At 65.2% G+C, this 57,671-nt stretch carries 51 protein-coding genes, 2 tRNA genes and 1 pseudogene (2 of these 54 cut by a window edge); 21 read left to right on the forward strand and 33 right to left on the reverse strand.

Annotated elements, in window-relative coordinates; genetic code table 11:
- The 3 genes from FB548_RS10220 to FB548_RS10230 form a co-directional block, all read left to right on the forward strand.
- On the forward strand, nt 1–2,754 hold the 3' portion of the coding sequence (locus FB548_RS10220; RefSeq protein WP_142124687.1) for an EAL domain-containing protein. It extends 204 nt beyond the left edge of the window; only the last 2,754 of its 2,958 coding nucleotides appear in the window; its start codon lies beyond the left edge, outside the window; the stop codon is at nt 2,752–2,754.
- 871 nt (nt 2,755–3,625) lie between these two features.
- Complete coding sequence (locus FB548_RS10225) at nt 3,626–5,782, forward strand: TonB-dependent siderophore receptor (RefSeq protein ID WP_142124688.1); 2,157 nt, start codon at nt 3,626–3,628, stop codon at nt 5,780–5,782.
- 40 nt (nt 5,783–5,822) lie between these two features.
- On the forward strand, nt 5,823–6,944 hold the full coding sequence (locus FB548_RS10230; protein ID WP_255470494.1) for a PepSY-associated TM helix domain-containing protein: 1,122 nt from the start codon (nt 5,823–5,825) through the stop codon (nt 6,942–6,944).
- Nucleotides 6,945–7,126: 182 nt separating this feature from the next.
- On the opposite strand, the gene FB548_RS10235 is transcribed toward FB548_RS10230, so the two are convergent.
- The 3 genes from FB548_RS10235 to FB548_RS10245 all read right to left on the reverse strand — a co-directional run bounded on the left by FB548_RS10235 (nt 7,127) and on the right by FB548_RS10245 (nt 10,658).
- The gene (locus tag FB548_RS10235; RefSeq protein WP_142124690.1) at nt 7,127–8,509 is read right to left on the reverse strand and encodes an aldehyde dehydrogenase family protein; all 1,383 of its coding nucleotides are present in this window, start codon (nt 8,507–8,509) and stop codon (nt 7,127–7,129) included.
- A 106-nt stretch (nt 8,510–8,615) separates the two neighbouring features.
- On the reverse strand, nt 8,616–10,271 hold the full coding sequence (locus FB548_RS10240; protein ID WP_142124691.1) for an acetolactate synthase large subunit: 1,656 nt from the start codon (nt 10,269–10,271) through the stop codon (nt 8,616–8,618).
- A 150-nt stretch (nt 10,272–10,421) separates the two neighbouring features.
- Nucleotides 10,422–10,658: a hypothetical protein gene (locus tag FB548_RS10245; protein ID WP_142124692.1), complete on the reverse strand. Its 237-nt coding sequence runs from the start codon at nt 10,656–10,658 to the stop codon at nt 10,422–10,424.
- A gap of 379 nt (nt 10,659–11,037) precedes the next feature.
- On the opposite strand from FB548_RS10245, the gene FB548_RS10250 reads away from it, so the two are divergent.
- The 4 genes from FB548_RS10250 to FB548_RS10265 are packed head-to-tail and all read left to right on the forward strand — an operon-like array spanning nt 11,038 to nt 14,966.
- Entirely contained in the window at nt 11,038–11,865 is an 828-nt protein-coding gene (locus FB548_RS10250) for a TIM barrel protein (protein WP_255470522.1), read from the forward strand.
- A gap of 25 nt (nt 11,866–11,890) precedes the next feature.
- The gene (locus FB548_RS10255; protein WP_142124693.1) at nt 11,891–13,576 is read left to right on the forward strand and encodes a GMC family oxidoreductase; all 1,686 of its coding nucleotides are present in this window, start codon (nt 11,891–11,893) and stop codon (nt 13,574–13,576) included.
- The gene (locus tag FB548_RS10260) at nt 13,576–14,151 is read left to right on the forward strand and encodes a gluconate 2-dehydrogenase subunit 3 family protein (protein WP_142124694.1); all 576 of its coding nucleotides are present in this window, start codon (nt 13,576–13,578) and stop codon (nt 14,149–14,151) included. The genes FB548_RS10255 and FB548_RS10260 overlap by 1 nt, the downstream gene beginning before the upstream one ends.
- 56 nt (nt 14,152–14,207) lie before the next feature.
- The gene (locus tag FB548_RS10265; protein ID WP_142124695.1) at nt 14,208–14,966 is read left to right on the forward strand and encodes a DUF1080 domain-containing protein; all 759 of its coding nucleotides are present in this window, start codon (nt 14,208–14,210) and stop codon (nt 14,964–14,966) included.
- Between the two features lie 30 nt (nt 14,967–14,996).
- On the opposite strand, the gene FB548_RS10270 is transcribed toward FB548_RS10265, so the two are convergent.
- From FB548_RS10270 to FB548_RS10290, 5 genes are read right to left on the reverse strand one after another with little or no spacing between them, the layout of a single operon-like run.
- Nucleotides 14,997–15,305, reverse strand: coding sequence for a cytochrome c (locus FB548_RS10270; protein WP_142124696.1), 309 nt, complete (start codon nt 15,303–15,305; stop codon nt 14,997–14,999).
- A 17-nt stretch (nt 15,306–15,322) separates the two neighbouring features.
- A complete protein-coding gene (locus FB548_RS10275) occupies nt 15,323–16,177 on the reverse strand; it encodes a sugar phosphate isomerase/epimerase (protein WP_142124697.1) in 855 nt (284 codons plus the stop codon).
- Nucleotides 16,178–16,235: 58 nt separating this feature from the next.
- Nucleotides 16,236–17,360, reverse strand: a complete 1,125-nt coding sequence (locus FB548_RS10280) for a Gfo/Idh/MocA family oxidoreductase (RefSeq protein WP_142124698.1) — start codon at nt 17,358–17,360, stop codon at nt 16,236–16,238.
- Nucleotides 17,361–17,371: 11 nt separating this feature from the next.
- Nucleotides 17,372–18,598 carry a nucleoside permease gene (locus FB548_RS10285; RefSeq protein ID WP_142124699.1) on the reverse strand — a complete coding sequence of 409 codons (1,227 nt, stop codon included), beginning with the start codon at nt 18,596–18,598 and terminating at the stop codon, nt 17,372–17,374.
- Between the two features lie 27 nt (nt 18,599–18,625).
- Nucleotides 18,626–19,678 (reverse strand): sugar phosphate isomerase/epimerase family protein, encoded by a 1,053-nt coding sequence (locus FB548_RS10290; RefSeq protein WP_142124700.1) that lies wholly within the window; start codon nt 19,676–19,678, stop codon nt 18,626–18,628.
- A 92-nt stretch (nt 19,679–19,770) separates the two neighbouring features.
- On the opposite strand from FB548_RS10290, the gene FB548_RS10295 reads away from it, so the two are divergent.
- From FB548_RS10295 to FB548_RS10305, 3 genes and pseudogenes are all read left to right on the forward strand, one after another.
- Nucleotides 19,771–20,778, forward strand: coding sequence for a LacI family DNA-binding transcriptional regulator (locus FB548_RS10295; protein ID WP_142124701.1), 1,008 nt, complete (start codon nt 19,771–19,773; stop codon nt 20,776–20,778).
- 231 nt (nt 20,779–21,009) lie between these two features.
- Nucleotides 21,010–22,341, forward strand: a pseudogene (locus FB548_RS10300) (IS1182 family transposase); the annotation flags it as partial.
- A gap of 801 nt (nt 22,342–23,142) precedes the next feature.
- Nucleotides 23,143–24,441, forward strand: a complete 1,299-nt coding sequence (locus tag FB548_RS10305) for a hypothetical protein (RefSeq protein ID WP_142124702.1) — start codon at nt 23,143–23,145, stop codon at nt 24,439–24,441.
- Between the two features lie 1,316 nt (nt 24,442–25,757).
- Here FB548_RS10305 and FB548_RS10310 read toward each other — a convergent pair.
- Nucleotides 25,758–26,756, reverse strand: coding sequence for a glucokinase (locus FB548_RS10310; RefSeq protein WP_142125042.1), 999 nt, complete (start codon nt 26,754–26,756; stop codon nt 25,758–25,760).
- A 160-nt stretch (nt 26,757–26,916) separates the two neighbouring features.
- On the opposite strand from FB548_RS10310, the gene FB548_RS10315 reads away from it, so the two are divergent.
- The 6 genes from FB548_RS10315 to FB548_RS10340 all read left to right on the forward strand — a co-directional run bounded on the left by FB548_RS10315 (nt 26,917) and on the right by FB548_RS10340 (nt 33,563).
- The gene (locus FB548_RS10315) at nt 26,917–27,318 is read left to right on the forward strand and encodes a CopL family metal-binding regulatory protein (protein WP_255470495.1); all 402 of its coding nucleotides are present in this window, start codon (nt 26,917–26,919) and stop codon (nt 27,316–27,318) included.
- Nucleotides 27,319–27,438: 120 nt separating this feature from the next.
- Nucleotides 27,439–29,241 (forward strand): copper resistance system multicopper oxidase, encoded by a 1,803-nt coding sequence (locus tag FB548_RS10320; RefSeq protein ID WP_142124704.1) that lies wholly within the window; start codon nt 27,439–27,441, stop codon nt 29,239–29,241.
- Nucleotides 29,238–30,155: a copper resistance protein B gene (locus tag FB548_RS10325; protein WP_142124705.1), complete on the forward strand. Its 918-nt coding sequence runs from the start codon at nt 29,238–29,240 to the stop codon at nt 30,153–30,155. The genes FB548_RS10320 and FB548_RS10325 overlap by 4 nt, the downstream gene beginning before the upstream one ends.
- Nucleotides 30,156–30,166: 11 nt before the next feature.
- The gene (locus FB548_RS10330) at nt 30,167–30,700 is read left to right on the forward strand and encodes a DUF411 domain-containing protein (protein ID WP_185742081.1); all 534 of its coding nucleotides are present in this window, start codon (nt 30,167–30,169) and stop codon (nt 30,698–30,700) included.
- Nucleotides 30,701–30,789: 89 nt separating this feature from the next.
- Nucleotides 30,790–31,185 carry a heavy metal-responsive transcriptional regulator gene (locus tag FB548_RS10335; protein ID WP_142124706.1) on the forward strand — a complete coding sequence of 132 codons (396 nt, stop codon included), beginning with the start codon at nt 30,790–30,792 and terminating at the stop codon, nt 31,183–31,185.
- The gene (locus FB548_RS10340) at nt 31,182–33,563 is read left to right on the forward strand and encodes a heavy metal translocating P-type ATPase (protein ID WP_142124707.1); all 2,382 of its coding nucleotides are present in this window, start codon (nt 31,182–31,184) and stop codon (nt 33,561–33,563) included. The genes FB548_RS10335 and FB548_RS10340 overlap by 4 nt, the downstream gene beginning before the upstream one ends.
- 47 nt (nt 33,564–33,610) lie before the next feature.
- On the opposite strand, the gene FB548_RS10345 is transcribed toward FB548_RS10340, so the two are convergent.
- The 21 genes from FB548_RS10345 to FB548_RS10445 all read right to left on the reverse strand — a co-directional run bounded on the left by FB548_RS10345 (nt 33,611) and on the right by FB548_RS10445 (nt 51,526).
- On the reverse strand, nt 33,611–34,051 hold the full coding sequence (locus FB548_RS10345) for an excinuclease ATPase subunit (RefSeq protein WP_142124708.1): 441 nt from the start codon (nt 34,049–34,051) through the stop codon (nt 33,611–33,613).
- 113 nt (nt 34,052–34,164) lie between these two features.
- Nucleotides 34,165–34,692, reverse strand: coding sequence for a hypothetical protein (locus FB548_RS10350; protein ID WP_142124709.1), 528 nt, complete (start codon nt 34,690–34,692; stop codon nt 34,165–34,167).
- Nucleotides 34,693–34,700: 8 nt separating this feature from the next.
- Nucleotides 34,701–35,156: a hypothetical protein gene (locus FB548_RS10355; RefSeq protein WP_142124710.1), complete on the reverse strand. Its 456-nt coding sequence runs from the start codon at nt 35,154–35,156 to the stop codon at nt 34,701–34,703.
- 24 nt (nt 35,157–35,180) lie between these two features.
- Nucleotides 35,181–36,422 carry a beta-ketoacyl-ACP synthase gene (locus FB548_RS10360; protein WP_142124711.1) on the reverse strand — a complete coding sequence of 414 codons (1,242 nt, stop codon included), beginning with the start codon at nt 36,420–36,422 and terminating at the stop codon, nt 35,181–35,183.
- Complete coding sequence (gene fabG / locus FB548_RS10365; RefSeq protein WP_142124712.1) at nt 36,419–37,153, reverse strand: 3-oxoacyl-ACP reductase FabG; 735 nt, start codon at nt 37,151–37,153, stop codon at nt 36,419–36,421. Before fabG ends, FB548_RS10360 begins: the two co-directional genes overlap by 4 nt.
- Nucleotides 37,150–37,605, reverse strand: coding sequence for a hotdog family protein (locus tag FB548_RS10370; RefSeq protein WP_142124713.1), 456 nt, complete (start codon nt 37,603–37,605; stop codon nt 37,150–37,152). The genes fabG and FB548_RS10370 overlap by 4 nt, the downstream gene beginning before the upstream one ends.
- Nucleotides 37,606–38,796, reverse strand: coding sequence for a beta-ketoacyl-ACP synthase (locus FB548_RS10375; RefSeq protein WP_255470496.1), 1,191 nt, complete (start codon nt 38,794–38,796; stop codon nt 37,606–37,608).
- A complete protein-coding gene (locus tag FB548_RS10380; RefSeq protein WP_142124715.1) occupies nt 38,793–39,341 on the reverse strand; it encodes a DUF3261 domain-containing protein in 549 nt (182 codons plus the stop codon). Before FB548_RS10380 ends, FB548_RS10375 begins: the two co-directional genes overlap by 4 nt.
- The gene (locus tag FB548_RS10385) at nt 39,329–40,561 is read right to left on the reverse strand and encodes an NAD(P)/FAD-dependent oxidoreductase (protein WP_142124716.1); all 1,233 of its coding nucleotides are present in this window, start codon (nt 40,559–40,561) and stop codon (nt 39,329–39,331) included. Before FB548_RS10385 ends, FB548_RS10380 begins: the two co-directional genes overlap by 13 nt.
- The gene (locus FB548_RS10390; protein ID WP_142124717.1) at nt 40,558–42,933 is read right to left on the reverse strand and encodes an MMPL family transporter; all 2,376 of its coding nucleotides are present in this window, start codon (nt 42,931–42,933) and stop codon (nt 40,558–40,560) included. The genes FB548_RS10385 and FB548_RS10390 overlap by 4 nt, the downstream gene beginning before the upstream one ends.
- Nucleotides 42,926–43,558: an outer membrane lipoprotein carrier protein LolA gene (locus tag FB548_RS10395; RefSeq protein ID WP_142124718.1), complete on the reverse strand. Its 633-nt coding sequence runs from the start codon at nt 43,556–43,558 to the stop codon at nt 42,926–42,928. Before FB548_RS10395 ends, FB548_RS10390 begins: the two co-directional genes overlap by 8 nt.
- Nucleotides 43,555–43,986, reverse strand: coding sequence for an acyl-CoA thioesterase (locus FB548_RS10400; RefSeq protein WP_142124719.1), 432 nt, complete (start codon nt 43,984–43,986; stop codon nt 43,555–43,557). The genes FB548_RS10395 and FB548_RS10400 overlap by 4 nt, the downstream gene beginning before the upstream one ends.
- Nucleotides 43,976–45,517: an aromatic amino acid ammonia-lyase gene (locus FB548_RS10405; protein WP_221625944.1), complete on the reverse strand. Its 1,542-nt coding sequence runs from the start codon at nt 45,515–45,517 to the stop codon at nt 43,976–43,978. Before FB548_RS10405 ends, FB548_RS10400 begins: the two co-directional genes overlap by 11 nt.
- On the reverse strand, nt 45,510–46,454 hold the full coding sequence (locus FB548_RS10410; RefSeq protein ID WP_142124721.1) for an acyltransferase: 945 nt from the start codon (nt 46,452–46,454) through the stop codon (nt 45,510–45,512). Before FB548_RS10410 ends, FB548_RS10405 begins: the two co-directional genes overlap by 8 nt.
- Nucleotides 46,451–47,230 (reverse strand): glycosyltransferase family 2 protein, encoded by a 780-nt coding sequence (locus tag FB548_RS10415; RefSeq protein WP_142124722.1) that lies wholly within the window; start codon nt 47,228–47,230, stop codon nt 46,451–46,453. The genes FB548_RS10410 and FB548_RS10415 overlap by 4 nt, the downstream gene beginning before the upstream one ends.
- Nucleotides 47,220–48,905, reverse strand: coding sequence for an AMP-binding protein (locus tag FB548_RS10420; RefSeq protein WP_142124723.1), 1,686 nt, complete (start codon nt 48,903–48,905; stop codon nt 47,220–47,222). Before FB548_RS10420 ends, FB548_RS10415 begins: the two co-directional genes overlap by 11 nt.
- Nucleotides 48,898–49,449: a hypothetical protein gene (locus FB548_RS10425; RefSeq protein WP_185742082.1), complete on the reverse strand. Its 552-nt coding sequence runs from the start codon at nt 49,447–49,449 to the stop codon at nt 48,898–48,900. The genes FB548_RS10420 and FB548_RS10425 overlap by 8 nt, the downstream gene beginning before the upstream one ends.
- A gap of 17 nt (nt 49,450–49,466) precedes the next feature.
- Complete coding sequence (locus tag FB548_RS10430) at nt 49,467–49,721, reverse strand: acyl carrier protein (protein WP_142124725.1); 255 nt, start codon at nt 49,719–49,721, stop codon at nt 49,467–49,469.
- 24 nt (nt 49,722–49,745) lie between these two features.
- Nucleotides 49,746–50,006 carry a phosphopantetheine-binding protein gene (locus FB548_RS10435; RefSeq protein WP_142124726.1) on the reverse strand — a complete coding sequence of 87 codons (261 nt, stop codon included), beginning with the start codon at nt 50,004–50,006 and terminating at the stop codon, nt 49,746–49,748.
- Nucleotides 49,993–50,790, reverse strand: coding sequence for a lysophospholipid acyltransferase family protein (locus FB548_RS10440; protein ID WP_142124727.1), 798 nt, complete (start codon nt 50,788–50,790; stop codon nt 49,993–49,995). Before FB548_RS10440 ends, FB548_RS10435 begins: the two co-directional genes overlap by 14 nt.
- Nucleotides 50,783–51,526 (reverse strand): beta-ketoacyl synthase chain length factor, encoded by a 744-nt coding sequence (locus FB548_RS10445; protein ID WP_142124728.1) that lies wholly within the window; start codon nt 51,524–51,526, stop codon nt 50,783–50,785. The genes FB548_RS10440 and FB548_RS10445 overlap by 8 nt, the downstream gene beginning before the upstream one ends.
- A 140-nt stretch (nt 51,527–51,666) precedes the next feature.
- Here FB548_RS10445 and FB548_RS10450 point away from each other — a divergent pair.
- The 3 genes from FB548_RS10450 to FB548_RS10460 all read left to right on the forward strand — a co-directional run bounded on the left by FB548_RS10450 (nt 51,667) and on the right by FB548_RS10460 (nt 52,310).
- A tRNA-Ala gene (locus tag FB548_RS10450) sits at nt 51,667–51,742 on the forward strand.
- A gap of 54 nt (nt 51,743–51,796) precedes the next feature.
- Nucleotides 51,797–51,872: transfer RNA gene (locus tag FB548_RS10455), tRNA-Glu, on the forward strand.
- Nucleotides 51,873–52,082: 210 nt separating this feature from the next.
- The gene (locus tag FB548_RS10460) at nt 52,083–52,310 is read left to right on the forward strand and encodes a hypothetical protein (RefSeq protein ID WP_142124729.1); all 228 of its coding nucleotides are present in this window, start codon (nt 52,083–52,085) and stop codon (nt 52,308–52,310) included.
- A 24-nt stretch (nt 52,311–52,334) separates the two neighbouring features.
- Here FB548_RS10460 and FB548_RS10465 read toward each other — a convergent pair whose 3' ends face one another.
- Together FB548_RS10465 and FB548_RS10470 are read right to left on the reverse strand one after the other, a co-directional pair.
- Complete coding sequence (locus tag FB548_RS10465; protein WP_142124730.1) at nt 52,335–52,817, reverse strand: DUF1249 domain-containing protein; 483 nt, start codon at nt 52,815–52,817, stop codon at nt 52,335–52,337.
- Between the two features lie 114 nt (nt 52,818–52,931).
- Nucleotides 52,932–53,753 (reverse strand): pyruvate, water dikinase regulatory protein, encoded by an 822-nt coding sequence (locus tag FB548_RS10470; protein ID WP_142124731.1) that lies wholly within the window; start codon nt 53,751–53,753, stop codon nt 52,932–52,934.
- Between the two features lie 153 nt (nt 53,754–53,906).
- On the opposite strand from FB548_RS10470, the gene ppsA reads away from it, so the two are divergent.
- Nucleotides 53,907–56,297, forward strand: a complete 2,391-nt coding sequence (gene ppsA, locus FB548_RS10475) for a phosphoenolpyruvate synthase (protein WP_142124732.1) — start codon at nt 53,907–53,909, stop codon at nt 56,295–56,297.
- A gap of 93 nt (nt 56,298–56,390) precedes the next feature.
- Complete coding sequence (locus FB548_RS10480; protein ID WP_255470497.1) at nt 56,391–57,341, forward strand: mechanosensitive ion channel domain-containing protein; 951 nt, start codon at nt 56,391–56,393, stop codon at nt 57,339–57,341.
- A 57-nt stretch (nt 57,342–57,398) separates the two neighbouring features.
- Here FB548_RS10480 and orn read toward each other — a convergent pair whose 3' ends face one another.
- Nucleotides 57,399–57,671: the 3' end of an oligoribonuclease gene (gene orn, locus FB548_RS10485; protein WP_142124734.1), read on the reverse strand. Its footprint extends 291 nt past the window's final position; the window shows 273 of its 564 coding nt (coding positions 292–564); its start codon lies off the right edge, out of view; it ends in the stop codon at nt 57,399–57,401.

Here is a 57,671-nt window from a genome sequence, read left to right on the forward strand (position 1 = left end):
GAGCGTGCGTTGCGAGGCATGGCGGTCGAAGCGGATGGCTACGTGGAAGACTATCCCGAGCGCAGCCGATGGGATCTACCGGCTGCGATCCGCGGGGTAGTCTCGCGACATGTCGAACTTCAGGATATCGATCTGTACGACGCCGAGGGGCGCGCGATCCATCATGGCGTCGGGGCGCACGAACGTCCGACTCACCCTACATACACTCCCGGGCATGGCGGGGGGCTGGGCGTGGGGCGTCTACAGCAGGAGGGCCATGGCGAGCCGATCATCCCCTTGGCGCTGCGCACACCCGAAGGCAACTGGCTTGTGGCGCGGCTGCGCACGTCGGAGCTGCAGCGCATGCTGGAGGGTCTGGATATAGGTAGGCGGGGCAGCGCGGGAATCCTGGACTGGAATGGCGTGGTGCTGGCGCGCCAAGGCATCAGTGGCGCCTACGTGGGCAGGGAGGTGCCGTTGCCTGCAAACCTCATGCCGGGCGCTACGGTGCAACTGGATATGGTGAGCCGACTGGATGGCATCGAGCGCTTCGCCAGTTTCACCTCGACCAGTGACTATCCTTTCGTTGTGGCAGTCGGTCTTTCGAAACAGGAAGCGATGGCGCCTTGGTGGCGCTATGCGGTCATCGCAGGGTGCCTGTTGGTGCTCTATTGGCTGGGGATGTCTTACCTGATGCGGAGGATGTCGGTGTCCGAGGCTGCGCGCCGTAGAGTCCACGATGAACTAAGGCGACATGCCGACTGGCTCACGAAGGCCCAAGAAGCTTCGCACGCAGGTGTATGGGCAATGCAACTTGGCGATGACCACGTCCGCGCTTCCGCGCATGCCGCCAGCTTGTTCGGTTTTGCCCCTGTCGCGGGCACGCTGCCACTGGCGGAGTTCTTCCAGCGCATGCACGTACTGGACAGGCAGAGGGTCGAACGCGAATTCGAACAGGCGCAGGCAAGCGGGCAGCCGTTCCGCTCCGAGTACCGCATTGTCATGCCGGACGGACAGTGCCGTTGGATCAGTGCGCAGGGCGCGGTGATCGAGGGTGAAGACCACAAGCCACGCATGACGGGCACGATCGTCGACATCACCGAGCGCATGGCGCGGCAGGAAGAGCTGAAGCGCGCGGAGATCCAGTTCCGCGAGTTGTTCGACCTGAATCCACTGCCGTTCTGGGTATTCGATATCGAGTCGCTCCGGTTCCTGGCAGTCAATGCCGCCGCCATTTCCCGTTACGGATACTCGCGCGAAGAGTTCCTGGGGATGACTATCCTGCAGATTCGCCCGGCTGGAGAGGTCGAGGCGGTACTCGCGTCGGTCAATGACGGTGCCGAGCCACGCGAAGCCTCGCCTGTATGGATTCATGTCCGCCGCGACGGAACGCCCATGCATGTCCGCGTGCACAGCAGCAGCATCGTGTTCAATGGGCGTGCAGCGCGGTTGGTGCTCGCTGAGGACGTGAGCGATCGGGTGGCCCACGAGAAGGATCTCGCGTGGCGGGCTGCGCATGACGAGGGCACGGGCCTGCTCAATCTGCGTACGTTCGTCGAACAGCTGGATGACCCGCCGGAACCGGTCGGAAACAACGGGATCTATGCTGTCGCTTACGTGCAGTTGCGCGATCTCGCGTTCGTTTCGCCCACTTTCGGGCACCGTACGCGCGACGAGATGATCTCCGGCATCGCGCGGCGTCTCGCTGCCGTCGCGGGTCGGCACGGTCCGCTAGCCTACGTGCCTGCCGATGCCTTCGTCGCCGTGACGCGCCATGCGGCCGACTGGAACGAACTGGTGGACGAGCTGCTCACTGCATTCTCCGAGCCCGTCGAGTCGGGAAGTGGAAGCCAGCGCATGGAAGCATGGATCGGAATCGCCTTCCGGCAAGCCCCCGACCAGGGGGCGGAAGAGGTCGTGGCACATGCATCGCTTGCCGCGCTGCAGGCCCGCGCCGAAAACAGCAGGACGATGCACTACACCGACAGCATGGCGGACGACGCCAGTCAACGACTCGCTATGATCGATCGCCTGCGACGGGCGCTGCCGGGCGATGAGTTCGAGCTCTTCTTCCAGCCCATCCAACGCATGAAGGATAGTGCGGTCTTTGCAGTCGAAGCGCTGTTGCGATGGCGTACCCCAAGTGGCTACGTTGCACCGGATAAGTTCATCCCCCTGAGCGAGGAATCGGGCCTCATCGTGCCCATCGGCGATTGGGTGATCGACAAGGCGGCACAGGCATATCAGGCGGTGGCGGCGGCGGGATTCCCCGGAATGGCCATCGCGGTGAATGTTTCCGCTGTGCAATTCATGTCGGGGAGCGTTCCCCGTCTACTCCGGAGTGTCCACGAGCGCTATGGCCTCCCGCCCGGCAGCTTGCATGTCGAGTTGACAGAGAGTGTCATGCTTCGCCGCCCCGATATGGCGCGGGCGGCGATGGAGGAATTGCAACGCGATGGCGTGTTCATTTCCATCGATGACTTCGGCACCGGCTTTTCAAGCATGACGTACCTGCGCGACTTACCGGTGGATTGCCTGAAGATCGACCGCAGCTTCGTCCGCCAAGTGCACCGCGACGCGAGGAATGCATCGATATGCCAGGCATTGATAGCACTTGGGCGCGGACTCGGCCTCGACATCGTGGCCGAGGGCGTAGAAGCCGAGGAGGAGCTGGCCTGGCTGAAGCGGCATGGCGTCGACAGTGTCCAGGGTTTCCTGATCGCACGGCCCGCTCCGCTGGAAGAATTGCTCGCCTGGCTCGCGGCGCCTAAATGAGCGCTGGCATCACCGATTCACATATTTTCGGTACGCATTCGTTGTTGTCCGAAAGCTGGAATCTCAGTCTGATGTTGGAGTAGTGGCAGTATCGACATATTTCCTAGTGTTCTATCGCCATCTTGCTGTGGCCTAAGATCCGAGCGCCTTCAACACCGCCTGCGCTAAAAGGCGCGCTGCTCCTAAGCGTGGTAGCCGGCCAGCACGGTATTGGCTACGTGTTTGTCCATGAGCACCGCGCCGTTGGTACGCACGCGATCTTCGATGGAATTGCGTCTTGCCGTGCCATGCGATACAGATGTGGGGTCGCTCGGATCCCTATAGTGCGAGCCTAATGGGGCCATAGGTTACAGCCGCGAACTAGACGCGCGCATGGCTGAGATCTAGCCAGTCTTAACCATTTAACTCGTGCTCCATCCGTTCCTGCGGGCTAGTGCAATAGCAGCGCTTTCGGCCCTATCGCGGCTAACGTGGCGCTCAGTGGTGACCACGTCGACGCGTGCACGCCCCTCTGCAATGCGGAACATTGCGCGGCCCTGCCAATAGACCATTTCCAGCGGATCAATCTTCTCGATCGTCTGTACAGTCAGTTGGTGTCCGTTGTCCGTGATCGTCCTTACGGTCATAGCTTGCCCCTCGCTACGTGGAAATCTACTTCAAGGACCTACGGCACGGCAAAGGATGCACCGGACCGCGAATCTTTGCGGCCTTCAGTGCGCTCCCTTTGGATCTTGCCCTGCACCGTGAAGTGGGCTCGTGGGAGGATGAGTTTGAGGCGAGGGAGCTGAGAGATCTGCTGTCGGCTAGCTGCGACCGGCAAGAACAGGTGATAGACTGATGCTCTTGATAATCATTCGCATTGAAAGCCCTCATGTCCCCCCAACGGTTTACGCGTGGCCTCCTGGCCACCGCCCTGTCCTTGGCCATTTTTCAGGCTCATGCCCAGGCTTCCACTGACGCCGCACCTGCCAACCCTGATGTAACCGAACTGGATTCGGTCCAAGTCTTGGGCCGGGCCCAAACTCTGTACAAGGCCGACGATGCCGCGGTCGGTACCCGCACCGATACGCCCTTGGCTATGGTGCCGCAGTCGGTACAAGTCATGCCCCGCGAACTGATCGATGACCAGGCCGCACGCCAGGTCACCGACCTTTACCGGAGTATCAGTGGCATCAGCTTCTTCAGCTATGCCGGCGTGACCCTGCGGGGATTCCGCCAGGAGAACGTGCTGTACGACGGGCTGCGTGGGGATCCCTATGCAGGCTTCTCCGTCCCGCAATTGTTCAACATCGAACGGGTCGAAGTACTCAAAGGTCCGGCCGGTGCGCTGTATGGCGGCGGCGATGCCGGCGGTGTCATCAATTACGTTACGCGCAAGCCGCAAGCCAAGGTGCAGCGCCGGGCCGAAATCCAATTCGGCAACGAGGATTTTGTTGCCGGTTCGGTCGAGGCGACCGGTCCGCTCACCCCGTCCGGAAGGGTGCGTTATCGCCTGGGAGCCTACGGCGATGGCGAGGAGGGCGTTCGCTGGAATGCGGACAGCCAGAGCGTGATCGGTGATGCCTCGATCGCCATGGACATCGGCAAGACCGGCGAACTGACGGTGCAGTACACCGACATCACCCAGAACCTGGGGGGCAACCGGCTCCGCGGGGTGCCAGTGAACGACAACGGCGAATTCCTCACGAACCGTCGCTGGAATCACAACGAAGCCACCGACTTCCTCGACATGAATGCCAAGGTGCTGCTCGCGCAGTATCGTTTCTCGCCGGCGCAAGCATGGGACGTCGACTTTGCTGCGCGATGGTTCGAGAACAGCGAGCATCAGATCTACCACGAGCCGATGGGCTTGATCGACCGGGACGGCGATGGCACTGCGGAATGGATGACGCGCCAGCTGCGCAACCAGTACCGGGACAACGACGCCATTGCCGTCAACGGCAATGCCGTCTGGCGCTTCAGCACCGGGGCGGTGGAACACAAGTTGCTGTTCGGCGCCGACTACTACCACGTGGATTCGGATTTCACGGCACAGACAGCCAATAGCGCGGACCTGGTTCGCAACGCAGGACCCGTGCCCGGCATCGACCTGTTCAATCCCGTATACGGGGTCACCTCCTACCGCGACTACAACCTCGCCGCCCTTCCGTGGCGCGACACCAGCACCCGCGGCATTCGCTACGGCGGTTACATCCAAGACGAGCTGACCCTGACACCGCGCTGGTATCTGCTGGCCGGCTTGCGCTGGGACGGCTTTGAGGATGAGGACGTGATCGGCGGAACCCGCGTGGACGGTCACGACCTCAGTTGGCGCCTGGGCAGTACCTTCGTGCTGCGTGATGGACTGAATGCGTATGCCAGCGTGGCCAGCGGCTTCGTGCCGCAAGCGACCGGCAACCAGAACCCCGCGGCAGGGGGCCCTTTCGATGCCGAGCAAAGCAAGCAGTGGGAAGTGGGTCTGAAGACTCTGCTGGCCGATGGCCGCCTCACGCTCAATACGGCGCTCTACCGGATCGATCGCAGCAACATCGTGCAAGCCACGGGCGAAGTCGTGGACGGCACCAACCAGCTGGCGGCACTTGGCCTGGTACGCAGCGAAGGCCTGGAAGTCGATCTGCTCGCAGACGTGACCGACCGTTGGGTCGTCAACATCGCATACGCCTACAACGACGCCCGCGTGATCGATGCCGGCAGCAACGGCATCACCAATGCGTCAGGCGATCGCTTCGCCAACGCACCGCGCAACAAGTTGGGCCTGTGGACCCGCTACGACATTCCCTCCATCGCATCCGCCATCGGTTTCGGAGCGGACTACACGGACGAGCGCATCAGCCTGGAGGGGCAGCGGGTCAAGCCGTACACGATCTTCGACCTGAGCTGGCAGACGCAATGGCGGGACTGGAAGTTCCAGGCCAACATCAAGAACCTGTTCGACAAGGTCTATGCGGCCAGCGGCTTCATCGAGCGCAATGGCCATTTCCCCGGTGAACCGCGACGGCTCTACCTGCAGGCGGCCTATACGTTCTGACGTCATGCGCCAGCCACCGCCAGCGACTCCATCATCTTCCTTGCCGACCCAGCCCCACAAGGCGGGCGGAAGGCGCCGTTGGTTCGATCTGCACAGTTGGATCGGACTCAAGCTGTGCCTGTTCATGGGCTTTATCTGCCTGACAGGCACCTTGGCGGTGTTTGCGCAGGAAATCGACTGGCTGGTGCACGCGGAAATGCGCGTGACTCCCGGCGAGCAGCGCGCCAGCTGGGGTCAGATGGTCGATGCGGTGCAGCGGGCCCATCCTGACTGGTCGCTTCAAGGCCTGGCTGCACCGCATGCATCGCGCTTCGCCGCCAAGGCCCAGGTGCGTACGAATGATGGAAGGCTGCGGTTTGTCTGGGTCGACCCGTACACCGGCAAGGTGACGGGGGATACCCATTGGTTCAATGCCCACCGTTTCCTGCGCAACACGCATCGCCACCTCATGCTGCCCGTCAAGTACGGCGTACCGCTGGTGGCAGCGCTGTCGATCCCCTTGCTGCTGTCCCTTGTCAGCAGCCTCTTCATCTACAAGCGCTGGTGGCGCGGATTCTTCAGTTGGCCGCGCGGCGACCGGCCACGCCGTCTTTGGGGCGACATCCATCGGTTGCTCGGTGTCTGGAGCCTGTGGTTCGTGGCGCTGATTGCGGTGACCGGCGGGTGGTATCTGGTCGAATCACTGGGCGGCAAGGCCACGCCTCCATCGAAGATCTCGCTGCCCGGGGACGGCAAGGGCGAGAAGGCGGCACCTGCCGATCCTGTGGCCATCGACCGCGCCGTCGCGGAGTTGGCGAAGCGCTGGCCTGAGCTGAGTGTGGCAGGAGTGCAACCCAGTGCGGCTGGCCAGGGCATCCTCATCGACGGACAAGCGCAGGCATGGCTCGTGCGTGATCGAGCCAATGTCGCTGGCTTCGATCTGCGCGATGGTCGTCTGCTCGAGCTCCAGGATGGCCGCGAGATGAGCGTCCATCAGCGCATCGCCGAGATGGCCGATCCGCTGCACTTTGGCTCATTCGGTGGATGGCAGGTGCGGCTGCTGTGGTTCCTGTTCGGCGCTGCGCTCACGGCGCTCAGCTTCACGGGCGTGTACCTGTATGGCCTGCGGGTAGCCGACATACTGCGCTCGGCCCGCAAGCGGGGGCGTCATGAGTCGACCTGACCCCGGTCCTTGGAGACTGGCCTGGCGCAGCATGGGACGATGGCGATGGCTATGGCTGATGCTGCTGATTCTCTGGCTGGCACTGATTCCATTGGAAGCCATGAAGTAGAGCTTGTCGCTGGCGAAGCAAAGGCTGCTTCCGACCTCGGACCAACCGCTAGCTCCCTGGCCTCTGGAAAATCTCAGCTCCTGCGCATCAGGATCATCTTTTCCTGAGTCATGTCGCGCATGGTGTAGGGAATGCCGCCGGTGCCATACCCGGATTCCTTGCGGCCAGCGAAAGGCATCCAGTCGGTGCGAAAGGCGGTAGGGTCGTTGATCATCACCGCCGAGGCATCCAGACGGTTGGCCGCGCGCAGGGCGATATCAATGTCTTGGGCGAAGATGCTGGCCTGGAAGGCGGTGGGCAGGGCGTTGGCGCGCGCAATCGCCTCGTCGAGATCGCTATAGCGGTAGACCGCGACCACCGGGCCGAAGATCTCTTGCAGGGATACCCGTGCGTCGACAGGGGGATCGAGCAGCACCGCAGGTTGCAGCGTCGTCTCAGAGAGGCGTGTTCCGCCGGTAGCGAGCTGGGCGCCGCCCTTGATCGCCTCCTCGATCCATTCCGCGACCCGGTCTGCCTCTCGTGGCAGAATCAGTGGGCCAACCTCGGTCTCCTTCAACGTGGGATTACCGGTACGCAATCTTTCGATGCGAGCGATGAGCCTGTGCGTGAAGTCGTCGGCGATGTCATGGTGGACGTAGATGCGCTGCGTCGATACGCAAACCTGGCCAGCATGGTAAAACCCGCCCTTCACGATCGGCTCGATGATCTTGTCGAGGTCGGCGCTGCGATCGACGATGGCCGGCGCAAGACCACCATGCTCGAGCGCCGAGCGCGCCCCATGGGCGAGCTTGGCATGCAGCGACCAACCGACTTTGGCCGAACCGATGAAACTCAGGAAGGCGACCCGCTTGTCGGTTGCCAGCTTTTCGGCCAATTCATTGCCTTCCGGTACGAAGCTCTGGCACCAGGGCTCGGGTAGGCCGGCTTCATGTGCCATCGCAACGAACTCGATGCAGGAGAGGGGGGTCGTGCCCGCGGGTTTGACGATGACGGGGCAGCCGACCGCGATGGCCGGCGCGACCTGGTGGACGATCAGGTTCAGCGGATGATTGAACGCCGAGATCGCCGCCACGATGCCGATGGGCTCTTTGGTGGTAAACGCCCAGCGATTCTCCGCAGCGGCCGACAGGCCCATCGGGATCTCTCGGCCAGCGAAGTTCCGCAGTTCGTCGGCGGCGTTGTGGACGCCGTCAATGGCGCGCGTTGTCTCGACGATAGCGTCAGGTAGCGGCTTGCCACCCTCGCGCGCGATCTGCATGGCGAGCTGGTCGCGCTTACCTTCCATCAGAAGGGCCAGCCTGCGCAGGATGGCAATGCGCTGATGCGGCTTGAGCCAGCCGTCACGATCCTTGAACACGCGCTCGGCGGCTTGCAGTTTGCGCTCCAGTGCCATGGCATCGTCGGTTCCCACTTCCGCGATCGGTGCCCGGTCGAAGGCCTGCACGACGTTCAGCATGGTGGATTTCCTCACACGTCAGATGCTCGAGGGAGAAGCGGGGCGCCGTTCTCTACGCGGCTCTGCAAGCCGTCATTGACGACCGATGGCGTCGCGACAGATCCGCTCACGCGCACTCCAGGCCGGGTTTCCTATTGCGCAATTCGTCGACCAGAACGCGCGTGTTCTCTGAATAATCGATCGGCACGTCAACCAGATGGACCCCGCCACCGGCGAAGGCGGCTTCGAGCGTCGGCACGAGATCCTGGACTGCGGTCACCCGCGAACCCTTCGCGCCATAAGCTTGGGCATAGCGCACGAAGTCGGGATTGCCGAAGCGCATGCCGAAATCCGCGAAGCCATCGACTGCCTGCTTCCAGCGGATCATGCCGTACGCACTGTCGTTCAGGATGACCACGACCAGGTTAAGCCCGAGCCTCACGGAAGTTTCCATCTCCTGCGAGTTCATCATGAAGCCACCATCGCCGCAGACCGCCATGACGCGACGATGTGGATAGAGCATCGCCGCCATCATCGCGGAAGGCAGGCCGGCACCCATCGTGGCGAGCGCGTTGTCGAGCAGCAGCGTATTGGCGACATGTGTGCGGTAGTTGCGGGCGAACCAGATCTTGTACATGCCATTGTCGAGACAGACGATGCCGTCGTCCGGCATGACCTCGCGCACATCGTGGACGAGGCGCTGGGGCGTGACCGGGAAGCGATCCTCTTCGGCGCGGTCGTTAAGTCGGGCAAGGATCTTCTGGCGCAGCGCGATCATCCCTTCGTCGGGAGACAGGCGGCCTTCGAGCCGCTCGGCGAGCGCTTCGACGGAGACTCCAATATCGCCGATCACCTCGAGATCCGGATGGTAGACCTGCTCGACCGTGGCGGATTGGTAGCCGACATGGATGACCTGCGGTCCGCCGCTGTTCTTCATGAGGAAGGGGGGTTTCTCGACCGTGTCATGGCCGATGGCGACGATCAGGTCGGCACGCGCGACGGCTTCGTGGACATAGTCGCCCTCCGAGAGCGCGGCGGTGCCCATGTAGAGGTTGGAGCCGCCAGTGACCGCACCCTTGCCCATTTGCGTGTTGAAGAAGGGGAGCTGGGTACGCATAACGAAGGTCGATAAGGCCTCGGTCAGCCACGGCCGGCTACCGGCCGCACCGATCATCACCAACGGGCGCTTGGCGGCGAGGATGGCTTCCACCGCCCGGTCGAGCGCGGCAGGAGGGGCGAGGGGACGCTCGATCGGGTGCACTGGAATGACGGGTGCGCTTTCGACCTCTTCGGCGGCGACGTCCTCCGGCAGTTCGAGATGCACCGGCCCCGGCCTCTCCTCCGTGGCAACGCGGAACGCATCACGCACGGTAGCGGGAATGGACGCCGCGCTGACGATCTGGCGCGTCATCTTGGTAAGTGGCTTCATCGACGCGACGATATCCACGATCTGGAAACGAGCCTGCTTGGCGCTCATCAAGGCTTTCTGGCCGGTAAGAAGGATCATCGGCATGGCCCCGAGATGGGCATAGGCCGCACCGGTCGAGAAATTCAGAGCGCCCGGACCCAACGTGGCGAGGCAGACGCCTGGCTTACCCGTGAGCCGCCCATGCGTCGCCGCCATGAAGGCGGCTGCTTGTTCATGACGCGTCAGGACGAGTTCGATGCGTGAGGTCCGGAGCGACTCCAGGAAGTCGAGATTCTCCTCCCCCGGTACGCCGAAAATACGGTCCACGCCTTCGTTCTCCAGCGCATCGACCAGCAAGGCAGAGCCCTTGCGCATAGTTCGGATCCTTATGGCAGTGAATCGGACAGAACTGGGCGGACGTAGTGCATGGGCGAGTCTAGCAAGCGATACGTTAACTGCGTGGAGCCTGGCGGGACCCGGAGTACGGTGAACCGGCGAGGAAAACAACATGAAGAAGATGATGATTCACGACGCCCCGGCGACACCGTGCGTCTGGCCGCCGCACGGGCGAAGGGAATCGGGCCGGCACTCGTCCTTGCCGGACGTGACGAAGATCCACTGCAGGCTCGCATGCTCGCGCTCGATGACCTGGTCGATGTCAGGCGCGGGCTGCAGGACATCAACGTGCCGCTCAACTGCGCCGGTCCGTTCGTGCACACGGTGGGGCCGCTGATGACCGCCAGCCAGCACGCTGCTTGTCATGAGTCATGCGTATGTCGGAGAGGGGCATGGCGCTGCAAACGCGCTTGCTGGCAATCGTGCTGTCGAGCTCACGCAAAGTTCGAATTGTTGTGCTCCGCAGCATGGGAATTCGTGCGTGGCGTCTTGCATCGGAGTGTTCGGCTGCTTTATGGTGCAATCGATTGCATTGAGGCGAATCTTTGAAGCTTCGCGCCGGTTGGGAGGCCGGGATATCGATGTATGTCTATTCGATCAGAACGGCATGCTGCATCTCGTCCGGTGCATGCCTCGCGATGGCAGCGATGTCTCGAACGATAGTTTCGAGCGTCCGCCGGCCGTGGCTGGATCCATGAGCGCGCAAGGCGAGGGATTCACGCGCCGGGATGCGCTGCGCGCCGCCATGTTGGGCAGCGTTGGGCTGGTCAGTGCCGGCCTGATGTCCGGCACCGGTGCAGCGGCGCCGCTCAAAGGCACGCTGAAACATTCCGTCGCCCGCTGGACATTCCCGAAGTTGTCGATTGCCCAGTTGTGCGAGACGGTGAAGGGCATCGGTTTTGCCGCCATCGACTTGGTCGGCCCGCAGGATTGGCTGACGCTGAGAGCGCATGGCGTGTTCAGCTCGATGTGCAACGGCGCAGAGCTTGGTCTGGATAAAGGCTTCGCCGCCACCCAATTCCACGATCAACTGGTCGAGCGCTATACGCGCCACATCGATTTGGTGGCGGACGCCGGTTATCGCAACCTCATCTGCTTCTCCGGCAATCGCAACGGCATGGATCCTGAGGAGGGCCTGGTCAACGCCGAAGCCGGCCTGAAACGGATCCTGGGCCATGCGGAGAAGCGCGGCGTCATGCTGGTCATGGAGTTGTTGAACTCGAAGGTGGATCACCCCGACTATCTGTGCGACCGCTCCGGCTGGGGCGTGGCGCTGTGCGAGCGGCTGGGCTCCGATCATTTCGGCCTGCTCTACGACATCTACCACATGCAGATCATGGAAGGCGACGTGATCGCCACGATCCGCAAGCACCACGCGTTCTTTAGGCATTACCACACCGCGGGCGTGCCTGGCCGGCACGAGATCGGCGAGGACCAGGAACTCAACTATCCAGCCATCTGCCGCGCCATCCGCGACACGGGCTTCGACGGTTACGTGGCGCAGGAGTTCATGCCCACCGCCGCCGATCCCATCGCCTCGCTGCGCGAGGCCGTGCGTCTCTGCGACATCTGAATCCGATATCCACCAGGGAAATCCCATGGCAGACAATCACTACGACGCCATCGTCGTCGGCTCGGGAATCAGCGGCGGTTGGGCTGCCAAGGAACTGACCGAGAAAGGCCTCAAGGTCCTGATGCTGGAGCGCGGCCGTAACATCGAACACGTCAAAGGCTACGTGAACGCGATGAAGGAATCGTGGGATTACCCGCATCGCAATCATCCCACGCAGGAGATGAGGGCCAGGTTCCCGGTCCGCGCGCGTGACGGCGGCCTGGGCGAGAACACGCTGGACATGTGGGCGAACGAGCAGGATTGCCCCTACACGGAAACCAAGCGCTTCGATTGGTACCGCGGCTACCACGTCGGCGGCCGATCACTCATGTGGGGCCGGCAGAGCTATCGCCTGTCGGATCTGGATTTCGAGGCGAATCTGAAAGAGGGCATCGCCACCGACTGGCCGATCCGCTATGCCGACATCGCGCCCTGGTACGACCACGTCGAGAAGTTCGCCGGCATCGCCGGTACCCGGGAGGGCCTGGACGTCCTGCCCGACGGGGAATTCCTGCCGCCCATTCCTTTGAACATCGTCGAGAAGGACGTAGCCGCGCGGATCAATCAGGCCTTCGGCGGCACGCGCCACCTCATCCACTCGCGCACCGCCAACATCACCCAGCCCAAGCCCGAACAGGGCCGGGTGAACTGCCAGTATCGCAACAAGTGCGTTTTAGGTTGTCCGTTCGGCGCGTACTTTTCCACCCAGTCGGCCACGCTTCCGGCGGCGATGAAGACGGGCAACTTGACGCTGCGGCCGTTCTCGATCGTCAAGGAGGTGCTCTACGACAAGGACCGCAAGCGCGCGCGAGGAGTGGAAATCATCGACGCCGAGAACGGCCAGACCTACGCGTACACGGCCAAAGTGGTCTTCCTCAATGCGTCCTCGTTCAACTCCACCTGGCTGCTGATGAATTCGGCCACCGATGTCTGGGAAGGCGGCCTGGGCTCCTCCTCGGGTGAGCTGGGCCACAATGTCATGGACCATCATTTCCGCGTGGGCGCATCGGGCCGCGTCGAGGGGTACGAGGACAAGTACTATTTCGGCCGTCGCCCCTGCGGTTTCTACATTCCGCGCTTCCGCAACGTCGGCAGCGACAAGCGCGCCTACATGCGCGGCTTCGGCTATCAGGGCAGCGCCAGCCGCACGGGGTGGTCGCGCGAGATCGCCGAGCTCAATATCGGTGCGGAACTGAAGGAGGCGCTGAGCCAGCCGGGCGAGTGGCGCATCGGCATGACCGGGTTCGGCGAGATGCTGCCGTATCACGACAACCGGATCAGCCTGGACCCCGAACGCAAGGACAAGTGGGGTTTGCCGGTGCTGGCAATGGATGTGACCATGCGCGAGAACGAGCTCGCCATGCGCACGGACATGGGCGCCGACGCCGCGGAGATGCTGGCGGCCGCGGGCGTCAAGGACGTCCGGGTGCATGACGATGACTACGCACCGGGCATGGGCATCCACGAAATGGGTACCGCGCGGATGGGACGGGACCGGAAAACGTCTGTACTGAACATGCACAACCAGGTGTGGGATGCGCCGAACGTCTACGTGACCGATGGCGCCTGCATGACCTCAGGCGCCTGCGTGAATCCGTCGCTGACCTACATGGCGTTGACGGCGCGCGCGGCGGACCACGCGGTGCGCGAACTCAAGGCGGGGAACCTGTGATGGAACGTCGGGAACTCCTGAAGATGATCGCCGCCGCCACCGGCGCGGCCATGATCGGCATGCCGGCGTTCTCCTACGCGCAGGCGCCGGTTGCCGGCGCTGCGAGCGCCTTTTCCGAAGTCGATGTGGCGCTGCTGGACGAGGTGGCCGATACCATCCTGCCGCGGACCAGCACGCCGGGTGCCAAGGATGCGGGCGCGGGCGCGTTCATGGCCCGGTACGTGGCCGACTGCTACACGCCGCAGAACCAGGCGATCTTCCGCGACGGTCTGGCCGATCTGGATCGGCGTGGCGGGCAAGGATTCCTCTCACTGTCGCGGGACGCGCGCACCACACTGCTGCGTGCGCTGGATGCCGAGGCCAGGGCGGGGCTGGGTACCACCGCGAAGGAAGGCGGTGTGAACCCGGGGCCGCTGACGCCGCACTACTTCACGATGCTCAAGCAGCTGGCGATCTTCAGTTTCTTCACATCGCGCCCGGGCGCGACCGAGGTGCTCCGCTACATGCCTGTGCCGGGCCGCTACGACGGCGAACTGGGCTACACGCCGGGCACGCCGGCATGGGCCACCGAATGAGCAGCCTGTACCGTCCGTCCGCGCCCCGCGCGTTCACGAGAACCTCCATGACCCCGATGACAAGATCCATGCTGATGGCGACCTGCCTGCTGGCCCCTTGCGTGTTGGCCGCAGCGCCCGCGATCGCGCAAGCCGCCAGCGACCCGCAGCGCGATCCCGCCAGGACCGAAGTCTGGAAGCCAATCCCGGCGATGGTCGCCACGCCCCGCGATGCCGCGCCGTCCGATGCCGTGGTCCTGTTCGATGGCAAGGACCTGTCGGCGTGGGAGGGAGAGCAGGGCGGCGAGGCGGGCTGGGCGGTGGCCGACGGCGCGTTCACGGTGGTGCAGGGCAGCAAGGGCATCCGCACGAAGCAGCGCTTCTGCGATATCCAGCTGCATGTGGAATGGCGCACGCCTGCCGAGACCCGGGGTTTCGATGGGCAGCAGCGCGGCAACAGCGGGATTTTCCTGCAGGAGGTCTACGAACTGCAGGTGCTGGACAGCTACGACAACCCCACGTATCCCAACGGGCAGGCGGCATCGATCTACAAGCAGGCCATTCCGCTGGTGAACGCCTCGCGCGCACCGGGCCAATGGCAGGTCTACGACATCATCTGGAAGGCGCCGCGCTTCTCAGACGGCGGCGGCCTGATCTCACCGGCGCGCATCACCGTGTTGCACAACGGTGTGCTGGTGCAGAACGATACGGTCGTGTCGGGCAAGACCGAATACATCGGCGCGCCCTCGTATCCACCCCACGGCTGCGCCCCGATCTACCTGCAGGATCACGACGCCAGGGTCAGCTTCCGCAACGTCTGGGTGCGCGAACTCTGAGCGGCGCACCGGACGCTCATCCGTCTTCGCTTATTGCTTGAGGAAGGCGACCAGGTCGTCGATTTCCTTTTCCGAGAGCTGGTTGAAGGGCGGCATCAGCCCGCCGCCATTCACGATCTTCTCCCTGATCTGCTTTTCGTCCAGCCGCTTGCCCACGTCAGTGAGGGCAGGGAAGGTGCCCGGAATGCCGGCACGTTCCGCGCCATGGCAGGCCGAACACTGGGTGGCGTAGAGCCGGGCACCGGCCGCCGCATCCCGCGGGCCTCCCGAGATCGCCGGGACCGCGACGGAGGCAGCCACCACGACAGACAGGCCGGCCAACTTGACGAATTTCCCCATGGGGATCACTCCGGTATTCAGCGCGCTGCGTCCGCAGGCAGGTGCTTGTAGAGATAGTCTGCGCCGGCTTTCACCACCGCCGCAGGATCGCGCGGCTGATCGTGCTCGACGATGAACCACTGCACGCCCGCCGCCCTTGCGGCAGGAAGGATCGATGCCCAGTCCAGCACGCCCTGGCCCACAGCGGCGAAGCCGCCCTCGTCCTGCGCCTGGCCCGTGGCGGCGTTGTCCTTGGCGTGGACTGCGAACAGGCGCCCGCGGAACTTGCCCAGCGTCGCCGCTGGGTCGAGCCCGGCGCGCGCCACCCAGGCCAGATCCAGTTCCGTTTTCAATCCGGGGCCGGCCGCTTCGAACAGCAGATCCAGTCCCGTCCTGCCGGCGAAATCCACCAGTTCGAAGTCATGATTGTGATAGGCCAGGGTCATGCCCCTGGCTTGCAGCTGTTTCGAGATGCCGGCCAGTTCCTCGCCCAGGGCCGTCCAGCCGGCCGCGTCGGTCGGCCGCTCCTGTTCGCCCAGATAGGGCACCACCAACACGGTGTTGCCGATCGCCTGATTGAAGGCGACCACGCCATCCAGGTCCGCGCGCAGGTCCGCCAGCTGCACATGGCTGGAGATGACCCTGATCGAATACGTGTCCAGCAACCGCTTCAGTTCGCTGGCGCTGACGTTCTGCGTGCCGACGGTTTCCACCGCCCGCACGCCGGCATGGTGCACGATCTTCAGTTGTTCATCGAGCGAGGCCACATGGCGCAGGGTGTACATCTGCACGGCGATGGGCTCGGCCGGCGCGGCGTCCTTGGCGAAGCCGGGCAGGGAGGACAGGAACAGCAGCGTGGCGGTCGCGACCCTACGCAATGGCATGATGCTCATGGTGTGCTCGGAGTCCGGAGATCTGTGTGGGGGAAAGGAAAGCCGGTCATGTCTTCGATCAGGGAATCGGCGTCCAGGCGCGTGACCTGGCCGAGGCGATGACGCGATCGACGATGAGCGCCGAACGCCGCCCGTCCTCGAACGTCGGCAGCCCTTCGGGCCGTTCGGCGACGATGGCGCGGTAGGTGTCGGCGACAAACGCGTCGAAACAGTTGCCATAGCCCTGCGCGTGACCGGGCGGCAGCACCGACAGCCGGCGTTGTTCGGCGCTTCCCGCTCCCGGACCGCGCACGAAGATCTCCTCGCGCTGGTTGGGCAGGCCGATCCAGAGCCGTTCGCTGTCTTCCTGATCGAAGGCCACGCTGGCTTGCGCACCGTCGATTTCGAACCACAGGCGGTTCCGGCGTCCAGCCGACACCTGGCTGACGGTCAACGAGGCCAGCGTGCCGTTGCCGGTCTTGAACAGCGCCGCGGCCACGTCTTCGCTGGATACCGGCTGCATCGCGCCGCCCGCCGCGGGCGTTGAGAAACTCAGCCCGGTGGTGGCGGCGCGATGCGCGATCACGGTTTCGAAGGTGGCGCTGACGTCCACGAAACGTTCGCCGCTGACCCATTCCACCAGGTCGCACCAGTGCGAACCGATGTCGGCGAAGACGCGCGACGCGCCGCCCAGCGCGGGATCCACGCGCCAATTGTTGCTGGCCGGGTCCAGCAGCCAGTCCTGCAGGTAGCTGCCATGGATGAGCCGCAGCGGCCCCAGGTCGCCGTGAGCGATCCGCGCGCGCGCTTCGCGAACGACCGGGTGATAGCGGTAGACGAACGGCACCGTCGCCACTAGGCCGGTGGAGGCCGCCAGCGCGGAGAGCGCTTCGGCATCCTGCAGGGTGGTGGCGAGGGGCTTCTCGCAGATCACATGCTTGCCGGCTTCCAACGCAGCCTGCGCCATGGCGCGGTGCAGATGATTGGGGGTGCATACATGCACCACCTGCACCTCCGGGTCGGCGAGGGCGTCGCTGAAGTCGCGATAGGCGCGCGGCACGTCCCATGCTTCCGCCACTTCGGCGCCACGTTCCGGCGATGACGCACTGATGCCACGTACGACCGCGCCGGCCAGCAAGGCCGCGCGACGATGCACCGCACCGATCATTCCGGTGCCGACGATGGCGACCCCGAGCTTGCCCATGCGACGGCTCCTCAGCTGACGGACGACGTGGAGGGCGCACCGGCTGAAACCGGCCGCTCGCGGAACAGCAGCAGGAAAGCCACCAGCACGACGAAGGCCACAGCCGCGGGGAACAGCCAGATCTTCTGCCAGTCCGGGCCCGCCGCCGTGGTGTAGTGCTCAACGACCGCACCGGACAGGAAGGTGCCGATCAACATGCCCACACCATAGGTGGCCAGCGTGATGAACCCTTGCGCGCTGCTGCGCACCGCCGGGCCCGCGTGGGCGTCGGTGTAGATCTGGCCGGTGACGAAAAAGAAGTCGTAGCAGATGCCGTGCAGCACGATGCCGATGACCAGCAGCGCGAACCCGCCGTCGGCGTCGCCATAGGCGAACATCCCGTAGCGCACCACCCACGCCGCCATGCCGATCGCCAGCATGGTCTTGACGCCCAGCCGCGCGAACAGGAAGGGCATGGCCAGCATCAGCAGCACTTCGGATACCTGGCCCAGGGACTGCAGGCCGGCCGCACCGCGCACACCCAGGTCGTTGAGGTACGGATTGGTGAAGTTGTAGTAGAACGACAGCGGCACGCAGATGGCGATCGAGGCCAGGAAGAACACCAGGTACGAGCGCGACTTCAGCAGGCGCAGCGCGTCCAGGCCGAGGATCTGGCCCAGCGAAGCGTTGCGCTGCTGCGCGAGCGGCGGCGTGTGGGGCAGGGTGAAGGCGTACAGTCCCAGCATCAGCGACGCAGCCGCGGCCATGCGGAAGGTGAGCTCCAGTCGATGCGCCTGTTCCCACCCCAGCCAGCCGATCAGCACGCCGGCGACGATCCAGCCGATGCTGCCCGCGACCCGCACGGGTGGGAACTGTTTTTCGGGCGACCGCATGTGCCGCATCGCCACGCTGTTCGCCAGGGCCAGCGTCGGCATGAACAACAGCATGTAGGCCATCACATACGCGGCGAACGCGTCGAAGCTCGTCGCCGTGGACGCGAACCACATCAGCACCGCCCCGGCCAGGTGCAGCACCGCCAGAATGCGTTGCGCGGCGAAGTAGCGGTCGGCGATCAGTCCGACCAGAAACGGCGCGACGATGGCGCCGATGGACTGGCTGAGGAAGGCGGTGGCGACCTGGCTTGCGCTGGCCTTCAGCGGGCCCTGCACCAGATAAGTGCCCAGGGTGACGAACCATGCCCCCCAGATGAAGAACTGCAGGAACATCATCGCGCTCAGGCGCGACATGGCGAACGTCATGACTTCCCCTCCCAGGTCGGTGTTCGGTCAGAGCCCCAGCATGCAGCGCAGTGTTTCCCGACTCGCACCGCTGTCGGCGAAATCGTCGAAGGCGCGCTCGGTCACGCGGATCAGATGGTCGCGGATGAAGGCGGCGCCTTCGCGCGCGCCGTCTTCCGGATGCTTCAGACAGCATTCCCATTCCAGTACGGCCCAGCCGGGGAAATCGTACTGCGCCATCCTCGAGAAGATGGCCTTGAAATCGATCTGGCCATCGCCCAGCGAGCGGAAGCGGCCGGGACGGTCGATCCAGTTCTCGTAGCCGCCATAGACGCCGCTGCGCGCACTGGCGCGGTACTCGGCGTCCTTGACGTGGAAGATGCCGATGCGTTCGTGGTAGCGGTCGATGAAGCCGAGATAGTCCATCTGCTGTAGCAGCAGGTGGCTGGGGTCGTAGAGGATTTTGGCGCGCGGATGATGGTTCACTGCGTCGAGGAACCGTTCGAAGGTCGCACCGTCGTGCAGGTCTTCGCCGGGATGGATCTCATAGCAGAGGTCGACGCCGTGGGCATCGAAGGTGTCCAGGATGGGACGCCAGCGGCGTCCGAGTTCGACGAAGGCCTCTTCCACCAGGCCCGGTGGCCGCTGCGGCCAGGGGTAGAAATAGGGCCAGGCCAATGCACCCGAAAACGTGGCATGCGCGGTCAGTCCGAGTCGCTGGCTGGCCTGCGCAGCCACTACCATCTGTTCGACCGCCCACGCCTGCCGGGCGGAAGGATCGCCGCGCTTCTCCGGCGGGGCGAAGCCGTCGAACAGGCTGTCGTACGCGGGATGTACGGCGACCAGCTGGCCCTGCAGGTGGGTGGACAGTTCGGTGATGCGGATGCCATGCCGGTCCAGCATGCCGGCGACATCGTCGCAATACGCCTGGCTCCGTGCCGCCTGCGCCAGGTCGAAGATATGGGGCGCGCTGGTGGGCACTTGTACGCCAGAATAGCCGAGCCCGGCCGCCCACTCGGCCAAGGTATCCAGCCGATCGAAAGGAGGCTTGTCACCGATGAATTGCGCCAGGAAAAGCGCGGGACCCTTAAGTGTCTTCACGGCAATCGGCCTTGATGCAATCGATTGCATCATCCTAGCATGGGGTCCTCGGCAGATGCCTTGTGCAGCGCATCGGAGACGCCAAGGCTGACATGGCAACGATCTACGATATCGCCAAACACGTGGGCGTCTCGGCAGGGACGGTGTCGCGAGCGCTCTCCCGCCCCGAGAAGGTGCTGCCGGCGACGCGCGAGCGCATCGAGCAGGCGGCGGCCGCGCTTGGCTATGTCCCCAATACGATCGCCCGGACGCTCAAGACGCAGCGCAGCGGCAAGATTCTGGTCACCGTGCCGGACATTGCGAATCCGTTCTTCGCACAGATACTTCAAGGCGCGGAAGAAACCGCACAGGCGGCCGATTACGCGGTGCTTCTGGGAGATACCCAGCACCAGCCGGATCGCGAAGAGCGCTATGCGCAGATGCTTCGCCGCAACGAGGCCGACGGCCTGATCGTCCTGGGACATCGGCTGCCGCCGACGGCACGCGAGATCGTCAAACAGTTGGGTCCGCACGCGCCGGTGGTCAATGGCTGCGAATTCGATCCGGCGCTTGGCATTCCAAGCGTTCATATCGACAATGCTGCCGCTGCGCGTGCCGCGATGGAACATCTCTATGGATTGGGGCACGAGCGCATCGCGGTCGTCGGTGGCCCGCCTGACAATCCCCTGCATCAGCAACGACTGGAAGGGGTGAAAACCGCAGCCCGGGCTCGCGGTCGCCTGCGCCAGCTGGTACTCGCGCCGGGCGATTTCTCCGTGGAGTCCGGCTACGCGGCGGCCAGGCGACTGCTGGGGCAGGGCGCCGGCACACCGACTGCCGCCTTCTGCTTCAGCGACCAGATGGCGCTGGGTGTACTGGCCGCCTGCAGGGACCTTGGGCTCAGCGTGCCACAAGACTTCTCGATCGTCGGCTTCGACGACCTAGTCTCATCCCGATATCTCAACCCGCCCCTGACCACCATCAGCCAACCCATGCGCGAAATCGGTATTCGCGCCGTGAAGCTCCTACTTGCCATCATTGACGGCGTGGACGTGCAGCACCGGCAGACGTTGGACTTTGCTTTGATGCTGCGTGGGTCTACTGCTGAGCGCGTGGGATAGGCGAGGGCTACTCCTTCTGCGCCGGAAATGGCGGGTTCCATGTAGCGGAGCGCTGCTCAGATCTCTCCTGCCGTCGCCAACGTGATGCGTGTCCTTCGCGGATGATCAGGGATGTTTATCGGGGTAGGGGGAGAATGGCAGCTTCCGACCTATTCCGTTGAAAGACTCGGTTGAATCGGTCATCTGAAGCTGGTCCACTGACGTCCCATCGATCAAGCGGAAGTCGACGCGATGATGGGACGTCAGGAAGTCGGCCAAGCGCCGCTGTTCTATGTCTTCAACCTGGAAGAGCACGTTCCAGCGAACCATCTGCTCCGCGGCATCGACCAGTTCCTGGACTTGAGCGAATTGCACCGGCACCTTGCGCCGCACCACAGCCATACCGGCCGACCCTCGGTCGATCCGGCGCTGCTGATCCGCATACTGATCGTGGTCTACTGTTTCGGCATCCGCTCCGAGCGCCGGCTATGCGAAGAGGTGCATCTGAACCTGGCCTACCACTGGTTCTGTCGGCTGGGCCTGGAAGACGCGGTGCCGGACCATTCGACGTTCTCCAAGAACCGGCTCGGCCGGTTCCGCGACAACGACACGCTGCGGTTCGTGTTCGAGAAGGTGTTGGAGCGCTGCCTGGCCGAAGGCTTGGTCCGTGGCGAAGGCTTCGCCATCGATGCCAGCGTCATCAAGGCGGATGCCAACCGCCAGCGCGGTGTTCCGGGCAGCGAAGCCAGCTGGGACCGGGAGTCGTCGCTCACGCGGCCGGTACGCGAGTATCTGGAGGCGCTGGACGCCGCCGAGGAACCGCGCAAGCCGCCGAAGAACGTGTCGCTCACGGATCCCGCGGCGCAATGGACCGCTGCGCCCGGAGGGCCAGCGTTCTACGCCTACTCGACCAACTACCTGATCGATACCAAGGCCGGCGTCATCGTCGATGTGGAAGCTACACCCGCATACCGCACGGACGAGCTCAACGCCACCCGAATCATGGTGGATCGCGTCGAGAAAGGGTTCGATATCAAGCCGACGCATCTGATTGGAGACACCGCCTACGGTACCGCCGAGATGCTGGGTTGGATGGTCAACGAGAAGGCGATCGAGCCGCACATACCGGTGTGGGACAAGGCCGAGCACAAGGATGGTTCGCTGGGACGTTCCGACTTCCGTTGGGAAGCTAAGGCCGACGAGTACCGCTGCCCGCAGGACAAGCCTCTGCGTTCAACCGGCAAGCCCACGTCGGATGACACGCTGATCTATCGCAGCAGCGTCTACGACTGTGCCGGCTGCGAGCTCAAGTTACGGTGCTGCCCCAATACCACGCATCGGAAGATCGCTCGGCAGGTCAACGAATCCGCGCGCGACGTGGCTAGTCAGTTGGCAACGACACCTCGATATGCGCGGTCGCGACGACATCGCAAGAAGGTCGAAATGCTGTTCGCCCATCTCAAACGCATCCTGCGGCTGGATCGCCTGCGTCTGCGCGGACTGAAAGGTGCCCGCGACGAGTTCCTATTGGCGGCCATCGCGCAGAATCTGCGAAGAATGGCTGCGTGGTTGATGCCGAAAGGCGCGGAAGCGGGGATTGCGGTTCCCATTCAAGGCATGGGGGCGCTTACGCGCCCGCACTTGGTTCATCCCGGATCGAACAATCCTGGTTCCGGCTCCATGGTCACGTGGCGCTCCCGCTCCAGATCCGAGTTTTTCAACGGAATAGGCCCAAAGCGGAAATCCATGGGAATGGAGCCATTAGCACAAGAGATGGAGGGGTCGCCACACGAGAGTAGCACCAGTGATGGCCAGAAGCGGAAAATCCCTCCTGTGCCAACAGCGGGTATCCGAAGTGCCGCTGAGTCAGCAGCCCGTCGCACGCTGGGCAATGATTTCGTGCGAGCGGAGTATCGGTCTCCGGCGTAGGGGTTGTCGCAGCCGCCTACCCAGTGAGCGAGGCGATCGCCTCGCGCCTCACGACCTCCGGCGGGCAGGCGCGCGAGGTCGGCCAGCTTACGGTTCCGACACGGCTAGAAGCGATCAATCACCAAGGATCAAGGCCTCGTCCTTGGTCGCGCCTAGGACGAAGACAGTCTTACGACGAGCTGCTCGAAATGACAAAGCAAGGTGATCTCTCCAGGGAAGTCCAAGGAAGCGGCGATCTCTGATTCACCGTTCGTCAGCTACATGTATTTATGTCTAGGTTTCTGTCCTGGACGGCAGAAGTGTGCCGTTGGGCGAGATGAAGCGGCCCATTCAAAGCATCTTGGTGCGCCAGGCTTCTGAGCACGCCGCAGGGGGAGAAAACAATGTTGGGGATGTCTTCTAACTCACGGGGGCGATATGCGTTCGGCTATCAGATTAGCGGTGCTTACGTCGGCAATGGCGTTTTCGGGGTGCGCCAACATCACTCCAACGCTCATTGATGCCGGGGACGGCTCGATGAAAGACGGTGGGCTTCGCTACTATGAAACCCGCCCGTTTATCGTAGTAAAAGAGCCTTACCCGATCGGCTCAAAGGCATTCTTGGTATCGGGCAGGGTTGCCGGTGACGGCAAGACAGTGATGCTAACCGCTGTCCCCGACGAGCTAAGGGTTCTCGTGCCCATGCAGCTAGAAGGTGGCGGCAGCGTTCCGGCAGCTAGCGTGCTAATCGCTCATCAGGACGTGAGAGATCAGGTCGACGCGCATGGTGCAGAGGGAGCTGCCGGGGATAAGCCAGAAGAAGAGGGCGCACAGGACGGCAAAGAGGATGAAGGGGATGAGCCCAAGGATCCGGCTACAAAGCGAATGGGGCTTTCAAACATATCTGTGACCACCGACCTAGCAGCTCTAGCACGCTTTGAGCTGTCGAAGAGCATCTCACTCATCTATCTTCCTGACTACGAGCGAGAGTTCATCGTTGATACCAAGAGTAAGCTTGGAACGACGCGACTGACACTGAATCTTGGTCCTGGGTCCAGTCTGCTCGGAATGTCGGGTGATGTCGACAATTCTGTGGTGGTAGAGGCGTTGCTGGACAGCACTAAAGCGCTCTTGACCGGCGGAACCGATCGTTTGTTAGGACTAGTAACGGGATCCAAGGATTCGGGCACGGGGGGCGGTGTGGTGGCCCACAGTGCCGCTGGAGAACTTGCGAAACTAGCTGGTCAGCCAGTAACACTACGAGCGCACCTTGTGAAGATCGCGGCGATGGGCATGTACCCGATCGTCAAGCCCAGTGAGGTCGGGGGCTATCACCCACAGACACCTTATCAAACAGAGCGTCGCTTCGTGCTGCCGGTCGCGGGCTACCAGATTCCTTACGACTACTACGAGGTATTGGTTTTCGAACATGTCCTGGGTAGCTCAACGGGGGGGCTGCTGAGTACCAGTCCGGCCTCGGGAGATGCGACGGGGAATGCCACTCCCGATTGCTCAGGGAAAATAAAGCCCGACGACATGGATGACTGGTGGGATAAGGAGGTCGCGGGCGCTGCCGATGCCACAGAGAAGGCACGGATGGGTCAACTCGACGTTGAGCCGAAAGCATCAGCCGGAAAGGAGTGCTACGACGCTGCTGACATTCGTGTTAGAGCCAAGGCGGGCAGCCCAGCTGCCACCGAAACAGACCGCGCAAAGGTTGAGGCCGCATTCAAGAAGCGGTTCCCTAAGACCACTGTCAAGGTAGTGCTCGGCTAACCAGGGCCTGCCAACAGTTTAAGGACAGTGCCATGCGTTGGAGCGACCTTTCGTTGGAATCCAGATGCAGCATTGTCGCGGCTCTGGCAAGGCATCTGCACAAGAACCCGCCTTGGGAGTTTGAGGTGTGGGGTGTGACTAGTGTTGGCTTCGGTTGGCGGACTTACGAGCGGGACGCGGGGCGCATTTCTCGACGCAGCCCAGTATTGGTACTGGTTGTTCCTCGTAAGTTGCCTTCGGAGTCGCTTGCATCAGAAGAAAAAATCTCTCGCAGCTTGAACATACGGCGAGTGATTAATGGGATCGAAGTTGCGCTGAAGGTCCCGGTAGATGTCTGCAGACGCGGATCAGCCGCGCGTGCACACTCGCCCCGCCTGACTCCGCAGATAGCGGGCGGGTCGCGGTATGGCACCGCGTGCGTGATTCTTGAGGATGAGGAAGGTAGGCGCTGGATACTGAGCTGTCACCACGTCATCGGTGACTCGAACATCAATCCGTCGTTGGAACCGAATACCGCCGTAGGCCTAAGCGTTGGCAGCAACATCCAGTTGGGAGTAGGGCGACGATTCGGTCCGCTTTCCGCTGGCGCAAGTGACTGCGTGGATGCCGCCTTGGCGCGAATCGTGTCCAGGCATCCTGTCAGCACTGATATATGGTCATTCTATCCATCCGGATACCCCGATTCCTTCGCCTACTGGAGCGAGGCGCGAGCTGAGGCCAAGATGTTCTGCACCGGGCTTGTTGTGCCTTTGCGGTTCCTGAGAGTCGAATTTGATCGTCAGGTGAGGTACTTGGGCGGCGGACGCGCATATATACGTGAGGTTGCTATCTTTGAGGTAACGAGGGCTGGTTCGCGTCCCGCGGGCGGCGATAGCGGCGCCCCCGTGGTGTCGGTGAACGGTCAGTGGCTAGGCATGTACATCGGCGGCGGATTGATGACGATCGACGGTGCGCAGAGGCGGGTGGCCGTGGTCATCCCGCCGCACGTGATTCTTGAGGAGCCGAGTCTTGGGGTAACACTGGAGCTTTCTGAGTAGCGCTAGGTTGTGCAATCAGTTGCACCGGATCTTCTCGCTCGGTGGCGAGGTCCCGTCCGTAGCATTGATCTGGTCAGTTCGGGCTACACCCCACTTACTCAGGCGGAACGCGGCCTCCAGTACTACGCTCGTGCAGTCTCTCCTGAAGCCATCCTGCAGTGTGGGCCAACCAGTTGAGAGGCTCGCGATCCTGGCCCCGAACGTCGAACCACCAGCCGGCCTCGGCCACAAGTAATTTCGCATAATGCCTATTATGTAAAAGACAGGGCGCAGCGCCGGTCAGATCTCCAAACGGTTCTGCCTGTACCAAGCCACCGCCCCCAGCAGCCCCAGCTGCCCATGCTCCACACGCCATACCGGCACCCGTTCCAACTGTTCGGTCATCACGCCCTTGTTGAGGTACCGCTGCAGGAAGCGCCCGTCGTGCAGGAACTGCGGAATGTGCGCCGTCACGCCGCCTGCCAGATACACGACCCGGGCACCGAAGATGATCGCCAGATCCCCGACCACGCTGCCCAGCCAGCCGCAGAACGTCTCGAGTGTTTCGCGGGCCAACACATCCGTCCCGGCAGCCGCCACCAGCGCGCCTGCGTCGGCATGCACCGGCTCAGCGCCGCGCAACTCGCACAGGCACCGGTACAGATTCATCAGGCCCGGACCGGACAGCACATGCTCGTTGTGCAGGTATGGACGGTCCCTCAACAGCCGGCGCACGATGTCCAGCTCCAGCGCATTGCCGGCCGCCAGCGATGCCTGGCCGACTTCCGTCGGCAGCACACGCGGCGGTTGGCCTTCGATCCAGACGGCGGCGCCCAGTCCCGTGCCGGGGCCGATCACCAGCGCCGGCGACGACGTGGCCAAGGAGTTCAATGGCGTCAGCGGTGACAACGTATCCGGCGCCAACGTAGGCACCGCATTCGCTACCGCCTCGAAATCGTTGATCAGCTGCACCCAGGCCAGGCCGGCACCCACGCGCGTCTGTTCCACCGACACCGCCCACGGCAGGTTCGAATTGATCAGACGGTCGCCTTCCAGCACACCGGCGATGGCTACCACCGCGCCATGGCACGGTGTGCCGGCCGCATAGTCGTGCAGGATGGAGGCCAGATCCGCATGCTCGGCGCAGGCGTAGCGACGGTAATCGTGGATGTCGTTGTTGCCTTCGGCCTCGATCCAGCCGAGGCGGGCATACGTGCCGCCCACGTCGGCGACGATGATGCGTGCACGCGAAACATCCTGCGTGTGTGCTACGAGAACGCCTGTCGGCACCTTGTCCATCGTTACCGTGCCTGCCATGCGAATGCCACGCTGCCCAAAGCCTGAAATACGCGACAAGGATAACGTGTCGTTGTCCGATCGTGGCGTGAGCCGACCGCGGACGGCGCGTAGCTCACCCTACGGAAAGGTACGTGCACGGGTCATGGCGTATCATGCGGGCATGTCCCGGTTCGCCCCCCTGCTCCGTGCCCTGCTCTGCCTGGCGTTGCTGCTCAACGGCACGGCGTACGCGCATGCCGCCACGCGCATGGCGATGGGCGACGTGGTGGCCGCCGTCCAGGCTGCCGAGGACACGCCGCCGTGCCACGAGGGCATGGACATGGCAATGCAGGTGGATGGCGAAGCTTCTTCCGGTCACCACGACGCCGATGCCGGCCTGCCCGATTGCTGCAAGGCAGGGAGCTGCGACGGCTTCTGTGCCCAGCACGCGCCTGCGCTGACCTGGCTGACCCCGCTGGGGGCACTGCCGTATCCGCAGGCAGAAGCTCCCGCCTACCGTGCCGATGCGCACGCATCCGTACGCCTGTCGCACCGTCACCGACCTCCCATCCTGGCGGCCTGACGCCGCATTCCCGCGGCTTTCCGCAGGGCCGGTGGCGCGTGTCGCGCGCCGGATCCACGACCACGACGGACGCCACCGCCACAGCGGTCGATCGCGCCGACGATGCACAGGATGCTTGCAATGAACCACGATGAATCCACACCGGGACGCCTGGGCGCGTTCCGTCCCACACGCCGCCAGTTCGTCACCGGTCTGGCCACCGGCAGCGTCGCACTGGGCCTTGGCCTGGCGCGCATGCCCGCCTCGGCCGGCACGCCCGTACGTCGCGGCGGCGCGGCGCTCGTCACCGGCACCGACTTTGCGCTGAGCATCGGCGCGATGCCGGTCGACATCACCGCTCGCATGCGGCCCGCGATCACGGTCAACAACAGCCTGCCCGCCCCCACGCTGCGCTGGCGCGAAGGCGATACCGTCACCGTTCGCGTCAGCAACCGATTGCGCGACATGACCTCGATCCACTGGCACGGCATCCTGCTGCCGTCGAACATGGACGGCGTGCCGGGCCTGAGCTTCAACGGCATCGCCCCGGACGAAACCTTCCAGTACCGCTTCCAGCTGAAGCAGTCCGGCACCTACTGGTACCACAGCCATTCGCTGTTCCAGGAACAGGCCGGCCTGTACGGTGCGCTGATCGTCGATCCGCGCGACCCGCCCCCGTATCACCACGACCGCGAGCATGTCGTGCTGCTGTCGGACTGGACCGATCTTGATCCGGCCGCGTTGTACCGGCGCATGAAGAAGATGCCGGAACACGACAACTACTACCAGCGCACGCTGGTGGACTTCGTACGCGACGCGAAGCGCGATGGGCTGGCGGAGACGGTCGAGGATCGCGGCATGTGGGGGCGCATGCGGATGACGCCCACCGACATCTCCGACATCAACGCGCACACCTATACCTATCTGGTGAATGGTGCGGCGCCCGCCGGCAATTGGACCGGCCTGTTCAAACCGGGCGAGAAGGTGTTGCTTCGCTTCATCAACGGCAGCGCGATGACCTATTTCGACGTGCGCATACCGGGGCTGAAGATGACCGTGGTTGCCGCCGATGGCCAGTACATCCATCCGGTGAGCGTGGACGAGTTCCGCATCGCGGTGGCGGAGACGTTCGACGTGATCGTCGAACCGAAGGGCCAGGACGCTTTCACCATCTTCGCGCAGGACATGGGCCGCACCGGCTACGCACGCGGCACGCTGGCCGTCCGCGACGGGCTGGAGGCGACGATTCCATCGCGCGATCCACGTCCGCTGCTGACGATGGCCGACATGGGCCACGACATGGGCGGCCATGGCGCGCAGAAAGGCATGGAAGGCGGATGCGGCGCGATGATGGGCGAAGGCGGCTGCGGTGCGAACATGGGTGCGATGGATCACGGCGCTCACGGCGCGACGTCGAACGCGCCGAATCATCCCGCCAGCGAAACTGGCAATCCGCTGGTCGACATGCAGTCGTCCGCCAGCGAACCCAAACTCGACGATCCCGGCATCGGCCTGCGCGACAACGGACGCCAGGTGCTGACGTACGGCGCGATGCGCAGCCTGTTCGACGATCCGGACGGGCGCGAACCGGGGCGAACCGTGGAGCTGCACCTGACCGGGCACATGGAGAAGTTCGCCTGGTCGTTCGACGGTATCCCGTTCGCCAGCGCCGACCCGCTGCGACTCAATTACGGCGAGCGCATGCGCATCGTGCTGGTCAACGACACGATGATGCAGCACCCCATCCATCTGCACGGCGTCTGGAGCGACCTGGAGGATGCGGAAGGCGCATTCCAGCTGCGCAAGCACACCATCGACATGCCGCCCGGCACGCGGCGCAGCTATCGCGTTCGCGCCGATGCGCTGGGACGGTGGGCCTTCCACTGCCACCTGCTGTACCACATGGAAGCCGGGATGATGCGCGAAGTGAGGATCGAGGCATGAAGACCTTCCTCACCCCTGCCCCGCTCCGCCTCGCCTCCGTCGTTACCGTCATGCTGGGCGTGGCCGCGCCTGCCATCGCGCAGCATCATGACCACTCACAGCCTGCGAAGCAGACACAGGACACGCTGGCGCGGGACGAGCACGCGCATCACGATCACGGCGCCATGTCCCAGCCAGCGCCGGCGACGACACCCGCTGCGCCGCGCGAACCGATTCTCGCGATCACCGCGGACGACATGGCCGCTGCGTTTCCCGCCATCGACCACCACGCCATGCAGCACCCGCCTGCGTTCAACTACAAGGTGACCTTCAACCGGCTGGAAGCCTGGGATGCGGACGAAGGCACCGGCCAGGCCTGGGAAGGCAGCGCCTGGTTCGGCACCGATACCGACCGCCTGTGGCTGCGCAGCGAGGGCGAGCGCATGGGAGGCCACACTGAGAGCGCCGACCTGGAAGTGCTGTACGGCCGCAGCGTCTCGCCGTGGTGGGATGTGGTGGCCGGCGTGAAGCACGACTTCAAGCCCGGCGACGCGCGCAGCTGGGCGGCGTTCGGCGTGCAGGGCATGGCGCCCTACCGCTTCGAGGTGTCGGCAACCGCGTACGTCGGCGAAGACGGACAGGTCGCCGCAAACGTCGAGGCCGAGTACACGCTGCGCATCACCAACCGCCTGATCCTGCAACCGCTGGTGGAAGTGGACATCGCAGCGAAGGATGATTCCGATTACGGCGTCGGACGCGGCATCTCCGGCATCGAAGCGGGCCTGCGCCTGCGCTACGAAGTGACGCGCCGTTTCGCGCCCTACATCGGCGTGGTGCACGAACGCACGCTAGGCGACACCGCCGATCTGCGCCGCGCTGACGGCGAAGACACGCGCGATACCCGCATCGTCGCGGGCGTCCGGATCTGGTTCTGATGGAGGACTTCATGAAATACCACACGCCCCTGCCCCGCCTCGCCTCCGTCCTGCTGCTCGCCACCATCCTCACCGCCTGCACGCAGGCGGTGCCGGCAGCGGTGGACAGCGCCCTCGCGGCGACTGCTGCATCGGCTAAGCAGCAGAAGGCCGCGGCGGCCGCGACGCCGAAGATCACGGTCCATCGCGATGCCTACTGCGGCTGCTGCCATCTGTGGGTCGAACACCTGCGCAAGGAAGGCTTCGACGTGGACGACCGCGTGGAGGACGCCATGAGTCCGGTGAAGGAACGGCTGGGCATCGTACCCGCGCATGCGTCCTGCCACACCGCCGAAATAGAGGGCTATGTAGTCGAGGGCCATGTGCCGGCATCGGACATCCGTCGCCTGCTGCGCGAGAAGCCGGCCATCCGTGGCCTTGTGCTGCCCGGCATGCCGATGGGCTCACCGGGGATGGAGGTGGAAGGGGTCGACGCACCGGCCTACACCGTGCTTGCGCTGCACGGCGACGGCAGCACCACGCCCTACGCCGCGCATTCGCCGTGAACCGAGGGGACGGCACGGATGCCGTCCCACCCCTTGACTCTGGAGCGTACTCCAGGGTGCAGACTGCAGGCACTTCGAGGAGTTCCCGCATGAACATCGGACAATTGTCCCGCCGCACCGGCGTCCCCATCGACACCGTGCGCTACTACGAAAAGCAGCGCTTGCTGCCTACGCCCACACGCAGTGCCAGCGGCTACCGGCACTACGAAGCAGACGATGTGCTGCGACTGAATTTCATCCGCCGCGCGAAGGCGCTCGGCTTCACGCTCGAGGAAATCCGCGACCTGCTGGCCCTCAGCAGCGCACACGACGGCGACATGGCGGCCATTCGTTCCGCCGCCACCGACAAGCTGGTCGACGTGGAACAACGCCTGGCGGAGCTGACGCGCGTGCGTGACGGATTGCGCCAGCTGGTCGATGCATGCCCGGGGCATGGCGCGCTGAACCAGTGCCCGATCCTAACGGCGCTGGGAGGTGAGGCATGAGCCCCGCACCGCACACGCACGGCCACCCTCCGGCGCAACACACGGCGAAGCCCGCGTGCTGCAGCGGCCCTGCCACGGCGCGCGCCGACGATGGCACACACGCCATCGATCCGGTCTGCGGCATGAGGGTTGATCCGCTCCCCACCTCGCACCATGCGGAGCATGCAGGCCAGGCCTACCATTTCTGTTCCGCGGGTTGCCGGACGAAGTTCATCGCCGATCCCGAACGCTATCTGCATCCGGCCACTGATGCCGCGCCGGCACCTGCGGGCACGCCGTACACCTGCCCCATGCACCCGGAGATCGTGCAGGAAGGCCCGGGCACATGCCCGCTCTGCGGCATGGCGCTGGAACCCATGCTGCCCTCGCTGGACGAAGAGGAAAATCCGGAGCTGACGGATTTCCGCCGGCGCTTCTGGTGGACGCTGCCCTTCAGCGTGGCCACGCTGCTGCTGGCCATGGGGGGCATGTATCTCGACGTCATCCCGCCCACCGTGCGCACCTGGCTGGAATTCGCGCTCAGCACGCCGGTCGTGCTGTGGGCCGCATGGCCGTTCTTCCAGCGCTGGGCGCAATCGATCCGGCATCGCAGCCCCAACATGTGGACGCTGATCGGTACCGGCGTAGCCGCAGCTTACGGTTACAGCGTGGTCGCCGTGCTGGCACCGCAGCTTTTCCCGCCCTCGTTCCGCGACCATGGCCACGTCGGTGTCTACTTCGAAGCGGCGGCGGTGATCGTGTCCCTCACCCTGCTCGGCCAGTTGCTGGAACTGAAGGCGCGCTCGCAGACCTCCGCCGCGATACGCGCTCTGCTCGGTCTCGCGCCGAAGACCGCACGCCGCCTGCGCGACGATGGCGATGAGGAAGACATCGATCTCTCGCACGTGCACGTCGGCGACCGGCTGCGCGTGCGGCCGGGCGAGAAGGTACCGGTGGATGGCGTAGTGCTGGAAGGCCGCACGCACATCGACGAATCCATGCTGACCGGCGAGCCGATGCCGGTGGAGCGTGCGCCGGGCGACCGCGTGATCGGCGCCACCCTCAATGGCGCGGGCAGCCTGGTGATACGTGCCGAAAAGGTCGGCAGCGACAGCGTGCTCGCCCAGATCGTGCAACTGGTCGCGCAGGCGCAGCGCACCCGCGCACCGATGCAGCGGCTGGCGGACCGGGTGTCGTTCTGGTTCGTGCTCGCCGTGCTCGCCGCCGCACTGGCGACCTTACTGGGCTGGGGCCTGTTCGGCCCGGATCCGTCCTGGACCTACGGTGTCCTCAATGCCGTGTCGGTGCTGATCATCGCCTGCCCCTGTGCATTGGGGCTGGCCACGCCGATGTCGGTGATGGTGGCCAGCGGGCGAGCCGCACAGGCCGGCGTGCTGTTCCGCGATGCGGAAGCCATCGAAACCCTGCGCAAGGTCGACACCCTGATCGTGGACAAGACCGGCACCCTGACGGAAGGCCGTCCCGCCTTCCAGGCAGTGCATGCGCTGGCCCCGTTCGACGAGAACGAGGCGCTGCGGCTGGCCGCCAGCCTGGATGCCGGCAGCGAGCATCCGTTGGCGCAGGCCGTGGTGCAGGAAGCACGCCGACGCGGGTTGGCGCTCGCGTCCGCGCAGGATTTCGAATCCAGCAGCGGCATCGGTGTCCGCGGCGTGGTCGACGGCCATCGCGTCGCTTTCGGCAATACCGTGCTGATGCAGGAAGAAGGCGTATCCCTCGATGCCCTGCGGGAAAATGCCGATCGCCTCCGCGAGGAAGGCGGCAGCGTGATGTTCCTCGCGGTCGATGGCGCGCCCGCCGGCAGCATCGCGGTAGCCGATCCCATCAAGGCCAGTACGCCGGATGCCCTGCGCGCCTTGCGCGACGGCGGGCTCCGCATCGTCATGGCCACCGGCGATGGCGAGCGCACCGCGCGGGCGGTCGCCGCGCGCCTCGGTATCGACGAAGTCCACGGTGACGTGCGTCCTGCCGACAAGGCCGCGCTGGTGGCGCGTCTGAAGCGGGAGGGCCGCCACGTGGCGATGGCCGGGGATGGCATCAACGATGCTCCTGCCCTCGCGGCGGCGGATGTCGGCATCGCGATGGGTACGGGCACGGACGTGGCGATGTCCAGCGCGCAGGTGACGCTGGTGAAGGGCGACCTGCGCGGCATCGCGCGCGCCAAGGCGCTGTCGGAAGCGACGGTGCGCAACATGCGGCAGAACCTCGCTTTCGCCTTCGCCTACAACGCGCTGGGCGTGCCGGTCGCGGCCGGCGTTCTCGGCCTGTTCGGCGGTCCGCTGCTGTCACCGATGTTCGCCGCACTTGCGATGAGCCTCAGCTCGGCCTCGGTGGTTGGCAATGCGCTGCGGCTGCGGCGCGTGCACCTGCCCAGTGAATGAAACGCATGCGGCCGCCCTCAGGCGGCCGCATCGGGAAGCATCGGACTTTACTTGACCTTGGCGTAGGTCGCCTTGAACGCCACACCGCTCATGATGCCGCCCGCGTGGCACTCGTAGTTGGTGGCGCTGCGGTACTCGTTCTTCTTGAAGTAGCTGACGATGTCGATGACTGCATTGGCGCCGCGGTCCTTGGCGCCTTCCTGCAACGCCTTCAGCGCCGACAGCGCGACCCAGCGGCAAGACTCGGCGTCGGACTTGCCCACGCCGTTGGTCTTCTTGTTGGTCACGTCCTCACCGAAGCGGGACACCACCGCCGGCGTCTTCTGGCCGGCGAGGTAGAAGCGCACGCTGCCGTCGAGGCCAGCGGCTTTCGCTTCGGGCGAATCCAGCAGCTCCTGCAGGGGCAGTTCGAGGCGCGTGTCGGCGGCGAAGGCCGGGGCGGCGGCCAGCGTCAGGCAGGTCAAAGTGGTGGTCAGAATTCGTTTCAAGGTCCAGCTCCTTGGGGAATGGCGGTCGGGCCGCAGTGGGAAAGAGATTGCCAAGCGGGAGGTTCGTATGACGTGCAGGGACTCGGGACTGTCCATGTTGCCTGCCCGCCGTGTCACTGGATGGGCGGCACATCCTCTTCGGGGCCGATTTCGATGCTGGCCTGCTCGTCCGCGAACTGCACCCTGAAGTCGCCGCGCAGCAGCCATGCCGCCGTGTCGGCCGCCAGCGCATCGCTGATCTTGCTCAACGACGAGCAGCCACCCCGGAACAGCGTCATCGTCTGGCGATAAGGCTGGTACTGCCCTATCAGCTTGCCGTCCTGGAACAATTCCGCACGGATCATCGCCCACTTCGGACCGGAGAATCCGCCGCCGTCAGCACTGCGCATGTTCATGATGCGGATGCGCAGGGTGCGGCCAGGCAGGCTTTCCAGATCATGGTCGGTCAGTTCCACCCGTCCTTTCGAATACTCGACCAGATGCGCGGGCAGCTCCGCCGTCCAGTCGCAATCCTTCATGAACTCCGGATAGCCGGCGTACCCTTCGCGCAGCGCAATCGTCGGGCTGGTACGGATGACATCATCGGCAAGCGCAGGCCATGCGAGCGCGCCCAGCCATGCCGCCAGCAGAAGCCTGAGCACGTACCGCCTCACGGCGTAGCCGCCTGCGTGGCCTCGGCGGCATCGGGCTGGTGGAACACGGGGGAGTTCTGGATGTCATTGGCCAGGTTGCGGATCCAGCGGTTGTAGTTTCCGTGGATTTCCGCTGCGCCGCGCTTGATCTCATAGTTCATCTCCCTGCTGGAGACATACTCGATCTTGAAGCCGTTGGCGTCGTAGCGCACCGCGACCACGACTTCATGCGTGCGTGGCGCGTAGCGCAACGTGACCCGGCCTGGCTCGCTGTCCGCGACGGCCCAGCCACGGGCCTTGCCCGCATGGATGATGGCCGCCTTGATGCGCGCCGCACTGGGTGGAATGCCATTGGTGGACTCCACCCGCTCGTACGCCGGTACGACCATCGGATCCTGCTTGCCGGCCATCGCCGGCAGGCTGACTGCTGCCAGCACGAGCGCCAACAGCAACGAAACGGAACGCTTCTTCATCTATCCCCCTGTGGATGTCCGATGTCAGTCTTTCCAACGCTTGAAGATCAGCGACGTGTTGATGCCGCCGAAAGCGAAGTTGTTGTTCATCACGTAGTCGGTCTGCAGTTCGCGGCCTTCGCCGGTGATGTAGTCCAGGTCCGCACAGCGGGGATCGCGCTCCTCCAGGTTGAGCGTGGGCGCGAACCAGCCCTCGCGCATCATTTCCAGCGTGATCCAGGCCTCGTAGGCACCGCACGCCCCGAGCGTGTGGCCGACGTAGCTCTTCAGCGAGCTGATCGGCATGCGGCTGCCGAACACTGCCGCCGTGGCCGTGGTCTCGGCGATGTCGCCGTGGTCGGTGGCCGTGCCGTGCGCGTTGACGTAACCGATCGCGTCCGGCTCCAGCCCTGCATCCTCCAGCGCCAGGCGCATGGCCTGCGCCATCGTGTCGGCGCTGGGCTGGGTGACGTGCTGGCCGTCGCTGTTGGTGCCATAGCCGACGATTTCGGCCAGGATGGTCGCCCCACGCGCCTGCGCGTGCTCCAGGTCCTCCAGCACCAGCGTGCAGGCGCCCTCGCCCAGCACCAGGCCGTCGCGGTTGGCATCGAACGGACGTGGCGTCCGCTCGGGCTCATGGTTGCGCACGCTGGTGGCGAACAACGTATCGAACACCGCCGCCGCCGTGGCATCCAGCTGCTCCGCGCCACCGCCGATCATCGCGACCTGTTTGCCGCTGCGCACGGCTTCGTAGGCGCAGCCCACGCCCTGGCTGCCGGACGTGCATGCGCTGGACGTGGTGTAGACGCGGCCGGTCAATCCGAAGAACACCCCGATGTTCACCGGCGCGGTGTGGCTCATCATCTTCAGGTAGGTCGTCGCGTTGATGCCTTCGGTGGTGTACGCATTGAGCATGCGGCCGAAGTCGCCGATGGCTTCGTGGCTTCCCGCGGAGGAGCCATACGAGACGCCCACCTTCCCGCTTTTCAGGACGGGGTGGCCGAGCAGACCCGCCTGCTCCAGCGCCATCTCGGTGGCGCGCACGGCCATCACGGCCACCCGGCCCATGCTGCGCGTGGTCTTGCGGTTGTAGTGGGCCGGCAACTCGAACGGTTCGGCGGGCGCGGCCAGTCGCGTGTTGAGGCCTTCGTACTTGTCCCAGTCCTGCATGTGGCGCACGGCATTGCGGCATTCGCGCAGGCGAAGATGCACGCTGGCCCAGTCGTGGCCGAGCGGGCTGATCGTGCCCGCGCCAGTGACCACCACGCGTCGATCGCTGCGACTCATCCGACCAGCCCTCCATTGACCGAGATCACCTGCCGGGTGACGTACGACGCCTGCGGCGACATCAGGAACGCCACCACGGCCGCGACTTCCTCCGGCCGCCCGACGCGCTTCATGGGAATCATCTTCAATGCTTCGTCCACCACCTCGCCACTCACCATCTCGGTGTCGATCAGGCCTGGCGCCACGCAATTGACGGTGATCCCGCGGCTGGCCAGCTCCAGTGCCAGTGCCTTGGTGGCGCCGATGATGCCGGCCTTGGCCGCGCTGTAGTTGACCTGGCCACGATTGCCGACCAGGCCGGACACCGACGACAGCGTCACGATGCGCCCCGGCTTGCGTCGGCGCACCATCGGCATGATCAGGGGATTGAGCACGTTGTAGAACCCGTCGAGGTTGGTGCGCAGCACGGCATCCCAGTCGTCGCCACTCATGGCCGGGAACGCAGTGTCGCGCGCTATGCCGGCATTGCAGACGATGCCATGGTAGGCGCCGTGTTCACCGACGTCGGCCTCCAGTGCCTGTGCTGCCGCGGCGCGGTCGGCCACGTCGAACGCAAGCACGCGGGCTTCGCGGCCCAGCTCGCGCACCTGGCCGGCGACGGCTTCGGCTTCATCCATGCGGCTGCGGCAGTGCACGACGATGTCGAATCCGTCCTGCGCCAACCGCAATGCGATGGCCCGCCCGATCCCCCGGCTCCCCCCGGTGACCAGGATCGTATTGTCTCCACTCATTCCTGCGTACTCTCCAGATACGCCATCGCGTCCGGTGGTTCGAACACCGACACGTTGGCAGTCGCCAGTTCTTCGCCGTCCCCCAGGATGCGGCAGCTGAACATTCCGAGCCCATTGTCGCCCAGCAGCTCGCGCGTTGCCTCTACCCGGAGCAATGCGCCCGTGCGGAACCACGAGACCCGGCTTTCGTAGCGGCGCGTGCCCAGCAGGAAGCCGATCGACGGTTCGCGGCCGGACGTGCGGGCGTGGCAGCCCGCCCACGCGGCGATGGCCTGTGCCATGTATTCGACCCCCACCCAGGCAGGAACGCCTTCCGCATGGCAGAACGGTCCTTCATCGGGCACGCGCACCTCCACTGCCACGCTGTCTTCGCCCCAGGCAACGAGGCGATCGACCAGCCGCATCGTTCCCCGGTGCGGCACCACACGTTCGATGTCGTACAACTCACCCATTCACTCAGCTCCGAATACCAGCACCGCATTGCTGCCACCGAATGCGAACGACTGGCTCAGCACATGGCGCAGCGGGCCCTTGGCAGTGCTTCCGGGCGGCGCGAAGGACAAGGGCGGCAAGGCCGGATCCGGCACGCCATCCCACCAGTGCGGTGGCAACCGGCGCTGCGGGTTGTCGACCATCGCCAGCCAGCACAGGCCGGCTTCAACGGCACCCGCCGCGCCGAGCGTGTGCCCGGTCAGGGCCTTGGTGGAGCTCACCGGCACCTCGGACCCCAGTGCCGCCGCCACCGCGCGGCTTTCCATCGCATCGTTCTGCGGCGTGGCTGTGCCGTGCAGGTTCACGTAGTCGATCTGCCCGGCCGACAGCTTCGCCCGCGCAAGCGCCTGCCCAATGGCGTCGATGGCGCCGATGCCCTGCGGCTCGGGAGCGGAAATATGGTGGGCATCGGAGGTTTCACCCCACCCCGCCAGCCGCACCGGCCCGGGTGAGCGCGTCATCAGGAACAGCGCGGCACCCTCGCCGATGTTGATGCCGTGGCGGTGCGCCGAGAATGGATTGCATCGCTCGGCCGACACCGATTCCAGCGCCATGAAGCCGCGCACGGTGAACTGGCACAGTGAATCCGCGCCACCCGTGATGACGGCGTCCACCAGTCCGGCGCGCAGCAGCCGCGCCGCGGACGCCATCGCCTTGGCGCTGGACGAACATGCGGTGGAGATCGTCCAGGCCGGTCCGCGCGCGCCCGATTCGGCCGCGAGAAAACGCGAAGGCGCACCGATCTCCTGTTGCACGTAGTGGAACCCCTCGGGCCACTGTCGATGGCGATGCCAATGCACCATCGCCTGTTCCGCCTCGCCTATGCCCGAGGTGCTGGTGCCGACCACGATGGCCACGCGTGCAGGCCCATGGCGTTCGATCGCCTGCTGCACCTGGTCGTGTATCTGCAGGTAGGCGGCGCGCAGCAGTGCGTTGTTCCGCCCGCGGAGCTGCACCGGATGGTGGTCGAGCGCGGGCAGCGCGGTGGTCACCGTGCCCATCGCGAGGCGATGGCCAGGCACCAGGGTATCGTTCTGTGCCACGCCCGAGGGAGCATCGTCGCGAAACAAGGCATCGCGCACCGACGCCTTGTCTGCGCCGAGTGCGCATACCAGCCCGAGATCGTTAAGGAAGATCGCGACGCCGCTCACGGGATCGGGGCTCCGCCGGCCATCGATTCGATCGTCAGATGATAGCCGTCCGCCTTGTTGTGGACCCGCAACGTGGTCGCATCCACGCGATCCCGCGTCAGCCATGCGTGGCCATCCTTGCGCAGTTCGCGCTTGTCGCCGGACTCGACCAGTTCCCAGCCCACGGGCAAGGCGGCGCGCACGGCGTCCGCGGGCCACAGGCTGAACTGCACGTCGTCGAGCACGCGTTCACCCCGCACCGCCGCAGGCAGCCAAGCCGCACGTTCTTCGGACAAGGTCGTGCCGTCCCATTGCAGACTGACGCCGGTACGGCCCATGGCCTGCACGGCCAAACGCACGGCGTCGGCGTCGACTTCCAGCAGCGCGTCGAGCTCCCGCACGTGTTCGCCGAAACGGAACACGAGGCGTTGTTGCAACGCGACCTGCTGGCCCAGCGCTGCCGGTGCCAGGCGCAGCGAAGGCAGCACGACCGCAGGCGATGCCGGACGCGTGGCGCACGCGGCCAGCAACAGACCCATCAGCAAGCAGGCGATCAGCCGGTGCACAGCTGCTCCAGGACATGCAGGCGACGCTGCGTGTCGGCCACGTACGGATTCTTCTTGTCCCACGCGTAGCCCGCCAGGATCGAACAGATCATCCGGCGGATGTCGGGCTGTGCATCGGGGTGGAAGATGATGCGCTGGAAACCACCGGCGTACCAGGACTCCACGAAACGCCGGAAGGTCTGCACGCCGCCCCTCAGCGGCACGGAAAAATCCGCTTCCCAATCGACGGTTTCGCCCGCGTAATGGCGCGCCAGGCACTCGCTGGCCAGCTGCGCCGACTTGAACGCGATGGTGACGCCCGACGAGAACACCGGATCAAGGAACTCGCCCGCGTTGCCCAGCAGCGCGTAACCCGGTCCCCACAGCGACGATACGTTCGCCGAGTAACCGGTGATCTGGCGCACCGGCAGCACCGCCCACTCGGCGTTCTTCAGCAGGCGGGTCAGGTTCGGATCCTCGCCGACGATGGCCTGCAGGCGTTCGAGCTCGGTGCCCGGGTAGCGGTTGAGGAAATCCATCTCCGCCACCACGCCCAGCGAGCAGCAGCCATTGGAGAACGGGATCGTCCAGTACCAGACGTCCACGTGTTCGGGATGCGTGGTGATCAGGATCTTGTTGCGGTCGAACCCGGCGTCATGCGCGATGTGGTCGCGCACATGGGTGAAGATCGCCCCGCGCACCGGGAAGTTGGAAGGCGACTCCAGCTTCAGCAGGCGTGGCAACAGGCGCCCGAAGCCACTGGCATCCAGCATGAAATCGGCTTCGATGGCGTATTCCTCGCCCTCCGGCGAACGCACGGTCACGCGCGGCGTCTGGCCGGGTTCGGCGGACAGCACTTCATGCCGGTAGCGCACTTCCGCACCCATGCGCTCGGCGCCCTTGGCCAGCACGTGGTCGAAATCGGCGCGTTGCACCTGGTAGGTGGTGCCCCATCCCGGCGAGAACTTGTCGCGGAAATCGAACTCCGTGGTGCGCTCGCCGCGTACGAACGCGGCACCATTCTTGTACTGGAAGCCGGCTTCCACCACGTCTTGCAGCAGGCCGGCCGCCTCGATGTACTCCATGCTCTGCGGCAGCAGGCTTTCGCCGATGGAGAAGCGCGGGAACTGCTCGCGCTCGACGATCAGGACCTTGCGTCCCTGCTGGCGCAGCATCGCCGCGGCGACCGAGCCGGCGGGGCCCGCGCCGATGATCAGGATTTCCGTGCGTTCCGTTTTCATTCCGAAGTGTGTCCATGCAAAGAAGAATCATCCGGTAGTGGCCGGAACAGGGGCGACAGCAGCCAGACCAGGCCGATGCCGAACAGCAGGGTCAGGCCGAAAGCACGCAGCGCAGGTGTTGCCGACAGGCCCAGCAGGCCGAACGAGAGCCACGTGCTGGCCGCGCCCACGCAGACCGCGAGCCATGCGCTCGCGTCGCCGCGATGTTCGACCAGGAAGATGCCGTAATCGATGCCCATGCCCAGCAGCAACATCAGCGCCAGCACGTTGAACAGCTGCAGCGGCTGACCCAGCCAGCCCAGCAGTGCGACCGTCAGCACGCCGGCCAGCAGTGTCGGCGTGATCACGCGCCACGCCTGCCCGCGGTAGCGAAGCGCCAGCACGACGAACACGACCACCACGCCCGCCAGCAGCAACCACGACATCATGTAGCGGTAGTGCGTCAGCAGGCGTGAAATGTCTGCGGTACGGTCCACCCAGCGCACGCCATCCAGCCCTTCCGCCTGCGCAGCGAAGATGGCCAGCGCATCGGGGCGCGACAGGTCGTTGACCATCACCACCGAGGCCACGCCCTGCCCCACCTGTCCCAACCACAGATGGCGCACGGGCCGCGACGCGGACGACGCCAGGAAGGCATCGATGCCCATCGCCGATGCAGCGAACTCCCCGCGCGCCAACGTCTCTCCCGTGGTAGCCGACAAGCGGGCCAGCACCTCCTGCTCGACACGCGAGGTCAGTGCGGCATCTTCGTCCTGCTGGCGCTGCGATGGCAGCCAGTCGCTCAGGGCGCGATGACCGCCGACGGACCCTTCGGCTTCGATCTGGCGCAACCGGGCGACCAAGCGCTCCTCGCGTTGCAGGACCTGTTCGGCGTCCCGCCCCTGGACCAGGAAGAACTGCGCCGGGCTGGGCATTCCCAGCAATCGCCCCACTTCGCGCTGCTGCGCGATCAGCGCCGGCGGCGATGACTGCAGGCCGCGCAGGTCATCGTTGGCTTGCAGCTTGAACAAGCCGGGTACCGCGACCAGCAGCACTGCGACCGCCAGCACGCCAAAGGCACGACGGCTGGCCAGTCGCGGCCATCGCGCCAGCGTGCCGCCCAGCCAGCGCGAGAACGCGGTGGTGCCCATGCGCCCCCCATCCAGCCAGGGAAACGCGAGGATCACCGTAAGGAACGCGGCCATCAGGCCGACCACCGAGAACAGCGCCATCTGGCGCAGCCCGGGGAACGGCGCGAGCCCCAATGCCAGATAGGCCATGGCACTGGTCAGCAAGGCCAGCCACAGGCCCGGCAGCAGGTGCCGCAGCAGCGACCAGCGACGCTCGGCGGCCACACCCTGGCGCGAGGCGAACCAATGGATGCCGTAGTCCTCCGCGACGCCCACCAGACTGGCGCCGAAGATCAACGTCAGCAGATGGATCTTCCCGAACACCAGCACGGTGACGGTCAACGCCACCGCGCAACCGACCAGCAACGACAGCGCCACCAGCAGCAGCGGGCGCAGCGAACGGAACGCCAGCCAGACCAGCAGCAATACCGCCGCCAGTGACCCCCAGCCGATGGTGTTGACCTCGCGGCTGGCCTGCACGGCCGCGGATTCCGCGTGCAGCGGCACGCCGGCCTTCAGCACGCGAAGCCCGGGTGCGGCGGTCGTCGCCGCAGACGCCGCGCCATCCAGAAGATCCTGCAACCGGCGTTCGCCATCGAGCTTGAACGCGGATTCGCGCAGGGTGAACTGCAGTACGGCCCAATGGCGGCCTTCCACCTGCAGCAGGCCATCGGCATCCAGGGCCAAGCCCGAGGAAGCCGCCTGCGCCTGCCACCACTGCGGCCACAAGCCCAGCGGATCACGGCGCCATTCGGTCAGGCGGGGCGCTCCCATGGGGCCGTAGAGGGCGACGAGTGCGGATTCGGCCAGTGCATCGGCGGGCGTCTGTGCGAGTGCCTCCCGCTGCGCTTGCGTCAGTAGCCGGTCACGATACGGAGCGAAGAAATCGCGGGCCTGTGCGAACCAGTCGTCCGGCGATCGGTCAGAAACCAGCAGCGCCGATGCTTGCTCTGCCGCAGACGTCTGCACGAAGGCATCGAAAACGCCGCGCGCCCTCAGCGCCGTTTCCGGCGTATCCGCGCCCAGCATCACCACCACGTCGCGCGCACTGTTCCCGGCGATGCGCCGCGTGGCATCGGCAATCGCCGGGTCGCCGGCTTCTGCGGGCAACAACGCAAGCACGTCGGTGTCGATGGCCGGCGCGTGCCAGAACCGCCATTGGTGCCAGGCAACCGCCACCAGCACCAGCACCCATGCAAGTGCCAGCCAGCGCCAGCCCCGCGGCGGATGTGCCGCGGGAGAATGAAGGGGCGGCTCACTCAAACCGGGTCGCCTCGTCGCGTGACAGGCTGGCCGGGGTTTCGTTCATTCCGCTGAAGCGCAACTGGGTGACGTCGCCATTGGCTTCACGCAATTCGACCTCACGTACATAACGGTCACCGGACAGGCGCACGGACGTGAACGCCTGCGCCAGCTGCCTCGAACGCGGCACCAGCGTCATCCGCCACCCCTTGCCGGCAGCAGGCTCGGCTTTCACCTCGAAGGTCGACGTCAATGCTTTCATGTCGCCGCTCATCAGCGCGAACATCATCGCATTGACGCTGCGAAGCCCCGGCTGCTGGCGCGCGTCCACTTCCACCCGCCGGCTGCCGTCACGCTGCCGGCTGAGGATGCGGTCCCGCGTGATGACGATCTCGGAGGGAAACGGCGCCGTCGTGGTCCAGACCACGCCCTTGTCGCGCGCGAGCAGGAAGCGTCCGCTGGAGCGCAACGGGTTCCTGAAACCGGCGACCTGCTTCTCCTGCGTGAACTCGCCGCGCAGCAGCGGTACCTGTGCGACCTGTCCTTGCACCTGCGCCAGTGGATCGGCCGCAGACGCCGGCAGGATGCTTCCACCCACCGCGACGGCCAGCAGGAACGCGGACAGGAATCCGCGGATCGTCTTCATGGCGCCTCCACTCCCAATCGCTGCCACAGGACAGGCGGGCACAGATACAGCATCTCGCCTGAAGCCGCGTCGACCGCGACCTGGATGGTGTGCGCGCGCGTCATCACCTCGCCGCTGGCGGCATCGCGGATCTCGTAATCAAGCTTCAACCGGTTCTCCCACTCGCTGATGCGCGCGGCCACCACCAGCGGCTGCGCGTACCGCAGTGGCCGGATGTACTTCACTCGCGTGTCGACGATGGGCCAGAGATAGCCCGACACCTGCATCTGCGGGTAGTCGTAGTCCAGGCGCTGCAACAACGCGCACCGGGCGATCTCCAGATACTTGAAGTAGTGCCCGTGCCAGACCACCTGCATGGCATCGCAGTCATGGAAGGCCGGGCTCAGCGCGACTTCGATGGCCAGATGATCGCGCTGCTCAACCGGCATAGACGTTCCACCGCTCTTCGCGGATGTCGGCCAGCAACTGGCGAAGCTCGCCATCCAGTGCCCGGTCCTCTTCCACCAGCGGGATGCGCTCGCGCAGGTCGGCGTACATCGCGGCAGGACCATCGCGCAGGGTCGACTGCAGGCCGACGCGTTCGCGCAGTTCAAGGGCCTGGCGTGCCGACACCAGCATCCCCGCCATCACCTGCTCGGTCAGCTCGATCACGCGCAGGCAGTCCCGCGCGGCGATCGTGCCCATGCTGACCTTGTCCTGGTTGTGGCATTCGGTCGAGCGCGAGAAGACCGAGGCCGGCATGGTCAGCTTCAGCGCTTCGGCCGTCCACGCCGAAACGCTGATCTGCAACGCCTTCAGGCCATGATTGATGGCGGCGCGCGGCCCCGTCGCACCGGACAGGTTGGCGGGCAGCCCATGGTTGTAGCGGGCGTCGACGATCAGGGCCAGTTGGCGATCCAGCAGGTCGGCTACGTTGGCCACGGTGTTCTTCAACGAATCCATCGCAAAAGCGATATGTCCGCCGTAGAAATGCCCGCCGTGCAGGATCTGCTCGCGGTCCGGGTCGATCAGCGGATTGTCGTTCGCACTGTTGAGTTCGGTCTCGATCAGCTGGCGGAAGAACGGGAGCGCGTCCTCCAGCACGCCGATCACGTGCGGCGCACAGCGCAGCGAATACCGGTCCTGCAACCGTTGTTCGTTGCGCGGAGGGCGGTCGCTGTGCAGGTCCTCGCGCAGGCGCTGGGCCACCCGCGACTGGCCCGGGTGCGGCTTGGCGGCGAACAGCACCGCATCGAAATGGTGCGCGTTGCCGTTGCTTGCCAGCACGTTGAACGCAGTCAGCCGGGTGGCAAGCCGCGACAGGTACTCGGCGCGATGGAACGCGAGACACGCCAGCGCCGTCATCACCGCGGTGCCGTTCATGATCGCCAGCCCCTCTTTCGGACGCAGCGTGAGCGGCCTGAGGCCGATCTCGGCCAGCACCTCGGCGGCCGGCCTGCGACGACCGGCATGCATCACCTCGCGCTCGCCGCAGAGCACCGCCGCCACGTAGGACAGAGGCGTCAGGTCTCCACTGGCACCCACCGATCCTTCCGCGGGAATCAGCGGCAGCACATCGTGGCGCAACAGCGCTTCCAGACCTTGCAGCAACGGCAGGCTGACCCCGGACATCCCGCGCACCAGCGATGCCAGGCGCGCCGCGAGCACTGCGCGCGTTTCGGTTTCATCGAGGAAACGGCCGAGACCGCAGCCGTGGTAGGTGTACAGATGGTGCGGCAGTTCCGCGACCAGCGCCGGTGGAATGTTCACCGTGCAGGAATCGCCATACCCGGTGGTCACGCCGTAGATGACGCCGTCCTCGTCCAGCAGTCGATCCAGGAAATCCGCACCGCGCGTGATCCGCGCGCGGAATTCCGTGTCGTCCGACAGCACCGCCGGCACCTGCCGCCGGGCGAGCGCCACCACGTCCTCGATGCGAAGAGGGGCCTCGCCGAAGACCGGCGGCATGGATTCATTCATTGCGGGCGTCATGCGTTACCTGATCCCAGAAGGGGTAGAAGTTGAACCAGTCATAGGGAGAAAGGCGGACCTGCCGTTCCATCCACGCCGCGAACTGCGCAGCGTAGCCGGCCAGGGCGGCGTCGCGCGAGCCGCGTGGCAGTTCGATGCGTTCAGCAAAGGCTTCCAGACGCACGCGGTAACCATCTCCGTCATGCGTGCAGGCCATCGTGAACACGGGACACTTCAACGCAGCGCCCAGCACATAGGCCCCGATGGGAAACGGTGCTGCATGCCCCAGGAACGGCGCCGACACGCTGCGGCCGCCGCGCAGCGGCACCCGGTCGCCCGCGATGGCAACGAACTCGCCGCGCGCCACGCGCTCGGCCAGCTTCACCGCATCGGCAGGTCCCAGGTCGGTGACTTGCAGCAGTTCGACCCGACTCCCGGCATCCAGCCGACGGATCAGCCGGTTGAAGCGCTCGGCGTGCGCGGTGTGCACCAGCGCGGTCAGGCGGAACCCGGGCACCTGGTCGGCCATGATCTGGCACAGCTCCAGGCAGCCCAGGTGCGCGGTGACGATCAGGCCACCCTCGCCTGCCTTCACGCGCGCCAGCACATCCTTCCGCTCCATCCGCACCCGTTCCACCGGGTAGCGCTGGCCCAGCGCCAGGATCTTGTCGAGCAGGGTTTCGGCGAACATCGCGAAGTGATGCAGGCTCTGCCACATGCCCGGCCGCCGTGGCGGCATGGCCTGGTAGGCATGCGCCCGCTGCAGGTATTGCAGCGACGCGCGGCGCGCCGTGCCGTTGGCGAGCCAGTGGATGAACACCACCGGATACACGCAGAGACGGAACGGCCAGCGCCCCAGCCAGCGGTGTACCGCACACAGCAGCAGGATGCCGCGCACGGAAGTGGATTCGCCGATCTCGGCCCAGTGCTGCCCGCGTTCGCTCATGCGGCCCTGTCCACGGCGCGGCGCGCCAGAAGGCGCGGCAGGCGGCGTACCATGCCAAAGAACAACCGTGCATGCATGCGGCTGATACGCACGTTGTCGCGCCACACATCGAAGTGGGACACCCCGTCGAGCGGGTACGTCACCCGTGTTGGCAGGTTGCGCACCACGATGCGCCGCCAGAACAACCGGACCAGCACTTCCACGTCGAAGTCCATGCGACGCCCGATGGTTTCCTCATCGATCAGCTGCAGCACCGGCGGCAGCGGATATACGCGGAACCCGCACATCGAGTCGCGGATGGCAAAAGACAGCGTGTTTATCCAGACCCACACATGGGTGAGGTAGCGGCCATACAGCCGCCCCTTGGGTACGCTGTCGTCGTACAGCGGCACGCCACAGACCACATCGTCTGGATGCGCCTGAGACATCGCCAGGAAGGCGGGGATATCGGCGGGATCGTGCTGGCCGTCCGCGTCGATCTGCAGGACATGGGTATGAGCGTTGGCGCCCGCCCAGCGGAAACCGGCCAAGACGGCCCCACCCTTGCCCTGGTTCTCGGACAGCCGCAGCAGACGCACGCGCGGTGCATGCAATACCGACAGGCGATCCAGTTCAGCTGCGCAGGCAACACCGGAGCCGTCGTCCACCAGCAGGCACGGCACATCCGATGCCAGCACGCCCTCCACCATCGTCGCGATGGCGTGCTCGTGATCGTACACCGGGATCACCACCAGGGGACGGAAGGCGGACGACATGGGCGCGGGATCACTCGGCATCGGCGAACACTACGCGACCACTCGCATGCGGCCCGTGCACGGAGGTGTAGCGGAACACCAGCGTGCCGCGCTCCGGGTGCCATTCGAGGTCAAGCCGGACCACATCCCCTGGCCGCGCGACACGCTGGAACTTCAGCGCCTCCATGCGCAGGAATTGTCGCGGCACCGCGAAAACCTCGCGCGCCAGTTGCACGGCCCAGTCCAGTTGCGCGACGCCCGGCAGGATGGCGGCTTGCGGGAAATGTCCGTCGAACACCGCAAGCGAAGCATCCAGCGGCAACTCGACCTTCGCATGCGTGGCCTCCCGCAGGATCCAGTGCGCGGCCGGCCGCTCGGGACGGAACAGCGCCGTCAAGCCCGCTTCGGTCACCTTGCCTTGTGCGTTCACCGGCAGTGACGCAACGAAGCGCCAGCGGCGCGGTCGCGTCACGGCGTCCTGGTGACCGGCAAGGTGGCGCGACAGACTCTGCGAAAGCGCGCGTCGCATAGAAGGGTCGTCCGGCACGTGCGCGTTGTCGTTCATCACCACGACCGCCGCCAGCGTGCTGCGCGCGCCTCCCAGCAGAAGTACGCGAGCGTCCTTTACCGACGGATGCGACAGGATCTGCCGCTCCAGCGCGTCCAGCGACACCCGCCGCTCCTCCACCTTGACGATGCGGTCAGCGCGACCCAGCAAGCGGAAGCCGCCGGCGCCATCCGGCTCTGCGCGATCCTGGCTGTGCCACCAGGCATCTTCATTCAAGTGGGGCGAACGCACCTCGAGCGCGCCGACCCGTATCCGCCAATCGACCCCTGGGAGCGGTCGCCATGCCGGCTGTTCTTCCCGCCACTGGCGCCATGCGATGCCACCTGTCTCGCTGCTGCCGAGGATTTCCGTGGGCGGCACGCCCAGCAGTCGAGCGGCAGCGTGCGCGGCTTCGGCAGGCAGCGCGCCACCCGAGGAAAACACTGCACGCAGCCGTCCATGCAGTGACGACCACGAGAGCTGGGCCGGCAGGCGCTTCAGGTGTGCCGGACTGGCGACCAGCACGGCGTCGTGGTCTTCCATCGCCGCCAGCAGGTCCTCCGGGAAGAACGCACGCGGCACGATGGCGCGACCGGCGGCCAGCGGCCACAGCACGCGGAACAGCAACCCGTAGATGTGCTGATGCGATACCGTGCCGTGCACCGCCACGCCTTCCAGCCCCGCGCCGAGCGCGGTCTCCAGCGCCTCGACTTCGGCGCAGAACTGGGCAAGCCGCTTTTCTATCGCCACGGGTTCGCCCGTGCTGCCCGAGGTGTATACGGTCAGCCGCGTGGTCTGGGCATCCAGCGGAGAAAGCAGGGTCTCGCCCCCCACTTCCGCATCGGCGCATGCCAAGGATGCGTCAAGCCAGTCGCCTGCGAACCCGTCCACGCGGGTGCGCAACCGTGCCTGTGTGCCGGCCAGGGCGTCGCCCGGCAGCACGACCGTCTTGCCCGCGTGCCATGCGCCGTACAAGGCAGCGGCGAAGCGCGCGGCATCATCGAAATGAAGCGCCCATGTCGTGCCGGCCTGCGCCTTGAAGCTCGCATGCCAGCGCAGTACCTCTCGATGGAAGTACGCGTGGTCATTGGCTTCACGGCCCGCGACCATGAAGGCACGGCCGGGCAACGCGTGCACGGCGACGTCCGTCAGATTGCGCCACTCAGCCATTCCGATGGCCCGCTTTCACGCGCTGGCGCACCAGCCACTCGCCACCGAACAACAGCCCGATCAAGCCGTAGGCGATCAGTCCGTTGTACGTCGCCCACGCCCGGTCGGACATCCACAGCGCGGTGACCAGCGCGGCCGCGCCATTGAACACGAAGAAGCCGCACCATATCTGCGTCACCCGGCGCGTGTACGCCACACCTGCTGGCGGCAGGTCGGGTTCTGTCAGGCGGGCGATGCGCTCCACCGCCGAGGGTGGGAATACGAGGCTGGCACCGAATACGACCAACATCACGGCGTTGATCAGCGCCGGATAGAGTTTCAACGGCAGCGCCTGGTTGAAGACCGTGGCCAGTCCCGCGAGGACCACGGCCCCTGCCGCAGCGGCCAGCCACACTGCCTGACGGGTGGCGGCGGCACGGAGCAAGGCCAGCACCAGCAGCAGGACGGCCAGCCATCGTGGCTCGAAGCGGCCCATGGCCCAGTACACCACCAGCGGGTACGCCACGGACAACGCCACGAAAATGATCGCGCCGATGCGGGACACGCGGAGGCGGCCTGCGCTCAGGCGGCTTGGTCGCGGATCAGGCCGTACAGCACGTCCACGATGTCCTGCACCGTGCGCACCGACTTGAAGGCATCCGGCTGCAGGCTGCGCCCCAGCAGCGGCTTGAGCTGCACGATCAGGTCCACCGCATCGATGCTGTCGATGTCGAGGTCGTCGTAGAGACGGGCCTCGGGCGTGATGCGCGCGGGCTCGATCTCGAAGCTGTCATGCAGGATCGTGACGATCCGGTCGAAAAGTTCGTTCTTGGTCATCTTGCCAGTCCTACCCGTGCCTGCTCAGGCCTTGCCTTGCGAGGCGACGAAATCCGCCAACGCGCGCACGCTGGCGAAATGCCGACGGGTTTCCTGCGAGTCGGCAGAGAGCGCCACGCCATAACGCTTCTGCAGCGCCAGGCCCAGTTCGAGCGCATCGATCGAATCCAGGCCAAGGCCTTCCACGAACAGCGGCGCGCTGGTGTCGATGTCGTCCGGGGAAATGTCCTCCAGCGACAACGAAGAAATGATCAATTCCTTGATCTCGTGCTCAAGTGCCTGCACGCGATGGATCTCCCGCAAAGTAGATGGCCAGATGTTCCGTGAGCCGCCGGGCTGCCAGCGCCTCTCCCCCCGCCGATGGGTCCGCCCCCTCCGTTCCATTCAGGAACGGGGCGATCGGCAGGTCTTCCTGAACATCGATCACCATATGGAACCGCACCGGCGGCACACGATACCACTTATCCCCTTTCCCCAACGTCGGTGGCGAGCAGGTGATGCGTACCGGGGTGATGTCCAGTCTGCCGCGCACCGCGATGTTGGCGGCGCCCCGCTGCAGCTTCAACGGCTGTCCCGGCGTGGTCCGCGTGCCCTCGGGGAAGACGACCAGCGTGCCGCCCGCCCGCACTGCGGCGATGCAGTCCTCGACCAGCCCCGCACCGTCGTCGTTGGATACGTAGCCTGCGGCCCGCACCGGCCCGCGCATGAACGGGTTGCGCGCGACCGCGGACTTCACCACGCAATCAGCGTTCGGCAACAGCGACACCAGCAGGACCACGTCGATCAGAGAGGGATGGTTGGCCAGCACCAGCAGACTGTCGCGCGCCAGGCGCTCGCGTCCGCGGATCTCGTAAGTCATCACGCCCAGCCGCCGCATCAGTTCGACATGCGCGGCAAAGCTGCGCTGGACGAGGCGGCGCGACCAGCGCCGGCGTCGCTCCGGGTCGCGCACCAGCCATAGGAGGGGCGGCAAGACGCAGGCGCCCAACAGCAGGCCGCCAACTCCAAACGCCAGGAAGCTCAGCCCGGTCCCGACGACACGCCACGCATGATCCAGCCGGTCACGCATCACGCCGCCACTGCCACGCCATCCCGTCGCTGATCCAGCGCAGGGAAGGGTCGCCGGACAACAGGAAACGCAGGACATCCAGGCCATGCGGCAAGTGACTGGCTCCTGCATCCGTCTCGCCGGCAACGCCTTCGCTTCCCCACCCGAGTCGCAACGCGGGCGCAGCGCCATCGGCAGGCGCCAATCGCCAGCACCATGCAAAGCCGGCATCCGGCTCATCCGGAAACCCCGCATAGATTGCCGGCAACGGAGCGTCGTAGACGACCAGCATCACTTCCGGCGCGCCGTCTGCGAGCAACGCGGCGGCCTCCACGCATGCGGTTTCGACGGTCGCCATGCCGCCCGCCAGCGCAATGTAATTGCCGCGCTCGCGCCGGAGGATGGAATACAGGGCGGCGATCGCATTGTGGACCGACAGGCCGAACGTCGTCGGCGATGGCGGCTGCTCAGCCGCGAGTGCTTCGAGCAGTTCCATCGAGCGCGCCACGTCGCCATGCCGGGACGCGAACACCATCGGTACGCCATGTTCTTCCGCGTGCTGGCACCAGCATGCCGTCTGGATCGCCATCCGACCGAGCCGCTCGATGCGACGGCGCTGCATGGCCGGCACTTCTGCGAGCGCGGGCGTGTCGTCCCCCACCGGCAGCCAGGGCGCCGTGGCCCAGGCGCGCCATGCGTCGTGGTCCACCAGTCCCGGTGCCCATGCGCTCCATTCCTTCACTGAGAAACCGATCATCCGCCGCGCAAAGCCCCGCCGATTCCGAATCGCCCTATTTCACCCGCATGCCCGGAGATTCGCCAGTTGTGAATTTTTTCGTAAGGGATGCTTGCGCATCGCAAAGAGGCTGGCTATCATTTCGCTCCTGCCAGCACGTTGGGGCCATAGCTCAGCTGGGAGAGCGCCTGCATGGCATGCAGGAGGTCGGCGGTTCGATCCCGCCTGGCTCCACCAACATCCGGACAATAGGCCGTCCGGAATGAAAAACCTGGCAACATTTTTACGTGTGTCCCCATCGTCTAGAGGCCTAGGACATTACCCTTTCACGGTAGCGACCGGGGTTCGAATCCCCGTGGGGACGCCAACTATCTTGCAGGCCCGGGAAACCGGGCCTCTTTTTTTTCGTTTTTCCCGGTTGAAGGATCGTAACGCGGCTTTCGCAGGCATTTACAAGAAACTCACCGCAAACGGCGTAGAAGCGACTCCACGCTTCCTTCCCTCGCAATGGATCGGCAGGCGCGTGTACCCCATAGGTGCAATCGAAGCTGGTGCCCCTTTGCCGGAGCCTGCCGTCATGACACACGATTCCCTTGCCGACGAACTGGTCGCGCAGCTCCCGATCAACCGCGATACGCGGTGGACCGCGGGTTCGCTTGGCCTGGACGAAGCCGCATTCGACGCCGTCGCCCAGCGCCTGCTCGAACTCGAAACGCTGGGCGCCGTCGACGTGATGAACCTGTCGCGCGACGCGAACAACGGACTTCGCCGCCTCAATGCCATACGCTTCATGCGGGTGGCCTGAGCTCAGGCTTGGGCAGGTTGCGCGTCAGGCGACGTCGCGCGTGACGGTTGCCGGGTGCAGCGTCGCCACGCCATGGCCCTGTCCCGCCAGGTATTCAAGCCATTTGCCCAGGAACGTATTCATGCGCATGCGATGGCTGATCACTTCCGCCGGTGGCGGATACAGACCGATGACATCCTGCCAGCGCCTGCCGACATAACAGTGCGTGGCTTCCGCCTGGTGCGCGTCGCGGTACAGGCGCACGAAAGCGGAAGGATCGGGTTCGCCCGTGAGCGGATCGCAGAGGTCATAGGTCAGTCGCAGTTCCACCGTGTAGCGGTGCGTCTCGATGACCTCCAGGCGCACGTCCAGCCCGTCGCCGATGCTGGACAGGTAGGTTCCCGGCTGCAGGTGCTCCGGCGCGAACAGCCGCGTAAGCCGCGCATGGTTCTCCGCGTAGAGCGCCATCAGCCAGCCGAAGCGGCTCAGCCGGGGGATGCGTGCGGTGCGTGCGAGGGCCTGGGACATGGGGCGATCCTACACGCCGAACCACGTGCGCGGCAGCATTGACGACCCGCGGCGTGCGGCCTAAGTTAAGGGTTCCCCGGCGTTGCTTTCCGGGCCCACGCAAGCGCCCTCCCCTCAGTACATGTCGCGCTGCAGGCCCAGCGTCGACAGGACCTTGCTCGAGATCTCCTCGATCGACTTGTTGGTCGTACTGAGCGTCGGCAGGCGCTCCACCTGGAACATCGCCTCGGCGGCAGCGACCTCGCGCTTGCAGGTTTCCATCTTGGCGTAGCTGGAGTTCGGACGCCGCTCCTGGCGGATCTGGTGCAGGCGGTCAGGATCGATGGTCAGCGCGAACAGTTTGCGGCGATACGGACGCAGGCGCGCAGGCAGGCGATCGGTTTCCAGATCGCCGTCGGTCAATGGGTAGTTGGCTGCGCGGATGCCGTAGTGCAGCGCCAGGTACACGCACGTCGGCGTTTTTCCGGCGCGCGAGACGGCCACCAGGATGACGTCGGCCTCGTCATAGTTCACCGCCATGCCGTCGTCGTGGGTCAGCGCGAAGTTCATCGCGTTGATGCGGCGATGGTAGGTCTCGAAATCGACCAGGCCATGCGCCTGGCCCACCCGCGACTGCCGCTGCTGGCCCAGTTCGCGCTCCAGCGGTTCGATGAAGGGCGCGAAGACGTCCAGCATCAACGCACCGCTCTCCGCGATCAGCGCGCTCAGCGACGGATCCACGCAGGAATTGATGACGATGGGCCGGCTGCCGAGCTTCTCACCCATGCGGCGGATGCGGTCGGCGGCGTCCCGGGCTTTCTCTTCGTCATCAACGAAGGACAGCCGGTCCGTCTGGAAACGCATGCCGGCGAACTGGGTCAGCAGGCTGTGGCCGATGGTCTCGGCGGTGATACCGGTACCATCCGAGACGTAGAACACCGCACGCAGCTCAGACATGGCCACCCGTTCCCTGCTTCACCATGGAAATCCCCTTCAGATCAAGCTTGTCTGCAATTGGTATGCACTGCATCATAGCGCCTCTTTCCCCATGGACACGGCCCCCACGCCGGTGGTCATCGGCATGGCGCGGCCTGCTTCGGAGCATTGCGCTTGAACGAGAACATCCTGTGGTTGCACGAGCTGCGCCTGGCCGACCTGGCACGCGTGGGTGGCAAGAATTCGTCGCTGGGCGAAATGATCGGCCACTTGGCCAATCTGGGGGTGTCGGTTCCGGGAGGCTATGCGACCACGGCGGAGGCCTTCAAGGCCTTCATCGCCCACAACGACCTGTCCAAGCGCATCTTCGACAAGCTTGCCACGCTGGATGTCGAAGACGTGGCGGCGCTGACGGCCGCCGGCAAGGAGATCCGTGGGTGGGTCATCGATGCGCCGCTGCAGCCCGATCTGGACGCCGACATCCGCACCGCCTACGCCAAGCTGTCCGCGGATAACGGTGGCGGCGACATCGCGGTGGCGGTGCGCTCGTCGGCCACCGCCGAAGACCTTCCCGACGCTTCGTTCGCCGGCCAGCAGGAAACCTTCCTCAACGTCACCGGCGCCGACGATGTCGTGCACAAGGTGAAGGAAGTCTTCGCCAGCCTCTACAACGACCGTGCCATCGCCTACCGCGTGCACCACGGCTTCAAGCACGAGGACGTGTTCCTGTCCGCCGGTGTGCAGCTGATGGTGCGCTCCGGCGTCGGCGCGTCGGGCGTGCTGTTCACGCTTGACACCGAATCCGGCTTCCGCGACGTCGTCTTCGTCACTTCGAGCTTTGGCTTGGGCGAAATGGTCGTGCAGGGCGCGGTGAACCCGGATGAATTCTACGTCTACAAGCCCACCCTGAAGCGGGGCAAGCCGGCGATCCTGCGCCGCTCGCTGGGCAGCAAGGCGCTGCGCATGGTGTATTCGGACGTGCCGGGCGAGCGCGTCCGCACCGAAGACACGCCGGCAGAGCTGCGCAACACGTTCTCCATCAGCGACGCCGACGTGCAGGAACTGTCGAAGCAGGCGCTGGTGATCGAGCAGCACTACGGCCGCCCGATGGATATCGAGTGGGCGAAGGATGGCGTGACCGGCAAGCTCTTCATCGTGCAGGCACGCCCGGAAACGGTGAAGTCGCGCGCGAAGGCGACGCAGATCGAACGCTACGCGCTGGAGCAACGCGGCGAGGTAATCGCCGAAGGCCGGGCCATCGGCCAGAAGATCGGCAGTGGCGTCGCGCGTGTCGTACGTTCGCTGGATGACATGGCCCGCGTGCAGCCGGGCGACGTGCTGGTCGCCGACATGACCGACCCCGACTGGGAGCCGGTGATGAAGCGTGCCAGCGCCATCGTCACCAACCGGGGGGGCCGCACCTGCCACGCCGCGATCATCGCGCGCGAACTCGGCGTGCCCGCCGTCGTCGGTACCGGCAATGCGCTGGACCTGATCCAGGACGGCGTCGAGGTCACGGTGAGCTGTGCCGAGGGCGACACCGGCTTCATCTACGCCGGCAAGCTGCCTTTCGAGCGCACCACGACCGACTTGGCGGCGATGCCCGAGGCGCCGCTGAAGATCATGATGAATGTCGCCAACCCCGAGCGCGCCTTCGATTTCGGCCAGTTGCCCAACGCCGGCATAGGCCTGGCGCGCCTGGAAATGATCATCGCCAGCCACATTGGCGTGCATCCGCTGGCGCTGCTGGAATACGACCGCCAGGACCTGGATGTCCGCAAGAAAATCGACGCCAAGACCGCCGGCTATGCCGACCCAGTCAGCTTCTACGTCGATCGTCTGGCCGAAGGCATCGCCACCATCACCGCGTCGGTCGCACCGCACCCGGTGATCGTGCGCCTTTCGGACTTCAAGTCCAACGAGTACGCCAATCTGATCGGTGGCACGCGCTACGAACCGCATGAGGAGAACCCGATGATCGGCTTCCGCGGCGCCAGCCGCTACGTCGATCCGTCGTTCGAGCCGGCGTTCGCGCTCGAATGCCAGGCCGTGCGCCGCGTACGCGACGAGATGGGCCTGGACAACCTGTGGGTCATGATTCCGTTCGTGCGCACGTTGGAGGAAGGCCGCAAGGTCATCGACGTGCTGGCCAAACACGGCCTGCGCCAGGGCGATGGCGCTACCGATGGAAAGCCGGGCCTCAAGATCATCATGATGTGCGAAGTGCCGTCGAATGCCCTGCTGGCCGACGAGTTCCTGGATATCTTCGACGGCTTCTCGATCGGCTCCAACGACCTCACCCAGCTGACGCTGGGCCTGGACCGCGATTCCAGCATCGTCGCCAACCTATTCGACGAGCGGAACCCTGCCGTGAAGAAGCTGCTGTCGATGGCGATCAAGGCCGCGCGCGCCAAGGGCAAGTACGTCGGCATCTGTGGTCAGGGCCCCAGCGACCACCCCGATCTGGCCGAATGGCTGATGGCCGAGGGCATCGAGTCGGTATCGCTGAACCCGGATACCGTGGTTGATACCTGGCTGCGGCTGGCGAAGAAGAAGGCAAGCTGATCCGCTGCGATCATCTTCACGCAAACGCGGTTACCATCACCCTGTAAACCCGGCACGCCCCTGATGGGGCGTGCTGCATTTCAGGAGTCCTGCATGTCCGCGTCCACCACCACGCCCCCTGCCCTCCCCGACATCCCCACCGAACCGACGGTGCTGCTCAACGAGCTGCGTGGCATCGACTGGCTTCAACTGCTGGAAACCTGGGGCCTCAAGCTGCTCGCTGCGGCCGTCATCTTCCTGGTGGGAATGTGGCTGGCCAAGCGACTGAGTACTGGGCTCGAGCGCGTCCTGGTCCGTACCCAGGCCGACACGACCCTGGGCGGATTCCTGCGCCGCGTCAGCTACGCGGCCATGATGGTGCTGGTCATCATTACCGTGCTTACGTCATTGGGCGTGAATCCCACCTCGATGCTCGCGGTGCTGGGTGCCGCGGGCCTCGCGGTCGGCCTGGCCTTGAAGGACTCGCTGTCGAACATCGCGTCGGGCGTCATGCTGATCGTGCTACGGCCTTTCCGCGAGGGCGATTTCGTGCAGGCGGCCGGGCTCGAGGGTGTAATCGAAGAAGTGCGAATCTTCCAGACCCGCATGCGCACCCTCGACAATCGCCTGATCGTGCTGCCGAACAGCCTCATCACTACCGCACCGATCATCAATTTCACCGCCAAGCCCCAGCGCCGCATCGACATCCTGGTAGGCGTTGGTTACGACGACGACCTCAAGCAGGCCAAGCAGGTATTGCTGGATATCGCGCACGCCAACGCGATGGTGCTGAAGGATCCGGAGCCTTTCGTCTTCGTGTCGAAACTGGGCGAAAGCAGCGTCGACCTGACGCTCTACGCCTGGGCGAAGACGAAGGATTTCGGCCAGGCACGAAGCGACCTGACGGAAGCCGTGCGCACCGAGATCATCGGCAACGGCTTGAACATCCCCTACCCGCAGCGCGACCTGCACGTATACCACCACAACGCCGACGGTACGCCGCTCACGGACATCATCACCAAGGGCGTGGTGGACGACGGCGACGTGGCGAAGCCCGCGTTGTAGGGCGGAGCTTGCTCCGCTGGAACCTGTCGTGAAGCCGAGCAAGCTCGGCCCGACGCCTCACTCGCCGGCGAGCGCCGCCATGTGCCTGCGATAGTGACGCAGCTCTTCGATGGAGTCGCGCACGTCGCTCAATGCGGTGTGGCTGGCCTGCTTGCGCACGCCTTCCAGCACCTGCGGTGCCCAGCGGCGCGCGAGTTCCTTGAGCGTGCTGACATCGAGGTTGCGGTAGTGGAAGTACTTCTCCAGCCGCGGCATCAGGCGATGCAGGAAGCGACGGTCCTGGCAGATCGAGTTGCCGCACATCGGAGAGGCGCCAGCGGGCACCCACTC

Origin of the sequence: Pseudoxanthomonas sp. 3HH-4 (assembly GCF_006716465.1) — a bacterium.
Taxonomy (GTDB): Bacteria; Pseudomonadota; Gammaproteobacteria; order Xanthomonadales; family Xanthomonadaceae; genus Pseudoxanthomonas_A.

Bases quoted from the DNA above. Each gene is read 5' to 3' on its own strand.
- FB548_RS10225 (WP_142124688.1), top strand. From the start codon at position 3,626: ATGTCCCCCCAACGGTTTACGCGTGGCCTCCTGGCCACCGCCCTGTCC.
- FB548_RS10235 (WP_142124690.1), bottom strand. From the start codon at position 8,509: ATGCTGAACGTCGTGCAGGCCTTCGACCGGGCACCGATCGCGGAAGTG.
- FB548_RS10240 (WP_142124691.1), bottom strand. From the start codon at position 10,271: ATGCGCAAGGGCTCTGCCTTGCTGGTCGATGCGCTGGAGAACGAAGGC.
- FB548_RS10245 (WP_142124692.1), bottom strand. From the start codon at position 10,658: ATGACAAGCAGCGTGCTGGCTGGCGGTCATCAGCGGCCCCACCGTGTG.
- FB548_RS10250 (WP_255470522.1), top strand. From the start codon at position 11,038: ATGTTGGGCAGCGTTGGGCTGGTCAGTGCCGGCCTGATGTCCGGCACC.
- FB548_RS10255 (WP_142124693.1), top strand. From the start codon at position 11,891: ATGGCAGACAATCACTACGACGCCATCGTCGTCGGCTCGGGAATCAGC.
- FB548_RS10260 (WP_142124694.1), top strand. From the start codon at position 13,576: ATGGAACGTCGGGAACTCCTGAAGATGATCGCCGCCGCCACCGGCGCG.
- FB548_RS10265 (WP_142124695.1), top strand. From the start codon at position 14,208: ATGACAAGATCCATGCTGATGGCGACCTGCCTGCTGGCCCCTTGCGTG.
- FB548_RS10270 (WP_142124696.1), bottom strand. From the start codon at position 15,305: ATGGGGAAATTCGTCAAGTTGGCCGGCCTGTCTGTCGTGGTGGCTGCC.
- FB548_RS10275 (WP_142124697.1), bottom strand. From the start codon at position 16,177: ATGAGCATCATGCCATTGCGTAGGGTCGCGACCGCCACGCTGCTGTTC.
- FB548_RS10280 (WP_142124698.1), bottom strand. From the start codon at position 17,360: ATGGGCAAGCTCGGGGTCGCCATCGTCGGCACCGGAATGATCGGTGCG.
- FB548_RS10285 (WP_142124699.1), bottom strand. From the start codon at position 18,598: ATGACGTTCGCCATGTCGCGCCTGAGCGCGATGATGTTCCTGCAGTTC.
- FB548_RS10295 (WP_142124701.1), top strand. From the start codon at position 19,771: ATGGCAACGATCTACGATATCGCCAAACACGTGGGCGTCTCGGCAGGG.
- FB548_RS10305 (WP_142124702.1), top strand. From the start codon at position 23,143: ATGGCGTTTTCGGGGTGCGCCAACATCACTCCAACGCTCATTGATGCC.
- FB548_RS10310 (WP_142125042.1), bottom strand. From the start codon at position 26,756: ATGGACAAGGTGCCGACAGGCGTTCTCGTAGCACACACGCAGGATGTT.
- FB548_RS10315 (WP_255470495.1), top strand. From the start codon at position 26,917: ATGTCCCGGTTCGCCCCCCTGCTCCGTGCCCTGCTCTGCCTGGCGTTG.
- FB548_RS10320 (WP_142124704.1), top strand. From the start codon at position 27,439: ATGAACCACGATGAATCCACACCGGGACGCCTGGGCGCGTTCCGTCCC.
- FB548_RS10325 (WP_142124705.1), top strand. From the start codon at position 29,238: ATGAAGACCTTCCTCACCCCTGCCCCGCTCCGCCTCGCCTCCGTCGTT.
- FB548_RS10330 (WP_185742081.1), top strand. From the start codon at position 30,167: ATGAAATACCACACGCCCCTGCCCCGCCTCGCCTCCGTCCTGCTGCTC.
- FB548_RS10335 (WP_142124706.1), top strand. From the start codon at position 30,790: ATGAACATCGGACAATTGTCCCGCCGCACCGGCGTCCCCATCGACACC.
- FB548_RS10340 (WP_142124707.1), top strand. From the start codon at position 31,182: ATGAGCCCCGCACCGCACACGCACGGCCACCCTCCGGCGCAACACACG.
- FB548_RS10355 (WP_142124710.1), bottom strand. From the start codon at position 35,156: ATGAAGAAGCGTTCCGTTTCGTTGCTGTTGGCGCTCGTGCTGGCAGCA.
- FB548_RS10360 (WP_142124711.1), bottom strand. From the start codon at position 36,422: ATGAGTCGCAGCGATCGACGCGTGGTGGTCACTGGCGCGGGCACGATC.
- fabG (WP_142124712.1), bottom strand. From the start codon at position 37,153: ATGAGTGGAGACAATACGATCCTGGTCACCGGGGGGAGCCGGGGGATC.
- FB548_RS10370 (WP_142124713.1), bottom strand. From the start codon at position 37,605: ATGGGTGAGTTGTACGACATCGAACGTGTGGTGCCGCACCGGGGAACG.
- FB548_RS10385 (WP_142124716.1), bottom strand. From the start codon at position 40,561: ATGAAAACGGAACGCACGGAAATCCTGATCATCGGCGCGGGCCCCGCC.
- FB548_RS10395 (WP_142124718.1), bottom strand. From the start codon at position 43,558: ATGAAGACGATCCGCGGATTCCTGTCCGCGTTCCTGCTGGCCGTCGCG.
- FB548_RS10400 (WP_142124719.1), bottom strand. From the start codon at position 43,986: ATGCCGGTTGAGCAGCGCGATCATCTGGCCATCGAAGTCGCGCTGAGC.
- FB548_RS10405 (WP_221625944.1), bottom strand. From the start codon at position 45,517: ATGAATGAATCCATGCCGCCGGTCTTCGGCGAGGCCCCTCTTCGCATC.
- FB548_RS10410 (WP_142124721.1), bottom strand. From the start codon at position 46,454: ATGAGCGAACGCGGGCAGCACTGGGCCGAGATCGGCGAATCCACTTCC.
- FB548_RS10415 (WP_142124722.1), bottom strand. From the start codon at position 47,230: ATGCCGAGTGATCCCGCGCCCATGTCGTCCGCCTTCCGTCCCCTGGTG.
- FB548_RS10420 (WP_142124723.1), bottom strand. From the start codon at position 48,905: ATGGCTGAGTGGCGCAATCTGACGGACGTCGCCGTGCACGCGTTGCCC.
- FB548_RS10430 (WP_142124725.1), bottom strand. From the start codon at position 49,721: ATGACCAAGAACGAACTTTTCGACCGGATCGTCACGATCCTGCATGAC.
- FB548_RS10440 (WP_142124727.1), bottom strand. From the start codon at position 50,790: ATGCGTGACCGGCTGGATCATGCGTGGCGTGTCGTCGGGACCGGGCTG.
- FB548_RS10445 (WP_142124728.1), bottom strand. From the start codon at position 51,526: ATGATCGGTTTCTCAGTGAAGGAATGGAGCGCATGGGCACCGGGACTG.
- FB548_RS10460 (WP_142124729.1), top strand. From the start codon at position 52,083: ATGACACACGATTCCCTTGCCGACGAACTGGTCGCGCAGCTCCCGATC.
- FB548_RS10465 (WP_142124730.1), bottom strand. From the start codon at position 52,817: ATGTCCCAGGCCCTCGCACGCACCGCACGCATCCCCCGGCTGAGCCGC.
- FB548_RS10470 (WP_142124731.1), bottom strand. From the start codon at position 53,753: ATGTCTGAGCTGCGTGCGGTGTTCTACGTCTCGGATGGTACCGGTATC.
- FB548_RS10480 (WP_255470497.1), top strand. From the start codon at position 56,391: ATGTCCGCGTCCACCACCACGCCCCCTGCCCTCCCCGACATCCCCACC.